General features: G+C 66.2%; 55 protein-coding genes and 1 pseudogene (2 of these 56 only partly in view). 33 read left to right on the forward strand and 23 right to left on the reverse strand.

Annotated features, from left to right (window positions below):
- Together ACTFO6_RS11015 and ACTFO6_RS11020 are read left to right on the forward strand one after the other, a co-directional pair.
- Positions 1-568, forward strand: the final stretch of a protein-coding gene (locus ACTFO6_RS11015; protein WP_439934506.1) for an amidase. The gene continues 788 nt to the left of window position 1, outside the view; 568 of the gene's 1,356 nt are visible here — the last part of the coding sequence; its start codon lies off the left edge, out of view; its stop codon occupies positions 566-568.
- A 20-nt stretch (positions 569-588) separates the two neighbouring features.
- Complete coding sequence (locus ACTFO6_RS11020) at positions 589-756, forward strand: hypothetical protein (protein WP_439934507.1); 168 nt, start codon at positions 589-591, stop codon at positions 754-756.
- A gap of 33 nt (positions 757-789) precedes the next feature.
- Here ACTFO6_RS11020 and ACTFO6_RS11025 read toward each other — a convergent pair whose 3' ends face one another.
- From ACTFO6_RS11025 to panB, 10 genes are all read right to left on the reverse strand, one after another.
- Positions 790-1,632: an isocitrate lyase/PEP mutase family protein gene (locus ACTFO6_RS11025; RefSeq protein ID WP_439934508.1), complete on the reverse strand. Its 843-nt coding sequence runs from the start codon at positions 1,630-1,632 to the stop codon at positions 790-792.
- 13 nt (positions 1,633-1,645) lie between these two features.
- Positions 1,646-1,957 carry a DUF6455 family protein gene (locus tag ACTFO6_RS11030; protein ID WP_439934509.1) on the reverse strand — a complete coding sequence of 104 codons (312 nt, stop codon included), beginning with the start codon at positions 1,955-1,957 and terminating at the stop codon, positions 1,646-1,648.
- Positions 1,958-2,051: 94 nt separating this feature from the next.
- The gene (locus ACTFO6_RS11035; RefSeq protein WP_439934510.1) at positions 2,052-3,404 is read right to left on the reverse strand and encodes an FAD-dependent oxidoreductase; all 1,353 of its coding nucleotides are present in this window, start codon (positions 3,402-3,404) and stop codon (positions 2,052-2,054) included.
- Positions 3,405-3,417: 13 nt separating this feature from the next.
- Positions 3,418-4,323, reverse strand: a complete 906-nt coding sequence (locus ACTFO6_RS11040) for a phytanoyl-CoA dioxygenase family protein (protein WP_439934511.1) — start codon at positions 4,321-4,323, stop codon at positions 3,418-3,420.
- A gap of 24 nt (positions 4,324-4,347) precedes the next feature.
- Positions 4,348-5,667: a TRAP transporter large permease gene (locus ACTFO6_RS11045; protein ID WP_439934591.1), complete on the reverse strand. Its 1,320-nt coding sequence runs from the start codon at positions 5,665-5,667 to the stop codon at positions 4,348-4,350.
- On the reverse strand, positions 5,667-6,134 hold the full coding sequence (locus ACTFO6_RS11050) for a TRAP transporter small permease subunit (protein WP_439934512.1): 468 nt from the start codon (positions 6,132-6,134) through the stop codon (positions 5,667-5,669). The genes ACTFO6_RS11045 and ACTFO6_RS11050 overlap by 1 nt, the downstream gene beginning before the upstream one ends.
- Positions 6,135-6,295: 161 nt before the next feature.
- Positions 6,296-7,378: a TRAP transporter substrate-binding protein DctP gene (gene dctP, locus ACTFO6_RS11055; protein WP_439934513.1), complete on the reverse strand. Its 1,083-nt coding sequence runs from the start codon at positions 7,376-7,378 to the stop codon at positions 6,296-6,298.
- 34 nt (positions 7,379-7,412) lie between these two features.
- Positions 7,413-8,252 carry a sterol desaturase family protein gene (locus ACTFO6_RS11060; RefSeq protein ID WP_439934514.1) on the reverse strand — a complete coding sequence of 280 codons (840 nt, stop codon included), beginning with the start codon at positions 8,250-8,252 and terminating at the stop codon, positions 7,413-7,415.
- 163 nt (positions 8,253-8,415) lie between these two features.
- Complete coding sequence (locus ACTFO6_RS11065; protein WP_439934515.1) at positions 8,416-9,204, reverse strand: GntR family transcriptional regulator; 789 nt, start codon at positions 9,202-9,204, stop codon at positions 8,416-8,418.
- 110 nt (positions 9,205-9,314) lie between these two features.
- Positions 9,315-10,181, reverse strand: coding sequence for a 3-methyl-2-oxobutanoate hydroxymethyltransferase (gene panB / locus ACTFO6_RS11070; RefSeq protein ID WP_439934516.1), 867 nt, complete (start codon positions 10,179-10,181; stop codon positions 9,315-9,317).
- Positions 10,182-10,443: 262 nt separating this feature from the next.
- Between panB and ACTFO6_RS11075 the strand changes: the two genes are divergently transcribed.
- The 4 genes from ACTFO6_RS11075 to ACTFO6_RS11090 all read left to right on the forward strand — a co-directional run bounded on the left by ACTFO6_RS11075 (position 10,444) and on the right by ACTFO6_RS11090 (position 14,170).
- Positions 10,444-11,424 (forward strand): 2-hydroxyacid dehydrogenase, encoded by a 981-nt coding sequence (locus ACTFO6_RS11075; protein WP_439934517.1) that lies wholly within the window; start codon positions 10,444-10,446, stop codon positions 11,422-11,424.
- A 93-nt stretch (positions 11,425-11,517) separates the two neighbouring features.
- Positions 11,518-12,483: an AEC family transporter gene (locus tag ACTFO6_RS11080; protein ID WP_439934518.1), complete on the forward strand. Its 966-nt coding sequence runs from the start codon at positions 11,518-11,520 to the stop codon at positions 12,481-12,483.
- 293 nt (positions 12,484-12,776) lie between these two features.
- Positions 12,777-13,748, forward strand: coding sequence for a TerC family protein (locus ACTFO6_RS11085; protein WP_439934519.1), 972 nt, complete (start codon positions 12,777-12,779; stop codon positions 13,746-13,748).
- A 92-nt stretch (positions 13,749-13,840) separates the two neighbouring features.
- Positions 13,841-14,170 (forward strand): hypothetical protein, encoded by a 330-nt coding sequence (locus ACTFO6_RS11090; protein ID WP_439934520.1) that lies wholly within the window; start codon positions 13,841-13,843, stop codon positions 14,168-14,170.
- Here ACTFO6_RS11090 and ACTFO6_RS11095 read toward each other — a convergent pair.
- A complete protein-coding gene (locus ACTFO6_RS11095) occupies positions 14,071-14,841 on the reverse strand; it encodes an SIR2 family NAD-dependent protein deacylase (protein WP_439934521.1) in 771 nt (256 codons plus the stop codon). The two genes, ACTFO6_RS11090 and ACTFO6_RS11095, sit on opposite strands and share 100 nt — an antisense overlap.
- A gap of 132 nt (positions 14,842-14,973) precedes the next feature.
- On the opposite strand from ACTFO6_RS11095, the gene hrpA reads away from it, so the two are divergent.
- Entirely contained in the window at positions 14,974-18,795 is a 3,822-nt protein-coding gene (gene hrpA / locus ACTFO6_RS11100; protein ID WP_439934592.1) for an ATP-dependent RNA helicase HrpA, read from the forward strand.
- Between the two features lie 160 nt (positions 18,796-18,955).
- Positions 18,956-19,402, forward strand: a complete 447-nt coding sequence (locus tag ACTFO6_RS11105; RefSeq protein WP_439934522.1) for a hypothetical protein — start codon at positions 18,956-18,958, stop codon at positions 19,400-19,402.
- A 115-nt stretch (positions 19,403-19,517) separates the two neighbouring features.
- Here the strand turns inward: ACTFO6_RS11105 and ACTFO6_RS11110 are convergent.
- The 3 genes and pseudogenes from ACTFO6_RS11110 to thiI all read right to left on the reverse strand — a co-directional run.
- Positions 19,518-19,724 (reverse strand): annotated as a pseudogene (locus tag ACTFO6_RS11110) (DM13 domain-containing protein); the annotation flags it as partial.
- Between the two features lie 12 nt (positions 19,725-19,736).
- Complete coding sequence (locus ACTFO6_RS11115; protein WP_439934523.1) at positions 19,737-20,000, reverse strand: hypothetical protein; 264 nt, start codon at positions 19,998-20,000, stop codon at positions 19,737-19,739.
- Positions 20,001-20,004: 4 nt separating this feature from the next.
- The gene (gene thiI / locus ACTFO6_RS11120) at positions 20,005-21,315 is read right to left on the reverse strand and encodes a tRNA uracil 4-sulfurtransferase ThiI (protein ID WP_439934524.1); all 1,311 of its coding nucleotides are present in this window, start codon (positions 21,313-21,315) and stop codon (positions 20,005-20,007) included.
- A 321-nt stretch (positions 21,316-21,636) separates the two neighbouring features.
- Between thiI and ACTFO6_RS11125 the strand changes: the two genes are divergently transcribed.
- The 18 genes from ACTFO6_RS11125 to ACTFO6_RS11210 all read left to right on the forward strand — a co-directional run bounded on the left by ACTFO6_RS11125 (position 21,637) and on the right by ACTFO6_RS11210 (position 43,818).
- A complete protein-coding gene (locus ACTFO6_RS11125) occupies positions 21,637-21,969 on the forward strand; it encodes a hypothetical protein (RefSeq protein WP_439934525.1) in 333 nt (110 codons plus the stop codon).
- A 19-nt stretch (positions 21,970-21,988) separates the two neighbouring features.
- Positions 21,989-22,276 carry a hypothetical protein gene (locus ACTFO6_RS11130; RefSeq protein ID WP_439934526.1) on the forward strand — a complete coding sequence of 96 codons (288 nt, stop codon included), beginning with the start codon at positions 21,989-21,991 and terminating at the stop codon, positions 22,274-22,276.
- A 686-nt stretch (positions 22,277-22,962) separates the two neighbouring features.
- Positions 22,963-23,535: an ANTAR domain-containing response regulator gene (locus ACTFO6_RS11135; RefSeq protein WP_439934527.1), complete on the forward strand. Its 573-nt coding sequence runs from the start codon at positions 22,963-22,965 to the stop codon at positions 23,533-23,535.
- Positions 23,536-23,838: 303 nt separating this feature from the next.
- Positions 23,839-25,263: a CmpA/NrtA family ABC transporter substrate-binding protein gene (locus ACTFO6_RS11140; RefSeq protein ID WP_439934528.1), complete on the forward strand. Its 1,425-nt coding sequence runs from the start codon at positions 23,839-23,841 to the stop codon at positions 25,261-25,263.
- 54 nt (positions 25,264-25,317) lie between these two features.
- Positions 25,318-26,238, forward strand: coding sequence for a nitrate ABC transporter permease (ntrB, locus tag ACTFO6_RS11145; RefSeq protein ID WP_439934529.1), 921 nt, complete (start codon positions 25,318-25,320; stop codon positions 26,236-26,238).
- 13 nt (positions 26,239-26,251) lie between these two features.
- Positions 26,252-27,043 carry an ABC transporter ATP-binding protein gene (locus tag ACTFO6_RS11150; RefSeq protein ID WP_439934530.1) on the forward strand — a complete coding sequence of 264 codons (792 nt, stop codon included), beginning with the start codon at positions 26,252-26,254 and terminating at the stop codon, positions 27,041-27,043.
- A gap of 29 nt (positions 27,044-27,072) precedes the next feature.
- Positions 27,073-28,284 carry a nitrate/nitrite transporter gene (locus ACTFO6_RS11155; protein ID WP_439934531.1) on the forward strand — a complete coding sequence of 404 codons (1,212 nt, stop codon included), beginning with the start codon at positions 27,073-27,075 and terminating at the stop codon, positions 28,282-28,284.
- A gap of 15 nt (positions 28,285-28,299) precedes the next feature.
- Positions 28,300-30,057 (forward strand): bifunctional protein-serine/threonine kinase/phosphatase, encoded by a 1,758-nt coding sequence (locus tag ACTFO6_RS11160; protein ID WP_439934532.1) that lies wholly within the window; start codon positions 28,300-28,302, stop codon positions 30,055-30,057.
- Positions 30,058-30,456: 399 nt separating this feature from the next.
- On the forward strand, positions 30,457-32,874 hold the full coding sequence (gene nirB, locus ACTFO6_RS11165) for a nitrite reductase large subunit NirB (RefSeq protein ID WP_439934593.1): 2,418 nt from the start codon (positions 30,457-30,459) through the stop codon (positions 32,872-32,874).
- 35 nt (positions 32,875-32,909) lie between these two features.
- Positions 32,910-33,281 (forward strand): nitrite reductase small subunit NirD, encoded by a 372-nt coding sequence (nirD, locus tag ACTFO6_RS11170; protein WP_439934533.1) that lies wholly within the window; start codon positions 32,910-32,912, stop codon positions 33,279-33,281.
- A 26-nt stretch (positions 33,282-33,307) separates the two neighbouring features.
- The gene (locus tag ACTFO6_RS11175) at positions 33,308-36,019 is read left to right on the forward strand and encodes a nitrate reductase (RefSeq protein WP_439934534.1); all 2,712 of its coding nucleotides are present in this window, start codon (positions 33,308-33,310) and stop codon (positions 36,017-36,019) included.
- Between the two features lie 51 nt (positions 36,020-36,070).
- Positions 36,071-36,832, forward strand: coding sequence for a uroporphyrinogen-III C-methyltransferase (cobA, locus tag ACTFO6_RS11180; protein ID WP_439934535.1), 762 nt, complete (start codon positions 36,071-36,073; stop codon positions 36,830-36,832).
- 322 nt (positions 36,833-37,154) lie between these two features.
- Positions 37,155-38,612, forward strand: a complete 1,458-nt coding sequence (gene atzF, locus ACTFO6_RS11185; RefSeq protein WP_439934536.1) for an allophanate hydrolase — start codon at positions 37,155-37,157, stop codon at positions 38,610-38,612.
- 60 nt (positions 38,613-38,672) lie between these two features.
- Positions 38,673-39,491, forward strand: a complete 819-nt coding sequence (locus ACTFO6_RS11190; RefSeq protein ID WP_439934537.1) for an ABC transporter ATP-binding protein — start codon at positions 38,673-38,675, stop codon at positions 39,489-39,491.
- Entirely contained in the window at positions 39,488-40,321 is an 834-nt protein-coding gene (locus ACTFO6_RS11195) for an ABC transporter permease (RefSeq protein WP_439934538.1), read from the forward strand. Before ACTFO6_RS11190 ends, ACTFO6_RS11195 begins: the two co-directional genes overlap by 4 nt.
- A 33-nt stretch (positions 40,322-40,354) precedes the next feature.
- Positions 40,355-41,359: an ABC transporter substrate-binding protein gene (locus ACTFO6_RS11200; protein ID WP_439934539.1), complete on the forward strand. Its 1,005-nt coding sequence runs from the start codon at positions 40,355-40,357 to the stop codon at positions 41,357-41,359.
- Between the two features lie 46 nt (positions 41,360-41,405).
- The gene (locus ACTFO6_RS11205; RefSeq protein WP_439934540.1) at positions 41,406-43,115 is read left to right on the forward strand and encodes a carbon-nitrogen hydrolase family protein; all 1,710 of its coding nucleotides are present in this window, start codon (positions 41,406-41,408) and stop codon (positions 43,113-43,115) included.
- Positions 43,116-43,134: 19 nt separating this feature from the next.
- On the forward strand, positions 43,135-43,818 hold the full coding sequence (locus ACTFO6_RS11210) for a GntR family transcriptional regulator (RefSeq protein WP_439934541.1): 684 nt from the start codon (positions 43,135-43,137) through the stop codon (positions 43,816-43,818).
- 21 nt (positions 43,819-43,839) lie between these two features.
- Here the strand turns inward: ACTFO6_RS11210 and ACTFO6_RS11215 are convergent, their stop codons facing one another.
- Positions 43,840-44,154: a hypothetical protein gene (locus ACTFO6_RS11215; RefSeq protein WP_439934542.1), complete on the reverse strand. Its 315-nt coding sequence runs from the start codon at positions 44,152-44,154 to the stop codon at positions 43,840-43,842.
- A gap of 191 nt (positions 44,155-44,345) precedes the next feature.
- Between ACTFO6_RS11215 and ACTFO6_RS11220 the strand changes: the two genes are divergently transcribed.
- From ACTFO6_RS11220 to ACTFO6_RS11230, 3 genes are read left to right on the forward strand one after another with little or no spacing between them, the layout of a single operon-like run.
- A complete protein-coding gene (locus ACTFO6_RS11220) occupies positions 44,346-45,104 on the forward strand; it encodes a competence/damage-inducible protein A (protein ID WP_439934543.1) in 759 nt (252 codons plus the stop codon).
- A 34-nt stretch (positions 45,105-45,138) separates the two neighbouring features.
- Positions 45,139-46,275 (forward strand): trans-sulfuration enzyme family protein, encoded by a 1,137-nt coding sequence (locus tag ACTFO6_RS11225; protein WP_439934544.1) that lies wholly within the window; start codon positions 45,139-45,141, stop codon positions 46,273-46,275.
- Positions 46,272-47,081, forward strand: coding sequence for an amidohydrolase family protein (locus ACTFO6_RS11230; RefSeq protein ID WP_439934545.1), 810 nt, complete (start codon positions 46,272-46,274; stop codon positions 47,079-47,081). The genes ACTFO6_RS11225 and ACTFO6_RS11230 overlap by 4 nt, the downstream gene beginning before the upstream one ends.
- 51 nt (positions 47,082-47,132) lie before the next feature.
- Here ACTFO6_RS11230 and ACTFO6_RS11235 read toward each other — a convergent pair whose 3' ends face one another.
- The 4 genes from ACTFO6_RS11235 to ACTFO6_RS11250 all read right to left on the reverse strand — a co-directional run bounded on the left by ACTFO6_RS11235 (position 47,133) and on the right by ACTFO6_RS11250 (position 49,858).
- Positions 47,133-47,297: a hypothetical protein gene (locus ACTFO6_RS11235; protein ID WP_439934546.1), complete on the reverse strand. Its 165-nt coding sequence runs from the start codon at positions 47,295-47,297 to the stop codon at positions 47,133-47,135.
- Positions 47,298-47,379: 82 nt separating this feature from the next.
- Positions 47,380-48,060, reverse strand: coding sequence for an esterase/lipase family protein (locus tag ACTFO6_RS11240; protein WP_439934547.1), 681 nt, complete (start codon positions 48,058-48,060; stop codon positions 47,380-47,382).
- A gap of 128 nt (positions 48,061-48,188) precedes the next feature.
- Complete coding sequence (locus ACTFO6_RS11245) at positions 48,189-48,818, reverse strand: MFS transporter (protein ID WP_439934548.1); 630 nt, start codon at positions 48,816-48,818, stop codon at positions 48,189-48,191.
- 377 nt (positions 48,819-49,195) lie between these two features.
- Entirely contained in the window at positions 49,196-49,858 is a 663-nt protein-coding gene (locus tag ACTFO6_RS11250) for a class I SAM-dependent methyltransferase (RefSeq protein WP_439934549.1), read from the reverse strand.
- A 74-nt stretch (positions 49,859-49,932) separates the two neighbouring features.
- On the opposite strand from ACTFO6_RS11250, the gene ACTFO6_RS11255 reads away from it, so the two are divergent.
- Positions 49,933-50,703 carry a class II glutamine amidotransferase gene (locus ACTFO6_RS11255; RefSeq protein ID WP_439934550.1) on the forward strand — a complete coding sequence of 257 codons (771 nt, stop codon included), beginning with the start codon at positions 49,933-49,935 and terminating at the stop codon, positions 50,701-50,703.
- On the opposite strand, the gene gluQRS is transcribed toward ACTFO6_RS11255, so the two are convergent.
- Positions 50,676-51,590 (reverse strand): tRNA glutamyl-Q(34) synthetase GluQRS, encoded by a 915-nt coding sequence (gluQRS, locus tag ACTFO6_RS11260; protein WP_439934551.1) that lies wholly within the window; start codon positions 51,588-51,590, stop codon positions 50,676-50,678. The genes ACTFO6_RS11255 and gluQRS overlap by 28 nt on opposite strands.
- 341 nt (positions 51,591-51,931) lie before the next feature.
- Here gluQRS and ACTFO6_RS11265 point away from each other — a divergent pair, with 341 nt between their 5' ends.
- Together ACTFO6_RS11265 and ACTFO6_RS11270 are read left to right on the forward strand one after the other, a co-directional pair.
- Complete coding sequence (locus ACTFO6_RS11265) at positions 51,932-52,210, forward strand: EF-hand domain-containing protein (protein ID WP_439934594.1); 279 nt, start codon at positions 51,932-51,934, stop codon at positions 52,208-52,210.
- Between the two features lie 165 nt (positions 52,211-52,375).
- On the forward strand, positions 52,376-52,642 hold the full coding sequence (locus tag ACTFO6_RS11270) for a hypothetical protein (protein ID WP_439934552.1): 267 nt from the start codon (positions 52,376-52,378) through the stop codon (positions 52,640-52,642).
- A gap of 150 nt (positions 52,643-52,792) precedes the next feature.
- Here the strand turns inward: ACTFO6_RS11270 and ACTFO6_RS11275 are convergent, their stop codons facing one another.
- Complete coding sequence (locus ACTFO6_RS11275) at positions 52,793-52,987, reverse strand: DUF1059 domain-containing protein (RefSeq protein WP_439934553.1); 195 nt, start codon at positions 52,985-52,987, stop codon at positions 52,793-52,795.
- 374 nt (positions 52,988-53,361) lie between these two features.
- On the opposite strand from ACTFO6_RS11275, the gene ACTFO6_RS11280 reads away from it, so the two are divergent.
- Positions 53,362-54,291, forward strand: coding sequence for a hypothetical protein (locus ACTFO6_RS11280; RefSeq protein ID WP_439934554.1), 930 nt, complete (start codon positions 53,362-53,364; stop codon positions 54,289-54,291).
- Between the two features lie 155 nt (positions 54,292-54,446).
- Here ACTFO6_RS11280 and ACTFO6_RS11285 read toward each other — a convergent pair whose 3' ends face one another.
- Positions 54,447-54,914: a copper chaperone PCu(A)C gene (locus tag ACTFO6_RS11285; protein WP_439934555.1), complete on the reverse strand. Its 468-nt coding sequence runs from the start codon at positions 54,912-54,914 to the stop codon at positions 54,447-54,449.
- Between the two features lie 628 nt (positions 54,915-55,542).
- Positions 55,543-55,677, reverse strand: the 3' end of a protein-coding gene (locus ACTFO6_RS11290; protein ID WP_439934556.1) for a DUF1330 domain-containing protein. The gene runs 156 nt beyond the window's last position; the window shows 135 of its 291 coding nt (coding positions 157-291); its start codon lies off the right edge, out of view; the stop codon is at positions 55,543-55,545.

The following is a 55,677-nucleotide window of genomic DNA, read 5'->3' on the forward strand; positions in this document are numbered from 1 at the left end:
CGCCTTCGTGAAGACGCCCTTCTGGGAACTGGCCGAGGCCGAGACGCGGGAAGCGTTCGCCGAGCTGGTGGAGCACTTGGGGGAGGACGTGGAGGAATTCAAATTGCCCGAGCTGTTCGCCGAGGCGTGGGACTGGCATCGCACCCTCATGGAAGCGGACATCGCCAAGAGCTTCCAGCGGGAGTACGAGCAGGGGCGGGACCAGTTGAGCGAGTCGCTACGGGGACAGATCGAGCGCGGGCGCCGGGTGCTGGCGGTGGACTACAACCTGGCGCTGGAGCGGCGGCGGGCGGTGCGCAAGGGCCTGGACGAGCTCTTCGCCCAGCGCTACAGCGCCATTCTCACACCCGCCACCACCGGCACCGCGCCGCCCCCGGAAACCACGGGGGACCCGGTGTTCTGCACCTTATGGACCTACTGCGGCATGCCGGCGCTGAGCCTTCCCCTGATGCAGGGGGCCGACGGCCTGCCCCTCGGGGTGCAACTGGTGGGTCAGTACGGGGACGACGCCCGGCTGTTGCGCACCGCCCGCTGGCTGGAGCGGCGGGTGAACGAGGCCGGCGAGTGAACCGGGAAGGAGAGGACCGAATGGGAACGAAGCTAGTGACCGGGCTGATCGGGATGATCCTGATGCTGGCCTTCGTCTCGGTGGTGGCGTTCAAGATCCGGGAGCTTCCCCTCGTCATTGTGATCCTGATCGGCGCGGCGCTGATGGTGTGGGAGTTCCTCGAAACCCTCAAGCAGAAGGAAGAGTGACCGGGGCGCACCGGCAGGGATGCGGGCAGGGGATCAACGCCCGCGGCGCTCGAACAGGGCATTCGCTTCCAGATAGGGGATCGCTCCCTGGTGGAGCGCCTGGTACGTGCCCTCGCCGAACAGTTCCTCCGCGATCCGCCGCGCGAGCCCCATGGCCGCCCGCATGGGCCCCGACCCCAGGCTCACCCGCCGCACGCCCGCTTCCGCGAGCGCCGCGATGGGCGGGCAGCCCGGAGAAGCCAGCACGTTGAGGGGACCGGGGATTTCCTTGACCAGGGTGCGGATCGTGTCCGGTTCCACGGCGCCGGGGACGAACAGGCAATCGGCGCCCGCCTCCCGATAGGCGGTGGCCCGGGCGATGGCCAGGGGCAGCCGCTCCCGGGGCTCTCCCAGCTTGTGCCAGAACACGTCGGTGCGGGCGTTGATCACGAACGGCACGCCCGAGGCGTCGGCCGCCCGCCGGGCGGCGCGGATCTTTTCCACCTGGAGCGGTAGATCGAACAGGCGCCCGTCGAAAGCGGCGTCCTCCAGGTTGATGCCTACCGCGCCCGCCTGGATGACGGCTTGTACCGTTTCCGCCACCGCTTCGAGGGTGTCGCCATACCCAGATTCCATGTCGGCGCTCACGGGCACTTCCACGGCGCGGGCGATGCGCGCCACCGCCGCCAACATCTCTTCCCGAGAGACGCGCTCTCCGTCGGGACACCCCAGGCTAAAGGCTACTCCGGCGCTGGAAGTCCCCACTGCCACGCAGCCCGCCGCTTCGAACACCCGGGCGCTCGCCGCGTCCCAGGCGTTGGCCAGGATGAAGAGCCCTTCCCGGTGCAGGGCCTGGAAATGTCGCCCTCGAACGACTTGTCCTGGGTCGGGCGTCATTCTCGCCGCCGGTTCATCCTCGGGCGATGCGGCGGATCTGCCCGGCGTTGGGGCAGAAGGCGTCGAACCCGTCCCGCTGCCCCGCGTCGAGCCAGGCCTGGCATCGGCTGCCGTGGGGGCAGCGGACGCAGGTCCGCACCGCTTGGGAAACCTCCCACAGGGTTCCCGGCCGGCCCAGGGTGCTCAGGGCGACGCCCGAACGCTCCACCACGCGGGCGAAGCGTAGCCGCTCCCGGGGCGCCAGGCGGCGCCGGGCGGCCATGGCTAGCGCTGCTGCGAAGGTCGCTGCCAGGCAAAGGAGTCCGGTCGCGAGCGTGGTGTCCATGGCGTTTCTCCTATCGACATCTGATACATCAGTAATATATCAATCGCCATAGGGGGGGCTTTGATCCAGATCAAGGGTTGGGGGCCCTCGCGTTTCATTCGTTGAGGCGCGCACCGTCCCGATTGAGCCGGGCACGCACGTCCTCACCCAGGAGCTGGCGCGGTTCGCATCCGGTCTCGAGACACAGAGCTGCCGCGTGTCCTGCCGCCTGTCCATAGCTGAAGCACTGGGCGGTGACACGGGCCGAGGCCACCGCCTCGTGCTGGGCTGAAAGGCAGCGGCCGGCAACGAGTAGACCTTCTCCCTGCTGGGGCACTAGACATCCGTAAGGCACTTCGTAGAAGTCGTTGAGCAACCACTCAACCCGAGGTTTGTCGCCGCTATGCAGCTCGATGGGCCAGGGGGAGCGGGCAATGCCGTCACGGAACTTGCGGGCGCTTACTACGTCCTCGTTCGTGAGAAGCATCACGCCCCGGACCTGGCGAGTCTGGCGCACGCCTACCTGAACGCCGGTGTCGTTGACCCAGCTCGCTTCGCAGCCCGCCAGGTGGTCGCGGAAGAAGCGGGCATATTCCCGTACCTGCCGCCGCCCTTCCATCTCCGCCTCGGTGAAATCCGCGTAATACAACGTATTGAGCTCGCGCCCGTCGGCGCCGAGGACCCGGGTACAGTTGCACAATAGCTCTCCGGGACGGGGTGTGGTGAAAAGCCAGATCTTCGCTCTGGGCAGAAAGTAGCTGCGGCTGTGATGGCAGCGGATAAGCGCCGAGACCTGTTCGGGCATGATAGTGTCGGTGCCGTAGATACGCAGGAACTTTTCGGTGTCCACGCCACAGAGGCGGAAGATCATGGTGGGATTCTGTACCCGTCCTTCGTCGCCGACGAAAGAGGGAAATCCAGCCATGGCTACCACATCGGCGTCACCGCTCGCGTCGATGGTGAGGCGGGCGCGCACCATGACCGGTCCTTGCTTGGTGTAGAGGGCGAGGCCCTGGACCCGGTCGCCCTCCAGCAGCACGCCGGTGACAGTGCTGTGGTAGAGCACCTGCACCCCCGCTTCCCGCAGCACATGGTCGGCGGCCTCGCGCCATACCAGGGGGTCATGGACCCGGGTCCAGGTCTTGCCGTAGCGCACCGGCGGCGTCAGCCCGCCCCGCGCTTCCAGCAGTCGCACGAACTCATCTGCGAACCCGAATACCACCTGCTTCGGTGTTTTGCCCGGATCGCCGCTCGCCTCGTACAGCCCGCACACGGTGCCGGACATGCCAGCCACCGCGCCGCCGCCGCAGAAGCCATAACGCTCCACCAGGGTTACCCGTAAACCCTGGCGCGCCGTGGTGACCGCTGCAGCGACCCCTGCCGCCCCGCCGCCGGCGACGGCGACGTCGGTATCGATGCGGTATGCCGGACGCCGGTCCGCGGGGGCACCCAAGGCAGGATGGCTCACCTCTTCCTCCAGGCTACATCTGCGCCCGCTTTTGCGCCTCTGTCTGCTGCAGGGCGAAGATAGAGGTATAGCCGCCGGACCAGTCGGGGGGTACTAGGCAGGGGCGCGGGTCGTGGTGGGCCCACAAGGCCCGCTTGCCGCGGATGATGGCTTGGTCGTACTTGGAGCGGATCGGGTTCGCCGTGTAGGGGAACGCGTCGGCCGAGCTGTAGGTAAAGAGGAGCAGCGGCCGGCCCAGATCGGACAGATTCTTGGCTGAATAGTGGAGCGTGCGGCAGTTATGAATGGTGATTGAGCCGGCCGGTCCCGGCAGGAACACGGCTCGGGTGAGATCCAGCTTCGCGAGATCTTCCTCCGACAGACACCCGGTCCATTCTCCCCGCTTGTCGTATTGAGAAAAAAGGGGTTCGATCTTGTGGCTGCCCGGCAGCACCCCCAAGGGTGCTTGATCCATGCCGCAATCGTAAAGATAGGTGCCGACGGTCAAAGGCGAATAATTGGTGTGGGGCCAGAAGGAGATGTCGTAGTGCCACTTCACTTCTTCGCCCCCTTTGGCCCATTTGAAATTGAGCTTGGAGTGGTGGAACTTGACGTCGGGTCCCACCAGGTCGGCCACAATGTCCCCCAGCAAGGACTGGGAACAGTACTCCCAGAACACCGGATGCTGCTCCACCGGGTTCGACACCCGGCGCAGGCGCGGCGCCTCCGGCCGGTGGTCCGGCTCCAGGTCGTAGATGGAGTCCGACTTGGTGATGGAGCGGCTGCGCTCCACCAGCGCCTGGGTGGCAGCGCGCAGCCGCTCGAGCCAATCGTCCGGGATGATTCTTTCCAGCAACAGATAGCCGTGCTCGAAATAGAACTCCCGCTGCTCCTGGGTCAGCACGCGGGGAGGATGGGACAGGACTTGTTCCGGGGTCATGGCAGGATCTCCTTTATGCCGGCGCTAGCGGAAGCCGAGAACCTTCTCGGGCAGCCAGAGCACCGTCTGGGGAAAAGCGATCACGATAGCGAGGGTTGCGATTTGCAGCAGGATGAACGGGATAACGCCCTTATAGGCGTCCATCAGCGTAATGGAGGGGGGCGCGATCCCGCGCAGATAGAAAATGGCGGGCGCCAGCGGCGGCGTGAGGTAACTCGTCTGGATGATGATTAGGAACAGAATGCAGAACCACACCGGGTTGAACCCGGCGGCGTTCACCAGCGGCATGAAAATGGGGATAAAGATGAGCAGAATCGAAATCCAGTCGAGGACGAAGCCCGCCAGAAAACAGAGGGTGAGCAGCAACGCCAACAGCGCCCAGGGCCCGAGGTCGAGATGGGTCACCAACTGGTTGGTCAGGTTGATCCCGCCGGCGGCGAAGAAGACCCCGGTGAAGATGGTGCCGCCCAGCAGGATCGCCATGATCATGGAGGTGATGCGCAGGGTCTTGAGCACCGCGTCCTTGAGGGTGGGGAAACTAAACCTGCGGTAAAAAATGGTGAGCAGCACGGCGCCGAAGGCGCCAAGGGCCGCTGCCTCGGTGGGGGCCGCCCAGCCGAGCATGATGGAACCCAGCACGGCGAAGATCATGATGAGGGGCGGCACTAGGGCTCGCAGGGTGATCTTCAGTTTCTGCCCCAGATCGGGGTCGTCCGGCCCCGAGGGGATGCGCGGGCCGAAGTCCGGCCGCACCAGGCACACCAGGAAGATGAACAGCAGGTACAGCCCGGCCATGATGAGGCCGGGGAAGATCATGCCCATCAGCAGATCGCCCACCGACACGTTGGCCACCGGCCCCAGCACCACCACCACCACTGAAGGAGGGATGATGGTGCCCAGCGACCCGCCGGCGCAGATGGTGCCGCAGATCAGGGGCTTGTTGTAGGAGTATTTCAACATCGCCGGGATGGCGAGCAGGCCCACCACGGTTTCGGTGGCACCGATCACGCCGGTGGAGGCGGCGAAGATCACGCACATGGTGACCGTGCCCAGAGCCAGGCCGCCAGGCAGGCGCCGGGTCCACAGGTGCACCGCTTCGAACAACTGCTCGGCGATCCCGGAGCGCTCTAGCATGGTGCCCATGAACACGAATAGGGGCACCGCGGCCAGGACGAAGTTGGAGGCGATGTCCTCCACCTTTTCCATGAACTGGAAGATCACCGCGTCGTGGAACACCAGGTAGCCGAAGATCAACGCCGTGCCCATGAGGGCAAAGGCCACCTGCGCTCCCAGGAAGATGAGCACGAACATCGCCGCCAGCATGGCGAGGGGCAAGTACTCCATCACGCCTGCTCCTCCGGGAGTTTTTTGCCCGCGAGGACCATGAGGGCGCGGATGAGCTGGGCGATCGCCTGCAGCGACAGCAGGGCGAAGGCGGCGAAGAACACGGCCCGGTACGGCCAGATGGGAGGGTTGAATGCCGACATCCCCGAGCGCTCCTGGGTCTCGTAGGCTTTCAGCGCCTTCTCCCACAGGCTTGCGGAGAGCCACAGACACAGGGGCAACACCAGCACCACGTAGGTGAACGCGTCGATCAGCGCCCGGGCGCGCCGAGAGACGTGGCTATAGAACAGGTCCACCCGCACGTGCTCGTTCTCCCGCAAAGTGTAGGCCATGCCGATGAGGAAATGGGTGCCCATCACCATGTAGCCGATCTCGAACGCCCAGAGGGTGGGCTCGTTGAGCACGTATCGGGAGAAGACTTCGTAGCAACTCGCGGCGATGAGGGGAATTACGAGCCAGGCGGCCACGGCGCCGCTCGAGCCGCTCACGCGGTCAAGGAATCTGAGCAGGGGGATCATGGCGGTCGAGGGTTGGCAAAACGCGCACTCCGGCGGTCCGGCACCGGCCGCGGACGGTCTCGGCACCCGGCCAGCGAAAGCGCCGCGCGCCCTCGCCGGCTGGGTAATAGTTACGCCTGCTTCACCTTGACGTTACGGTATCGAGGCGCGTCCTTCCACAGCGCTTCGAACTCGCGCTGGCTTTTGTAGACTTTCTCGAACCAGGGATTGCCGGCTTTGGTTTTGTCCGCCCAAGCGAAGCCCCGCTCCCGGGCGGCGTACTGCACCTCCTCGTCCAGCTCGACGATCTCGTTGCCAGCTTTACGGTAGAACTCGAGCGCTTTGGCGTCTTCGTGACCGATGCGGGTAAAGGTCTCGAAAGTGACCAGCTTGGCGGTGAGCTCGATCAGCTTCTGGTCGCCGGCCGAGAGCTTGCCCCACACGTCCTTGTTGATACAGAGCTCGAAGGGGGCCGTGGGCTGGTGCACGCCCGGGATGATCAGGTACTTGGCCACCTTGTAGAAGCCTGGGGTGATGTTCTCCCAGAGGGTACCCCACTCGGTGGCATCGATCACTCCCCGCTCCAGTGCCGGGTAGATCTCGCCTCCAGGTGTGGTCACCGGGGAGGCGCCCAGCTCCTTGGCCATCTCGATCCAGGCGCCGGCGGTGCGCAGCTTCAGGCCCTTCAGGTCCGCCAGGGTCCTGACCGGCTTGCGCGAATGGAGGAAGACCTCGGCGGTACGAATGAAGAGCGGCATCGAGACGATGCCGAATTTCTCTTCCCGGAACTGGCGTTGCATCTCGGCGCCGCCGGCCTCGTACAGCCAATGCAGCATGTACTCGGAGTTGAAGCTGCCGGCATAGCCGCCGAAGAGCACGGTGGTCGGATCCGCACCCCAGTCGTAGCCCATCCAGGTGTGGCCCATCTCGGCGATGCCGTTCTTGACCGTCTCCGAGACCTTGAGCGCGTTGCCCAAAGCGCCGCCCGGAAACACTTGCACCCTCATTCGTCCTCCGGACAGAAACTCGAGCCGCTCCGCAAAGGCCTTGGCCCCGATGTCCATCAATGGCCCGCCGGCCCACCCGGTAGCCATCTTCCAGTTGTAGCTGGGCCCCTTCTGCTGGGCTGCTGCCTCGCGCGCAAGCGACGCGGTGGCGGCCAGGACGCCCGCCGCGCCGAGACCTCTCAAAGTATTTCTGCGACTCTGTCGCATGTGCCCCTCCTCCTATGGCAAGTGGTCGAACGAATCAGGCGGGCTGCCGGGCGGACACGGCTTCCGCTCGTGCTTCCCGCGGGGACTCTTCCTGGTTGACCCAGCGATCCATCTTGGTCTTCACCTCGGGCTTGACGTACTTCATGCTATAGCCGTTGAAGAGGTGGCCCAGCAGGCCTCGGTCGAGATCGCTGGTCCCCATCAGCCAGTCGGCGATGGGGAAAGTAAGGTTCATGTTGATGTCCATCATGATGCCCTTGTTGTGATGCACCGTATGGTGGCGCCGGATAGTGTTGATGAAGGGCATGTGGCGCACGAACCAGTTGTCGTGCACGTGGCAGCAGTAGTGGAACGTTTCGTAGATCAGGTACTGGCCGATGATGGTGATCATCAGGATGTAGCCGGCGTTGGGGTTGATCAGCCACCCGAGCAAGAAGGCGAACGGCGTGCCGAGCGCCATGAAGGTGAAGAGCGCCCGCCAGGGAAAGAAGATGATGCGCCACTCGCGGGTGGAGTCCACCGTCATCTCGTTGTCGGTGAAGTACTGGTGATGCTCCCGGGTGTGGCGCTGGTAGATGGCGCGCAGGGCGAATACGTCCACCAGGCGGTGCATCACGTTCTTGTGAATCCACCACTCGAACAGGTTAGAAAACAAAAAAATGGGGATCACCAGGAGCCACTCCCAGGTGGCGTTTTCCAGACGGGAGATGCACCACCAAATGGCGGCGGCGCCCACCACGTAGATCACGCCGATGTGGAAAGGCCCGTTATACAGCGGGTGGATCTTGGACTTGTATTGCTCGCGGAACTGGCGTTGGCGCTCGTTCATGGCGTGGCGCTCGACCAGCATGGGCTCGGACGCGATGGATTTCATGGTTGCCTCCTTAGACTCTACCGGATCTTCTACCGGTCCAATATAAGTGATATCGGTAATGTCTATATCGTCTATCACTGATATATGAGTGATATATGAGTATACGGGAACGAGAACGCTTGTCAAGACCCAAAAAGGCGGTGCCATCCCGCCGCGCCGCGAATCAGACGTCGGTGCTGACGGTGGCGCGGGTGAATTCTTCCACGTAGTCGATGAGACGGTCGCAGGCCTCCGCGGCGGCCTTTTCGTCGCCGCTGGCGATGGCGCGCGCTTCGTCGGCGTGCAACTTGGCGGCGCGGGGCATGTCCGCCACCTGCTTGTAGTGGATGTACCAGAAGCGCCGCGACAGAGAGTGCACGAGACCCATGGCGTTGGCGGCGAATTCGTTGCGCGCCGCCACCAGGCACAGCTCGTTGAACTCCCGGTCGACTCGCATGAAGGTGGTGTCGTCGTTGGTGCGCGCGGCCTGCTCGAAGCTGTCCGCGAGCTCATGGAAGCGCTGGCGTTCCTCGGGCGTCGCCCGACGCGCGGCGCTGCGGGCGACGAGCCGCTCCACCTCGCGCCGCAGTTCCAGCAGGCGCAACTGGCTCTTCACGTTGACTTCCGAGACCATGATGCCGCGCCGGGGGAGAATGGTCACCAAACGCTCCCGGGCGAGCCGCTGCAGGGCTTCACGAATGGGAGTGCGGCCGATGCCCAGTTGCCTGCTCAGGACGCTTTCGGAGACCGCGGCGCCGGGGGGGAGCTTCAGGGTGACGATCAGCTCCTCCAGATCCCGGTAAGCCCGGTCGGTCAAGCTCTCGCCGGACTGATCGGCGCGCCGGCGGGGGCGCGAGCGCGGGACCTGGGCGGCACGGCGCGGGACGGCGCTCCGGGCCCCGGTGCCCTTGACGCCGTTACGAGGCAAGGCGCGCCTCCTCGAAGCCCTGGTCAAGCTCGGCCGGCGGCTCATCGGATGCTGTCTGCTCGGGTGCCATCGTCGTTCTTCGTGGTTCGTGGCAAGGCGCGGAAAGTATATCCCAGCGCTCGGCTCCGGGCCTTGAGAGAGAAACGCGGGGCCGGTCAGATCTGCCGCCGGTGCTCGACCATGGCGAGAAAGCGCTCGTACTCCCGCTCGTCGACTCCGTAACTGTGCTCCTCGTCCGGGAAGACGCCGCCCTTGACCTCGTCCACGTAGCGCCGGATGCCCGCCACCGCCACCTCGGTTAGGTTGGCGTAACGTTTAGTGAACTTGGGCTTGAAATCGGTGAATACGCCAAGCAGGTCGTAGCACAGCAGGATCTGGCCGTCGGTGCCGGCGCCCGCGCCGATGCCGATGGTGGGGATCTCCAGTTGCTCCGAGATCACCTTGGCGATCTTCGCCGGCACCGCCTCGAACTCCAGCATGAAGCAGCCCGCGTCCTGGATCGCCAGGGCGTCTTCCAGGATCTTCATGGCCGCTTCCGCCGTGCGCCCCTGGACCTTGAAGCCGCCGAACATGGCGATGGTGTGGGGCGTCAAGCCGATATGGGAAGCGCAGGGGATGCCGGCGTCCACGATGGCCTTGAGGATGTGGGCCTGGGATTTGCCGCCCTGGGGCTTGACCGCGTCGCACATTCCTTCCTGCATGAAGCGGACGGCGTTGGCGAGGGCCCGGTCCACGGTGTTGTAGCTCTGGTACGGCATGCAACCCAGGACGAAGGTGTTGGGGGCGCCTCGCCGCACCGCCGCCGAGTGCATGATCATCATGTCCATGGTGGCCGGGATAGTGCTCGTGTGGCCGTGGGCCACCATGGCCAGGCTGTCGCCCACCACCGCCACGTCCACCCCGGCCATTTCCGCCCAGCGCGCCGAGGTGTAGTCGGGCACCGACATGTAGACCATCTTCTCCCCGGTCTTCTTGGAATCGCGGATCTCGGTGATGGTGCGCTTGGCCCGTTTTTCCTGCATCGGTCTGCCCTCCTTCCTCGTGCACCTGATATATTACTGCCATACCAGTTGCCGGGCAACGCCTCGGAGGCGCCCTGGGGGCAGGGCTAGGCGTCCAGGGAGCGCCGCCTGGGCCTCTGCGCCCGGAGCTTTTCCGGGGAGGGCACCCGCGCTGGCGGGCTTCCGGGGCGGGCGGGACGGTATAATGGCGTCGCGCCGTGCACGGGCGGACTGAGCCCGCGTGCGGGAATGCCCGACTTTTCCGCCCTCAGAACCATCGACCATGAAGCCTAAAGTCCTCGTCACTCGGGAAATCTTCGACGAAGTCCTCGATTTTCTGCGGCAGCACTTCGAGGTGAGCGACAACCAGGGCGACGCCGTGTGGGGTCCCGAGGACCTGGCGCAACGCCTGGCGGACAAGGACGGCGCGATGGTCTCCATCGTGGACCGGATCGACGCCGCGCTTCTCGACAAGGCGCCCAGGCTCAAGGCGGTGGCCAACATCGCCGTAGGCTACAACAACATCGACGTGGCGGAATGCACGCGCCGGGGTATCCTGGTTACCAACACGCCCGGGGTCCTGGATGAAGCCACCGCCGACTTCACCTGGGCCCTCCTCCTCGGGGCGGCCAGGCGCCTAACCGAGGCGGAGGCCTACCTGCGCGACGGCCGGTGGAAGCGCTGGGAGTTGAAGCAACTCCTGGGGGCCGACGTGCACGGGGCCACCCTCGGCATCATCGGCATGGGACGCATCGGCCAGGCGGTGGCCCGGCGCGCCCTCGGATTCGACATGCAGGTGCTCTACTGGAACCGCCACCGGATCGCGCCGGATGTGGAGCGCCGCTGCAGCGCCACCTTCGTATCCAAGGAGGAGCTCCTCGCCCGCTCGGACTTCGTGACCCTGCACTGTCCTTACACGCCCGAGACCCACCACCTGATCGGCGCCGCCGAGTTCAAGAAGATGAAGCGTACTGCCATCCTCATTAACGCCGCCCGAGGCGGGGTGGTGGACGACGCGGCGCTGGCGGAGGCCCTGCGGAACGGCACCATCGCCGCTGCTGGGCTCGACGTGTACGAAAACGAGCCGAATCTCCACCCCGAGTTCCTCCGGCTCAAGAACGTGGTGCTGGCGCCCCACATCGCCAGCGCGACCCGCTCCACCCGTTTCAACATGGCCAAAAAGGCCGCTGAAAACCTGGTGGCGGCCTTGACCCGGGGCGATCCTCCCGATCTGGTCAACCCGGAGGCGAAGGGCAAAAGATAGGCGGCGAAGGCCGGGACGCTGCCCACAGAAGAAGGGCAGGCCCGCGCGCCTGCGCTTCCCGCCAGCTTGCGCCCCACCGGGATTTGAGGACCGATGGACCGCTACTCCCAGCTCGTCGGCCTGATGGTGCAGGTGATGCTGCCCCTGTCCCTGCTGGTGGTGGCAGGGGCGCTCTGGCCCCTTGTCTTCCGCGACGCGCCTCTCGCCCCCCTGCGCAGCCAGCTCAACCGGCTGGTGATGTACGTCTTCTACCCGGCCATCATCTTCTCCGTCTCCGCCACCACGCCCATCACCGGCGACCTGCTGCGGGTGCCCCTGCTGGTGGGCATCGGCTCCCTGGCCTCCGGGGTCGTGCTGTACTGGATCCTCTATCGTTCTCCGATCGGCCGCCCTCTCAACGACACGACCCGGGCGGTGCTGATGGTGGGCGGCATGTTCGGCAACACCTTCAACATCGGGGTGCCGGTGCTGCAGTTCTTCTACGGGCCAGAGGCGCTGCGCTACGCGGTGTTCAACGACATGCTGATGACCATCCCGGTGGTGTGGAGCGTGGGGGTGTGGATCTGCACCCGCCTGGGGTCCCACCGGGGCAATGCCGCCGACCAGCCCTCGGTGTGGCGCGTCGTCGCCACCATGCCCCCCATCTGGGCCTTCGTGCTGGGTATCGGGCTCCAGTCCCTGGGCTGGGTCTACGAGCCCCTGGTCAACGCCACCCGCTTCATCGGCCAGGCCACCATCCCGGTGATCCTTTTCGTGCTCGGGCTCACGGTGCCGTGGCGCGCCCTGATCCCGAAGGGGGAGATCCTGGCGGTGGCCGCGGTCAAGCTTCTGGTGGTGCCGGCGCTGGTGTGGGTGGCCGCCCGCCTTCTGTTCGCCCCCATGGGGGAGCCCGAGTACGCGGCGGTGGTGGAAGGGACCACGCCCACCATGATGACGGCCCTGCTGCTGGCCGACCGCTTCCGCCTAGACCACGAAGCGGCGGCGCTCCTCATCGGCTGGAGCACCGTGGCCTTCTGGCTGACCCTGCCCCTGTGCCTTGCCCTTGGGTTTATCCAGTGACGCGCGCGGACGCCGGAACTTTTTTGCCGACCGCCCGCCAAACTCGGTAGAATTCGCACCGGCGCGCTTAAGCCGCGCCAGCCCCAAAGGGGAGTAGCTCGACGGAGCCCGTCTCAATGGGCTCTCGCGGCGGGATCGTCAATCCGGGCACCGCCCCGGTCCTGCCGGCAACCTGCGGTTGCAAGCGAGACCTTTGCCAGCGCCGGCAAAGGTCTTTTTTATTTTCAGGCCAGGCCGATGGCTGGCGGTTCGGGGACGGGGCACCCCGCCAACGAGCTGCAAAGGAGATAGTCATGCCAGAGACCATCGGTACCCCCTGGATGTGGGCGGCCTTCGCCGTCTTCGTCGTGGCCGCCCTCGCCGCGGACATCCTGCTCCTGGAACGCAAGGGCTCCCGGCGCGTCCCGCTGCGGGAGGCAGCCTGGTGGTCCGCCCTGTGGGTCGCCCTTTCCCTCGCCTTCGCCGGCCTGCTGTGGTGGTACCTGGACCTCCAGCACGGCCGCAGCCTGGCCAATCTCAAGGTGACCGAGTTCCTGACCGGCTATCTGGTGGAGAAGTCGCTGGCGGTGGACAACATCTTCGTGTTCCTGATGCTGTTCAGCTACTTCGCCGTGCCCCTCAAATACCAGCGCCGGGTCCTGATTTACGGGATCGTGGGCGCCATCGTGCTGCGCGCGGCCATGATTCTGGGCGGCGCCTGGCTCATCGCCCGCTTTCACTGGGTGCTGTATCTGTTCGGCGCGTTTCTCCTGGCGACCGGCGTCAAGATGTGGGTGTTCGCCGACGCCAAGCCGGACCTGGAGCGCAACCCGATGCTGCGCTGGCTGCGCGGTCATCTGCGGATCACCCCGGAATTCCACGAAGAGCGGTTTTTCGTGACCCGGAACGGGGTGCGATGGGCCACGCCCCTGTTCGTGGTCATGGTCATGGTGGGCGTGACCGACGTGGTCTTCGCCGTGGACAGCATCCCGGCGATCTTCGCCATCACCCTGGATCCATTCATCGTGCTGACTTCCAACGTGTTCGCCATCCTGGGGCTGAGGGCGATGTACTTTCTGCTGGCGGGGTTCGCCGGGCGCTTCCATCTCCTGAGCTACGGGCTGGCGTTGATCCTGATGTTCATCGGCGTGAAGATGCTGATCGCCGACTTCTACAAGATCCCCGTGTTCGTGTCGCTCGCCGTGGTGGCGGCGATCCTGGCCGCGTCCGTGGTCTTGAGCATGGTGTACAGGCCGGCCGCCGAAGGATCGCAAAAAGCGGGCTGAGAGGACAGGGAGGAGATTGCCGTCACGGTGTTGCTCTTTCTGATTGATGGCATCGCGGTCGCCCCACGGCGCTCGCCTTCGACATCCCGGCGATGATCGCAGTGGCGGTGGCCTGCCTGCCGATCTTTTTCACCGGCCACTTGATCGTCCGCTGGGAAGGGGCCTTGTTCCTGCTCTACTACGCCGCCTACACCGCTCACCTGATCCTCAAGGCCACGGAACACGACGCGCTGCCGGCGTTCGGCAGCGTGATGCTGCTGTTCGTACTGCCGCTGACCGGGATGACGCTGCTCGCGCTGGCGGTGCGCGTATGGCGCGCGGCTCAATCGAGGGCCGCGCCCGCACCCGATCGACCGGCTTCGGACCGAAGGGCGGCGAGCAGGGCCGGGAGCACCACACCCGACGGTCCGCGCAGGGAGTAGGTGGCGCGAGGGGTGAGGGGCGTTTCGGAGGGGTTGATTTCCACCACGACCGCGCCCGCTCCTAGGGCCATTTCCGGCAAGGCGGCCGCGGGGTAGACGAGACTCGAAGTGCCGATGCTGAGAAAGACGTCGCAACGGGCGGCGGCGTCCATGGCCGCCGCGAGCGCCCTCTCGGGCAGCATCTCCCCGAACCAGACCACGTCCGGCCTGAGCCGGCCGCCGCAGGCCGGGCAGCGGGGCGGGATCTCCCCCGTTTCCGCCCAGGCCTCCGCGGGGCGGCCGCAGGCGAAACACTTGCTGCGGGTGATGTCGCCGTGGAGTTCTAGCATCCGGCGGCTGCCCGCGCGCCGGTGCAGCCCATCCACGTTCTGGGTGATGAGGGTGAATTCGGGAAACCGGCGTTCCATCTCGGCGAGGGCGTAGTGACCAGGGTTGGGCTCGACCCCCGCCACCTTCTCTCGGCGCCAGGCGTACCACTCCCACACGAGCCGGGGATTGCGCTGGAAGGCTTCCGGCGTGGCCAGCTCGTGGGGATCGTACTGGGCCCAGAGTCCCGTTTGGGCGTCCCGGAACGTGGGGACGCCCGATTCGGCGGAGACGCCGGCACCGGTGAGGGCCGCAACGCGCCGGGCCCGAGGGAGGACCTGGATGAGGGATGCTGGAATGTCCATGGCTGAAAGCGCCCGGAAAAGGTCATTGTAAAATAAAAAATTTGCTTTCAGCTTCGCTTTCCCATGGTTGTGCCTGCCGCCTTGCGCGGCCGTCCCCTGCTGGAGCGCCTCTCGGCCCGACTGGCCGAGACCATGGCGCGCGACCGCCCGACCCTGGCGGCGGAGATCGCGCGCCTGGGCGCTCGGGGGAGCGACCCGGCTCGGCTGCGGATGCTGGAAGCCAGGCTGGAAGCCTCCGCCGCCCGTTTTCAGGAGCGACTGGCGCGGCTGCCCGTGCCCACGTTTCCCCCGGAGCTGCCGGTTTCCCAGAAGCGGGAGGAAATCGCCGCCGCCATCGCGGCCCACCCGGTGGTGATCGTCTGCGGGGAGACGGGCTCGGGGAAAACGACCCAGCTTCCCAAGCTCTGCCTGGAATTGAAACGGGGTGTCGCGGGGTTGATCGGCCATACCCAGCCGCGGCGCATCGCCGCTCGCACGGTGGCCGCCCGCATCGCCCGGGAGTTGGCCACACCCCTGGGCCAGGCGGTGGGCTACCAGGTGCGTTTCTCCGACAAGGTGTCGGAGACGACCTGCATCAAGCTCATGACCGACGGCATCCTGCTGGCCGAGACCCAGAGCGATCCGCTGCTTGCGGCCTACGACACCCTCATCATCGACGAGGCCCACGAGCGCAGCCTCAACATCGATTTCCTGCTGGGCTACGTGAAGCAGCTCCTGCCCGAGCGCCCCGATCTCAAAGTCATCATCACCTCCGCCACCCTCGATGCCGAGCGCTTTGCCCGGCATTTCGGCGGTGCCCCGGTGGTGGAGGTCTCCGGCCGGCTCTATCCGGTGGAGATCCGCTATCGTCCCTGGGCCGAGCCGGAGCGGGACGAGGAGCGGGATTTGACTGGCGCCATCCTCGACGCGGTGGACGAGGCCCATCGCACCGGGCCCGGAGACATCCTGGTGTTTCTCCCGGGGGAGCGGGAGATCCGGGAGACCTCCGAGGCGTTGCGCAAGCACCATCCGGCGGGGACGGAAATCCTGCCCCTCTATGCCCGGCTTTCCGCCGCCGAGCAGGAACGGGTGTTCGAGCCCTCCCGGGGACGGCGCATCGTGCTCGCCACCAACGTGGCCGAGACCTCCCTCACCGTGCCGGGCATCCGCTACGTCATCGATCCGGGCTACGCCCGCGTCAATCGCTACAGCTACCGCAACAAGGTTGAGCAACTTGTCACCGAGAAGATCTCCCAGGCCTCCGCCAACCAGCGGGCGGGCCGCTGCGGGCGGGTGGCGAGCGGGGTGGCGATCCGCCTGTACTCGGAGGAGGACTTCAACGCCCGGCCCCGTTTCACCGACCCGGAGATCCTGCGCTCGTCCCTCGCCTCCGTCATCCTGCGCATGCAGGCGTTGAACCTGGGCGAAGTGGAGTGCTTTCCCTTCGTGGACCCGCCGGCGCCCAAGGCTATCGCCGACGGCTATCAGCTCCTCGCCGAGCTGGGCGCCATGGACGAGAACCGCCGCATTACCAAGATTGGCCGGGAGCTGGCGCGGCTCCCCATCGACCCGCGCATCGGGCGCATGATCCTCGCGGCCCGCGACGAGCATTGCTTGAACGAGGTACTCGTCATCGCCTCCGCCCTGTCGGTGCAGGACCCGCGGGAGCGGCCGCTGGAGAAGCAGCAGGCGGCGGGGGAGGCCCACGCCGAGTTCGCCGACGAGCGCTCCGATTTCCTGTCGTACCTTAAGCTCTGGAAATTTTTCGACGAAGCGCTCAAGCACAAGAAATCCAACCGCAAGCTGCGGGAAGAAATCCATGGGCGCTTCCTTTCCTACCTGCGGCTGCGGGAATGGCGCGACATCCACGGCCAGCTCCATGCCCTGGTGACCGAGATGGGCATGCGGCCGAACGAAGCCCCGGCCACTTACGAGCAGATCCACCGGGCCCTGCTGGCGGGGCTTCTCGGCAACGTCGGAATGAAGGGGGAGGGGCCGGGGGAGTACCAGGGTGCCCGGGGCATCAAGTTCCTGATCCACCCGGGCTCCGGCTTGCGGCGGAAAGCGCCCAAGTGGATCGTCGCCGCGGAACTCGTGGAAACTACCCGCCTCTACGCCCGGTGCGTGGCCGCCATCGAGCCGGAGTGGATCGAGCAAGCGGGCGCCCATTTGGTCAAGCGCAGCTACTTCGAGCCCCGCTGGGAGAAGAGCGGCGCCCAGGTGGTCGCCTGGGAGCAGGTGTCCCTCCACGGCCTCGTGGTGGTGCCGCGCCGCCGGGTCCACTACGGCCCCATCGATCCGAAGGCGTCCCGGGAGATCTTCATCCGCCGCGGCCTGGTAGCCGGCGAGTTCGACACCCGGGGCGAGTTTTTCCGGCACAACGAAAGGCTGCGGGAAGAAATCGAAGCGCTGGAGCACAAGTCCCGGCGCCAGGACGTGCTGGTGGACGAAGAGCGCATGTTCGCCTTCTACGACGTCCGCATTCCGCCCGGCGTGTACAACGGCCACTCTTTCGAGCGCTGGCGCAAAGAGGCGGAAGCGAAGAATCCCCGGCTCCTGTTCATGGCCCGCGAGGATCTCATGCGGCATGAAGCGGAAGACATCACCGAGGACCTCTACCCGGAGCGGCTGGACGTGAACGGGGTGGAACTCGGGCTTTCCTATCGCTTCGAGCCCGGCCATCCCCTGGACGGGGTCACCGCCACCGTGCCCCTCCCCTTGCTCAATCAGCTCCCCGCCGCCCCCTTCGAGTGGCTGGTACCGGGCATGCTGCGGGAGAAGTTGAACGCCCTGATCCGCGGGCTTCCCAAGTCCTTGCGCCGGGCCTTCGTGCCGCTCCCGGAATCCGTCACCGAGGCCCTGACGGCCCTGGACCGGTTCTCGAAGGCAACGCCCTTGACGGAAGCCCTGAGCCGCGTGTTGACCCGGATGCGCGGCGTGGAGGTGCCCCCGGACGTGCTGCGGGCGGTGGCGCTTCCGGCCCATCTCCACATGAACTTCCGGGTGGTGGACGAAAAAGGGGCGGAGCTCGCCATGGGGCGGGACCTGAACGCGCTGCGCCGGGCGCTGGGGGAGCGGGCCCAGGCCGCGTTCGCCCCCGAGGGCGCCTGGGAACGCCCGGGGCTCGAGCGCTGGGGCGACCTGGAGCTGCCGGAAGCGGTGGAATTCCGTCGCGGCGGGCATGTCCTCATAGGTTACCCGGCCCTGGTGGACGAGGGAGAGTCGGTGCGGCTTACCCTGTTGGAGACCGCGGAAAAAGCGGCGGCGGCATCTCGCGCGGGGATCAACCGCCTGTTCCGCTTGGAGCTCAAAGAGCCGTTGAAGCAGATGGAGCGGAGGCTACGGGACGCACCCCAGCTCGCCATGCTCTACGCCCCTTACGGGGACGGGGAAGCGCTCAAGGAGGAGCTCGTCTCGGCGATCGCCGACCGGGCGGTATGGAGCGACGAATCCCCGATCCGGACCCGCCGCGATTACGAGGCCCGGGCCAAGCAGGTGCGGGCCAAGCTCCCGGTGGTGGGAGAAGAGTACATCCGGCTTCTCACCCAGATCCTGACCGAAGCCCAGGCGGCGAGAAAACTGCTGGCGAGTCCCGCCGCGCGGGCGTGGAAACACGTAGCGCCGGATGTGACCTGGCAACTGGACTCCCTGGTCCGCCGGGGCTTCCTCGCTGCCACGCCGTACCCGCGCCTCGCGGAATACCCGCGTTACCTCAAGGCCGTGCAGCGGCGGCTGGAAAAGCTGCGGGACTTCGGCGAGCGAGATGCCAGGTGGACGAGGGAAATCCAACGCCTGGCGAGCGAATGGCAGCAACGCCTGGAGCGCAGCCGCAAGACCGGCGCCCCCGACCCCCGGCTGGAGGAATTCCGCTGGATGCTGGAAGAACTGCGAGTGTCGCTCTTCGCCCAGGAGTTGAAGACCCCTTATCCCGTGTCGGTGAAGCGGCTCGAGAAGTTTCTCGCGGGTTTGCGCTGAGGAGCCGGCGTCGGCTGGGGCGAACGCTGGTACCATAGGGCCGCTGGAGGAAAGGCCCATGGAGATTCGGAATCGACCGGAGGCGGGCGAGGGCGACGGCGAGCGGATCGCCCGGGCGCGCCGCAAGGCTTGAGCCGGCCAAAAGAGGGGAGGATCGCCGATGGAGAGCGAGACCGAGCGCGACTGGCAGAGCTACCGCTTGCTCATGGATCTCTGGGCACGGGAAAACGTGATCAAGACCCAAAAGCTGCAGGTCCTGCTGCTGGCCAACGCCTTGCTGGCGATCGGGGTGGAGCTGGCGTTCGCCACGGATGCCCAGTCCTGGCCTATCTTCATCTACCTGGCCGGCTTCGTCGTCTCCCTGGTGTGGGTCTTCTCTATCGGCCGCACCGTCCTTTTCCAGGACGTGTGGGGCGCGAAGCTCGACGACCTGGCGGCCCGCTACCCGGGGGACGCTCGGTTTCACCTGCACGAAGGCGGTGCGGCCCTGGCGCGCGCCAAGCTCATCCACCGGGTCGCCGGTGCCGTGCCGTCGAAGTATTACCTGATCGGCGCGCCGGCGCTCTTTACCCTGTTTTGGCTGTACGTGCTACTGGGGCAGTTCTGAGGGCAAACGCCGCGCTGAACGGGGCGAGGCTCTGCCCCGGAGAGAAGGCAGCCCCGCGGGACGCAACGGTCAGTCGAAGTCAAGGATTTCTCCCAGCCAGGACTTGCGCCGCCGGCTAGAACGGATCGAGGGGTGCCGGCGAGATGAGCACGCCGAACTGCTCGCACCAGATCACCATGCTCTCGTAATTGGAAAGGTCCATGCCTTCCGGAATCGGGTAGTTCTGGCTACCCTTGAATACCTTGAGCCGTCCGAGATCCACGTACATGGTTCTGGCCGCGTCGGTGTCGGGCATCACGTTCTTCTCGGGCACCAGGTAGACGTGAAACTTCGGTCACGGGCCCACTTCGAAATTGCTTTCCAGGTGCACCAGGTCCCGATACACCGTCACCCGCCCCTTGCCGTAATGGATCGGATCTGAGGGATTGGCGTGGATGAAGGTTCCCCTTGCCACCACCTGGCGGCCGACGGGGTTGTTCACCTGTTCCGTCGCGACGATGTCGGCGAGGAAGATGTACGGATAGGCGAAAATGCCGGCGGCAAAGCCTGCGATGGCGCCGAGCAGGCCGCCGATGATCAACACCAGAAACGTTTTCATGGCGTCACTCCTCGAGGGCGGGGCCAGCCTGATGGGCCGGGTTCCGGTCGGCACCTGCCATCCCGGTTGCCGAGAGGCCCACAGGCTCTTGGATCCGCTCCCCGCAGTCGAAGGTGAAGCAGATCGCTTCCGTCAGGGTCTGCTCCACCAGGACGCCGTAGTCGGGGAAGAGTTCGGACTCCAGAGCGCTCACCTCTTCGTGCCGCGAGGCGGTCCGCGGCTGGGGAGAGAGGAGGGAGCAGCAGTCCTTGTACGGCCGGATGGAGGTCTCGTAGGTCCCGATCGCGCGGGCGAGGTCGATGATCTCCCGCTTGTCGTAGGCGAGGAGAGGCCTGAGGATCGGCAGCTCCACCGCCGCCGACATGGTGACCATGTTCTTGAGGGTTTGGGAGGCTACCTGGCCCAGGCTGTCCCCCGCCACCAGGGCCGGCGCGCCGAGGCGCCGGGCGAGCCGCTCGGCCACGCGGGCGGCGAAGCGGCGAAACAGCACTTGCTCGTAGGCGCTGCGGCGCTGGAGCAGCCCGATGTCGAAGCGGGCCGAAGGCACGACAAACAAGCGTGAGCGCAGCGTGTAGCGGGACAGCAGCCGCGCCAGCTCCGCTACCGGGCTCGCCGCCACGCTTTCCTGGTCGATGCGGGTCGCCGCCACGTGCAGGAAATCCACCCGGCAGCCCCGCTTCGCCATGAGGTAGGCTGCCACCGGAGAGTCGATCCCGCCGGAGAGGAGGGCCAACACCCGCCCGCTCGCGCCCACCGGCAGCCCGCCGATGCCTTCCACCCGGTCGGTGAAGAGGTAGGCGGCCTCCCGGGCGATGTGCACGCCGAAAACCCGATCAGGGGATTCCAGGTTCACCTTGGACCAGCCGGAGCCCGCGATGATCGCCGCGCCGAAGCGCCGGGCGAGCTCGCTGGAGTTGAGAGGAAAGCGCTTGTCGGAGCGCTTCACCCGGACCTTGAACGTCGGCTCGGGGGCCTTCGCCCGGGCGAGGGCGACCAGGGCCGCTTCGAGGCGCTGGACGTCCGTTTCGCTCCAGCCTGCGGCCGGCCGGGGAAAGGAATAGGCGGGAGCGAACCAGGCGATGCCCGGCACCTGGGCGACGGCGGTCACCAGCCGCTCCAGCTCGGCGCCGGGCGGGATCTCCACGTACAGGCCGTCGTGGGTCAAGCGCGCCCGGGCCGCCGCGCCCGCCCGGCGCAGCCGGTGCTCAATGTTCTGGCGCAGCAACTCGGCGAAGCGGGGCCGGTTCTGGCCCTTGATGCCGATTTCGGCGTAGTGCACCAGCAGCCGGTCGGGCGTGCCGAGCACGGGGCTCACGCTCAGCGCTTCCGGAGTCCCGGGCGCGGGGGGATGAACAGCGTGGATTTCGGCGCCCATGGATCGGAGATCTCGCTTCCTATTCGAACCTAGCAGGCATCGGGTGGGCCGGGAGGCGACAAACGCCGCGCCGGCTCTCGAAAGTTCGCGGCAGGCGGCGTTGCTCGTGCTCCGGTCCCACGGCGCGCAAGGTCGTTATTCTAAGCGCGCCGTGGGCCGCCGGGAAGGACGGCGGTGGAGCGGCTCCCCGGTGTTCTGGCGCTCGCGCATCGGTTAGCATTCTTCCATTGTGTTAGCCCGAGATGGCATCGAGAGGAGCCCATGGCCATTGAGCTCATGCCGATCCTGAAGTCCATCGGACCGCTCGTGTCCGTCGCCGAACGCATCGTCTCCTCGTGGATGACGGCCCGCAGCACCGGGCGGGAGCGGGACTTGAGCGCCCGGCTCGAGGCGCTGGAGCGCCATTTCACCGACCAGGCGAGGCTTACCGCCGAGCTTGCCGAGCAGATCCAGCGCCTGGCCCAGGCGCTGGAGAAGCAGGTCAACGCCAACGAAAGTCTGGAGCGGGCCTTGCGCGCTTCCCGCATGGCTGCGGGCGCCGCCCTGGGATTGGCGGCGGTGGCCCTGGCGGCAGCACTGGGGGCCGCGGGATAGATCTACCCGGAGAAGCCCCATGGGCATGCGCGACGCCTACCTGCGCTCGATCGGTTCCCGCCTGCGGGCCTGGGAAGCCGAGATCGATCGCCTCGAGCGCCGGGCCGCGCAACTTTCCGAAAGCGGCAGGCTGCGGGCCGACGAGCGGGTGCTCGCCCTGCGGCGCCAGGCCCGGGAGCTCGAGCGCCTGGTGCGGCGGCTTCCGGAAGCCCGGGACGCCGTCTTCGAAGACCTGAAGCACGAGGTCGAGCGTGCGGCCCGCAGGCTCCGCGATGCCGTGGAGGCCGCCAGGACCGAGTTCCTCTGAGTCGGCGTTCCGCGGCGGCAGCCGGCCCATGGCGTTGCGTATGGGCCTGCCTCACCATGCGCATCCCGTAGACATAGGCGACGGGATGCGCGAACGATAACGGATGTATTCCCAGGAGGGAGGCCTCGGGCATGGTCATCGCCACAAGCATGAGACCGAGGAGCGTCACCAGCATCGCCCTCTGCATGATGTTGGCCACGAATGTCGCGGCGTGCTCCAGATTGGCGCGCGGGTACGCGATGCGCTTCGCTGCGCTCCACGCACCCTGTTCGATGTTGGGATAGGTTCTGGTGTCGTGTCCTGCAAGTTGCTTGTCGTGACGGGGCACTGACGTCTCGACTTGGTGCATCGTCAAAGCGCACCGCACCACGGCGGGGCGGCGATGCCTCTGTCTTCGCCCACGGGCTGATTCTCCGGTCGCTTCGTATTCCGATTGAAATCAAGGCGCTCCTCCCGCCGCGTTGCGGGTGGCACAGACGTTGCGTTTGGGTTTTGGAAGCGAGCAGCGGCGGTGCGAGCCCGCGAGCCGTTGCGTGCCGCTGCCGCTGTGGAGCGGCGCCGAACGATTGTGACCAGCAGGGGTCCCGCGTGGACAACGAAGTCCTTCCTGACTGGCAGGCGGGGTGGATTTTTTTTATCGGTTGGAGCCGGACTTGGCGGCGCTGCTCGGAAACAACGGAGCTTCCATGCGCGTGATTCTGGTGGACGATACGGCCAGGGATGTGGGCCTGCTCAAGGAAGCCCTGACCGCGGTAGGGTGCGAGGTGGCAGCTCAGGCGCGCTCGGCTTTCGAGCTCCACGAGCTGGTCCTGAAACTCAAGCCCGATGTGGTCATCGTCGACGCCGAGTCCCCGAGCCGCGACGTGCTGGAGCAGCTCTGCGCCGTGACCCGTGCGACGCCGCGGCCCATCGTCCTGTTCACTGCCGACCGGAGCGCGCAGACCATCGAGGCGGCCATTCGGGCGGGCGTTTCGGCTTACGTGGTGGACGGCATCGACCCCGCGCGCATCGACAGTATTCTACGCGTGGCGATCGCGCGCTTCGAGGCGGACCAGGCGCTCAGACGGGCGCTGGCGGAAGCGCAAACGCGGCTCGACGAGCGCAAGGTGGTCGAGCGCGCCAAGGGCGTCATCATGAAGGCGCGTGGCGTCGATGAGGAGGAGGCGTACCGCCTCCTGCGCAAGATGGCCATGGACAGGAAGATGCGGCTGGCGGACGTGGCGCGGGATGTGATCGATTTCATGAAGCGATTGGGCTGATTTGGTGCAGCGGCGCACCGCGATGGTGCGGGCGGCATGGCGGGCACGGCCGGCGATGGCGGGATCGGCCTGCAACACCTTGGCACGTCTGGAAAAATGCGGGATGCGGGGAGCTGGCATGCTCCCTGCATGAAAGGCCTTCGGGCAAGCGTTCCAGCGTCGGAGCGCAGCCGCTGGGCGGAGCGCGGGAAAGACCGGCCCGGCGGAAGGACAAAGGCGTCCTGAATTGTGGAGCAAACCGCAATGTCAGGGCGCTTTCTTTTTTTGTGTTGTCTTTTGGGTGACCTGTTTCGAGGAGACGAAATGACCGAAAGCACGCATTGCAACGGCCATCCGGGGCCTGTCAACCCGGAGCGGCGCCGCGTGATCAAGCTGGCCGGCGTGGCGGCCGGCGCCTCCATCCTGTCGCTGGTGCCGCCCGCCATCCGCTCGGCCGCGTGGGCGGCAGGCTCCGAAGGTCTGGAGAAGACCAAGCTCATGCTCGGCATCATTCCCCTCACCGACTGCGCGCCCATCGTGGTGGCATTCGAGAAGGGCTACTTCAAGAAGTACGGCCTCGACGTCACGGTGTCGAAGGAGGCTTCCTGGGCCAACATCCGGGACAAAGTGGCGATCGGCGCGCTGGATGGCGCCCACATGCTGGCTGGGATGCCGATCGCCGCCTCCCTCGGAATCGGCGCCACGCCCAAGCCCACCATCACCGCCTTCAGCATGGATCTCAACGGAAACGCCATTACCGTCTCCAACGAGCTCTACGAGCGGATGGTGGAAGCCGATCCGGCGGCGATGAGCGAGCGCCCCTTGAGTGCTCGGGCGCTCAAGAAAGTGATCGACGCGGACAAGGCCGCGGGAAAGCCGCCCATGACCTTCGCCATGGTTTTCCCGGTGTCGACCCACAACTACGAAATCCGCTATTGGATGGCTTCCGCGGGCATCGATCCCGACAACGACGTGCGGCTGATCGTCATTCCGCCCCCGCAGATGGTGGCCAACTTGAACGCCAAGAACATCGTCGGCTATTGCGTCGGCGAGCCGTGGAACTCGCGAGCGGTGGAAATGGGCATCGGCCGCGTGCTTGTCACCAACTACGAGATCTGGAACAACAACCCGGAGAAAGTGTTCGGCGTGAACCTGGAGTGGGCGGAGAAGCACCCCAACACCCATAAGGCAGCCATCAAGGCGCTGATCGAGGCGGCCCAGTGGATGGACAAGCCGGAAAACCGCATGGAGGTCGTGAAAATCATCTCCCAGAAGGCCTACGTGAACGCGCCGGAGGACGTGGTGAAGATGTCCATGACCGGCACCTTCCGCTACGCGAAGGAGGAACAGCCCCGGCCGCTCCCGGACTTCAACGTCTTCTACCGCTACGCGGCCACGTTTCCCTGGCAGTCCCACGCGGCGTGGTTTCTCACCCAGATGTTGCGCTGGGGCCAGATTGAAACGCCCATCGACATCAAGAAAACGGCCGCTTCCGTGTATCGGGCGGACCTTTACCGGCAAGCGGCCAAGGAGCTGGGCGTTCCCTATCCCACCATCGACCACAAGCCGGAAGGTGTCCACCAAGGCAAGTGGACGCTGACCCAGGCCACCCAGCCCATCGAGATGGGCCCGGACTTGTTCTTCGATGGCATGCGCTATGACCCGAGCAAGCTCATGCAGTACTTGGCCGGGTTCAAGATCAAGAACATGAAGGCGGCGATGTCTGATCTGGCGAAACTGAATGCGTAGCCGCTTCGGGCCGATGCACCCGCGGCTGCGGCCGATCAAACCGGAGAGCTCACCATGACCGCAAAACCTGTCAACCTGGCAATGGTCGTGCGCGAGGAACGACGGGCGGAGACGCGAGACCCGACGCCGCGATCGCGCGGCGCACCGCGCGTGGCGCCCGCCAGCGTGGGGCGCAAGCCCGAGTCTCGGCTGGCTGCAAAGACGGCCGCGGCTCTGACTTCCATGTCCCTGGCGGGACTGACTTTCCTCATCGTGCTGGGGGCTTGGGCCTTCATGCAGGAGCACATCGCTACCGAGCTTCCCACGCCGGGCCAGACCTGGGATCGGGCCGTCGAGCTGCTTGCCAATCCGTTCTATGACAACGGACCCAATGACAAGGGAATTGGCTGGCAGCTTGCCTATTCGCTGGCGCGGGTCGGGGCGGGGTTCGGCCTCGCGGCGCTCGTGGGGATTCCGGTCGGCTTCCTCATGGGCATGAGCGTTACCTTCCACCGGGCGTGGCAGCCGCTCATCCAGGTGCTGCGGCCGGTGAGCCCCCTGGCGTGGCTGCCCATCGGGCTGCTTCTATTCAAGGCGGTGAACCCGTCGGCGGTGTTCGTCATCTTCATCACCAGCATCTGGCCCATGATCATCAATACGGCGGCGGGGGTGCGGGCGGTGCCGAAGGATTATCTCAACGTCGCGGCCGTGCTCAAGCTGGGGCCGCTGGAGATCGCGCGCAAGGTGATGCTGCCGGCAGCGCTCCCTTACGTGATAACCGGCATGCGTCTGTCCCTCGGCATCGCGTGGATGGTGATCGTCGCTGCCGAGATGCTGACCGGCGGAATCGGCATCGGCTTCTTCGTCTGGGATGAGTGGAACAACCTCTCCGTGCCCAGCATCATCGTCGCCATCGTCTTGATCGGCGCTGTCGGAATCGTGCTGGAAGCGGTGATGAACGCGCTCTCGCGCCGCTTCGACTACAACGCCCGCTGAAGGAGTGCGCACCGTGTCTTCCTATCTCCAGCTCGAGCGGGTCGGCATGACCTTCCACACGCCTACGGGCGCATATTGCGCCGTGGAGAACGTGGATCTGGCCGTGGACAGGGGCGCTTTTGTTTCCATCATCGGCCATTCCGGGTGCGGCAAGACCACGGTGCTCAACATCGTGGCAGGCCTTCTTGAGGCGACCGAGGGCATCGTGCTTTTGGACGGGCGCGAGGTGCGCGGCCCCGGCCCCGACCGGGCCGTGGTGTTCCAGAACCACTCCCTGCTGCCGTGGCTGACGGTGTACGAGAACGTGCGGCTGGCGGTGGACAAGGTGTTCCGCGACCGCAAGACTCGCGCCGAGCGCCACGAGTGGACGCTTTACAACTTGGAGCTCACCCACATGGCGGCCGCCAAGGACAAGCGTCCTTCGGAGATCTCCGGCGGCATGAAGCAGCGCGTCGGAATCGCGCGGGCGCTTGCCATGGAGCCCAAAGTGCTGCTGATGGATGAGCCCTTCGGCGCGCTGGATGCCCTGACGCGGGCCCACTTGCAAGACTCGGTGATGGAAATCCATGCCCGGCTCGGCAACACCGTGCTCATGATCACCCACGACGTGGACGAGGCGGTGCTTCTGTCGGATGCCATCGTGCTAATGACCAACGGACCCGCCGCGACGGTGGGAGAAGTGGTGCCGGTGGACTTGGCGCGTCCCCGGGACCGGGTGGCCCTGACGGCCGAGGCGCGCTACCACCAGTTGCGGGGCCGTGTGCTTGAGTTCTTGTACCGGCGCCAGATGCGCCCGGCGGCTTAACATCCCTGGATCGAAAGGAATCGAATCAAATGAAGGCAGGCTTCTGGAAGTCGGGCCACGCGCCCACGCTGCTGGCGGCGTTTCTTTACTTCGATTTAAGCTTCATGGTGTGGGTGATTCTGGGTCCGCTGGCGGTGCAGATCGCGGCGGACCTGGGGCTCACCGCGAGCCAGAAGGGACTCCTGGTGGCAACTCCCGTGCTCGCTGGCGCGTTGCTGCGCATCGTCATGGGGGTGCTGGTGGATCACTTGAAGCCCAAACGCGCCGGTGTGGTCGGACAGGTCGTGGTGATGGCCGCCCTCGCGGTGGCATGGCTGTGGGGCATTCACACGTTCCAGCAGGCGCTGCTCCTGGGCGCGTTCCTGGGGGTCGCGGGCGCCTCCTTTGCGGTGGCGCTGCCGCTTGCTTCCCGTTGGTATCCTCCCGAGCACCAGGGAACCGCCCTGGGCATCGCGGGCGCCGGCAACTCCGGCACGGTGCTGGCAGCGCTCTTCGCCCCCGGGCTCGCCCAGGCGTTCGGGTGGAACAACGTCTTCGGTCTGGCCTTGATCCCGCTCGGCATCGCGCTTGTGATCTATCTGGCGCTCGCCAAGGACAGCCCGGAATGCCCGGCGCCCAAGCCGCTTGCCGAGTACTTGCGCGTGCTTAAAGATCGGGACGCCTGGTGGTTCATGTTCTTCTACAGCGTCACTTTCGGCGGCTTCGTCGGTCTGGCCTCGTCGCTGACCATCTATTTCAATGACCAGTACGGTCTTGACGCCGTGTCGGCCGGCTATTTCACCGCCGCGTGCGTGTTCGCCGGCTCCTTGGTGCGTCCTGTGGGCGGGGCGATGGCGGACCGCTTGGGCGGAATCCGGTCGCTGCTCGCCATGTATACGCTGGCCTCGCTTCTGATCGGGCTGGCGGCCACCGGCTTGGGCCAGGCATGGATGGCGCTTTCGGTGTTCGTCGCGGCGATGCTGTGCCTCGGCATGGGCAACGGTGCCGTGTTCCAGCTGGTGCCCCAGCGGTTTCGGAAGGAGATCGGCGTCATGACGGGGCTGGTGGGCATGGCGGGCGGGCTGGGCGGCTTCTTTCTCGCCTCCAGCCTGGGCTACTCGAAAGAGCTGACCGGAGACTATCAGCTGGGGCTGCTTGTCTTTGCGGGACTGGGATTGCTGGCGCTCGCGGGGCTCTACGGGGTGAGGACCCGCTGGCGCACCACTTGGGGCGCGCCTCACATGACCGCCGCCAGGGTTTGAGCGTTTTCACCTTCCATGGTCAGCGCTGCGTCCGAATCCATCCGCCAAGCCGCGCCGCCCGGGCAGAGCGCGGCCGCGCGGCTCGAGGTGGAATTCGGCCACGCGACCGAGGCGGGCCGGCGCAGCCGCAACGAGGACTGCTTCGGCGTCGTCACCCCCGAGGACGAGCAACGCTGGTCCAAGGGCCTCGCCTTCGCCGTGGCCGATGGCGTGGGCGGCAACGGCGGCGGCCGCGAGGCGGCCGAGTGTACCGTGCGCGGGGTTCTCTCAGACTACTACGCCACCCCCGAGACCTGGAACGTTCCCTACGCCCTGGACAAGGTGCTGGCGGCCATCAACCGGTGGTTGCTCGCCCAGGCGGCTGTCCATCGGGAACTCCAGGGCATGGCGAGCACCCTGAGCCTGCTGGTGCTGCGGGGCCATCGCTACTGGGTCGCCCACGTGGGCGACACCCGCATCTATTGCCTGCGCAAGCACTCCCTGGAGCGGCTCACGAACGATCACGTGTGGGAGCGGCCGGACCTGCGCCACGTGCTGCGGCGGGCGGTGGGGCTCGACCAGCACCTGGCGGTGGACTACAGCGAGGGAGAGCTCGCGGCCGGGGACGTGTTCCTGCTCGCTAGCGATGGCGTCTGGGAGCCGCTGGGTGAGCGGCGCATCCACGAGATCCTGCGCCTCTACGAGGCGCCCCGGCGCGCCGCCGAGACCCTGGTGCGGGAGGCGCTCGCCCGGGGCGGCCACGACAACGCCACTGCCCTGGTGGTGCGGGTGAGGGAAGTGCCACCCCGGGAATGGCGGGATCTTGCGGACCTGGGTCGCCAGCTTCCCCTGCCGCCGCGGCTGAGGCCCGGGCAGCGCATCGACGATTTCGTGGTGGAGGCGCTACTGCACGAATCCCGGGCGACGCTGCTTTACCAGGTGCGGCACGGGGAAAGCGGCCAGGCCCTGGTGCTGAAAACTCTGCAGCCCGCCTTGCGGGACGACCGGGAAAGCCTGGAGGCGCTTCTGTCCGAAGAATGGCTCGCTGGGCGGGTGCTGGCCCATTACTTTCCGCAGGTCGTTCCGCTGCCTCCGGGCTCGCGCCGCTTTCTCTATTACGTGATGACCTATCACCCGGGAGCCACGCTGCAGCAGCACCTGGACCGGGGCAGGCACTTCAGCGTGGCGGAGGCGGTTTCTATCGGCATCCGTCTGGGCAAGGCCTTGGGCCACCTGCACCGCATGCGGGTGCTGCACCGGGACCTGAAGCCCGCCAACGTCCACCTGGGGGCCGACGGCCGGCTGCGGGTGCTAGACCTGGGGGTGGCGCTCCACGCCGGGGAAACGGCCGGGGCTTCCCCGGCAAACCCCGGCACCCCCAGCTACATGGCGCCGGAGCGCGTCGCCGGAGAACCCGCCAGCGTGCAATCGGATCTCTATGCCGCCGGGGTGAGCCTTTACCACCTACTCACCCGCCGTTATCCCTACGGCGAGATCGAGCCGTTCCAACGCCCGCGCTTCGGCGATCCAGTTCCCCCGTCCCGCTACCGGCCGGATATCCCCACCTGGTTCGAGGACGTGATCCTGAAAGCGGTGGCTCGGGACCCGCGGCACAGGTTCGAGACGGCGGAGGAGATGGTGCTGGCCCTGGAACGGGGAGACCAGCGGCCAATCGGGGTGCGGCGCGCGACCCCCCTGGTGGAACGCGATCCCCTGGTGCTGTGGCAATGGGCGGCCCTCGCTTCTTTGGCGGTGAACCTGATCCTGATCTACTTGCTCATGGCGGGGGCTTGAGCGGCACCATAGGCGTGCATCGCCGGCCAGAGCGCACCGCTCCGGTGCACTGAGCCGGAGCGACCCCAGGGGTGCGGAGGCGCAAGATCCGATCCCCGTGGGAGAAAAACCGTCTCCGGCCCTTTCCCGGCGCCTGGCACAGCAGTTGCTAAACAGGGAGTGAAGCGGGGGAGCGCGAAGGGTTCCCCCACGGGCTTCCGGCCAACGGCGGCCGAGCGATCAGACCCCAGCCCGATCGGCTAAGGGACGGAAGTTCTCGAGGACAAAGGCGTCCACGACCGTCGGACGGGCGGTTTCCGAGGTCTTGGGCGCTTTTTCGTTCATGGCCGGCATGGGATGAATCGCCTGAAGAAGGAGGGTGCGGTGATCAGACCGAGACTCGTGGTGGTGGGCAACGGCATGGCCGGGGTGCGGACCCTGGAGGAGCTGCTCAAGCTCGCCCCCGATTTGTACGACATTACCGTATTCGGCGCGGAAGCCTATCCCAACTACAATCGCATTCTGCTCTCGCCGGTGCTGGCGGGGGAGCAGACCCTCCAGGACATCATCCTAAACGATCTGGATTGGTACGTTCAGCACGGGATCCATCTCCACCTCGGCAAAAGGGTCGTGAAGATCGACCGGGTGAAAAGGGTGGTGGAGGCCGAGGATGGCACCCAGGCGCCCTACGACCGGCTACTGCTCGCCACTGGCTCCAACCCGGTGATCCTGCCCATTCCCGGCAACGACCTGGATGGGGTCATCACCTACCGGGACGTGGAGGACACCCACGCCATGATCGAGGCAGCGGCCAGACATCGCCATGCGGTCGTGATCGGCGGGGGGCTGCTGGGACTGGAGGCGGCCAACGGGCTCAAGCTCCGGGGCATGGACGTGACCGTGGTCCATCTCATGGAGTGGCTGATGGAACGGCAGCTCGACCCCACGGCGGCGGGACTGTTGCAGAAATCGCTGGAGGCACGGGGCCTCAAGTTCCGGCTGAAGACCCAGACCAAGGAAATCGTCGGCGGCGAAGACGGGCGGGTGAAAGCGGTGCGTTTCGCCGACGGCACCGAGCTTCCGGCGGAGCTGGTGGTGATGGCGGTGGGTATCCGCCCCAACACGGCGCTAGCTGAGGCGGCGGGGCTGCATTGCCACCGGGGGATTGTGGTGAACGATACCATGCAAACGTTCGATCCGCGCATCTACGCGGTGGGCGAGTGCGTGAGCCACCGGGGCGTCACCTATGGACTGGTGGCGCCCCTGTTCGAGCAGGCGCGGGTGTGCGCCAACCACCTGGCCATGATGGGCATCGGCCGCTACGAGGGCTCGGTCACCTCCACCAAGCTCAAGGTGACCGGCATCGACGTGTTCTCCGCGGGCGATTTCATGGGCGATGAGGGCTCGGAAGAGATCGTGCTCTCCGACCCGGTGGGAGGCGTGTACAAGAAGCTGGTGATTCGGGACAACGTGCTGGTGGGCAGCGTGCTCTACGGCGACACGGTGGACGGCGCCTGGTATTTCCAGTTGCTGCGCGACCGCCAGAACATCGCCGAAATCCGCGATCACCTGATGTTCGGCCAGACCCACCTGGGCAACGCTGGCCACCAGGGCCAGAACAAGGCCGCCGCCATGGCCGACGACATGGAGGTCTGCGGCTGCAACGGCGTGTGCAAGGGCGCCATCGTGAAGGCCATCAAAGAGAAAGGGCTGTTCACCCTGGAGGACGTGCGCAGGCACACCAAGGCCTCTTCCTCCTGCGGCTCGTGCACCGGGCTGGTGGAACAGATCCTCGCCTCCACCATCGGCGGCGCCTACGCGCCCCAGCCCACGGCGAAGCCCCTGTGCGGCTGCACCGATCTCACCCACGAGGAAGTGCGCAAGGCCATCCGGGAGGAGAAGCTGCTCTCCATCCCCGAGACCATGGAGTTCCTCAATTGGCGTACCCCCAACGGTTGCGCCACCTGCCGTCCGGCGCTCAACTATTATTTGATCTCCACCTGGCCCCACGAAGCCCGGGACGATCCCCAGTCCCGTTTCATCAACGAGCGGGCCCACGCCAACATCCAGAAGGACGGCACGTATTCGGTCGTGCCGCGCATCTACGGGGGGGTGACTTCGCCTCAGCAGTTGCGCCGCATCGCCGACGTGGCCGAGAAGTACCGGATCCCCACGGTCAAGATCACCGGCGGCCAGCGCATCGACCTCCTGGGGGTGAAGAAGGAGGACCTGCCCAAGGTATGGGCGGACCTGGGTATGCCCTCCGGCTACGCCTACGGGAAGGCGCTGCGCACGGTGAAGACTTGCGTCGGGAGCGAATGGTGCCGCTTCGGCGTGCAGGATTCCACCCGCATGGGCATCGAGCTGGAGAAGGCGTTCGAGCGCATGTGGGCGCCCCACAAGGTGAAGATGGCGGTCTCCGGCTGTCCGCGCAACTGCGCCGAGTCCACCATCAAGGACGTGGGCGTGATCGGCGTGGATTCCGGCTGGGAGATCTATGTGGCCGGCAACGGCGGCATCAAGGCCGAGGTGGCCCAGTTCCTGGTGAAGGTGAAAACCCACGAGGAAGTGCTCGAGTACTGCGGCGCCTTTCTCCAGCTCTACCGGGAGGAAGCCCGCTATCTGGACCGCACGGTGCACTGGGTGAGCCGAGTGGGGCTCGATTACGTGAAGTCCCGCATCGTGGACGACCCCCAGGGGCGGCGCGCCCTGTACGAGCGGCTGCTCTACGCGCTGCAGGGCGAGAAAGATCCCTGGCAAGCGTGCGTGCAAGGGGCCGCCGCCCAGGAGTTCCAGCCGGTGCGCATCGTGCCGCGGCGCGAAGCAGCGGAAGCGTAAGCGGGTCTTGTCGATCGAGCGGGGGATGCGTGGGAATGGATGCAGCAGCGATGGAAATGGAAGAGGCCGCGGCGAAGGCGGATCGGTGGATACCGGTTTGTGCCTTGGACGACGTACCGCGCCTGGGCGCCCGGGTGGTGGAAACCTCGGAGGGGAACATCGCCGTGTTCCGCACCGCCGCCGACGAGGTCTTCGCCCTCCTGGACCGCTGCCCCCACAAGGGCGGCCCCCTGTCCCAAGGGATCGTGTTCGGCCGCAAGGTGGCCTGCCCCCTCCACGGCTGGAACGTCTGCCTGGACACGGGGGAGGCGGTGGCTCCGGACGAGGGTTGCGCGCCGGTCTACCCGGTGAAGGTGGAAGAGGGGGTGATTTTTCTCCAGCTTTGCGATTCCGCGGCTCCGCGATGAGCGCCGATCGCCCCGGGTGAACGTCCATGCCCCACGTCAAATCCACCTGCTGCTACTGCGGCGTCGGCTGCGGGGTCGTGATCGAAACGGAGGGCGGGCGCATCATGGGCGTCGCCGGCGATCCGGATCATCCGGCCAACTTCGGCCGCCTGTGCAGCAAGGGCTCGACGTTGCACTTGACCGCCGGAGCAGACGGCCGGGCCCTGTACCCGGAGCTGCGGCGAAACCGCGATGAGCCGCGCCGCCGCGCGGGATGGGACGAGGCCCTGGACTACCTGGCCGAGCGCTTTGCCCGCATCGTGCTGGAGCACGGGCCGGACGCCGTGGGCTTATACATCTCGGGCCAGCTCCTCACCGAGGACTACTATGTCTTCAACAAGCTGGCGAAGGGGCTGATCGGCACCAACAACATCGATACCAACTCGCGCCTGTGCATGTCCTCGGCCGTGGCCGGGTACAAGGCGACCCTCGGCGCCGACAGCGTGCCCACCTGCTACGCCGACATCGAACACGCCCATTGCTTTTTCATCGCCGGCTCCAATACCGCTTACGCCCACCCGGTCCTGTTCCGGCGCATCGAGGAGGCGCGCCGCGCGAACCCCGCGGTGAAAATGATCGTGGTGGATCCCCGCCGCACCGACACCGCGGCGGCGGCGGATCTGCACCTTCCCATCCTGCCGGGTACCGACGTGGCGCTGTTCAACGGTATGTTGCACGTCATGGTGTGGGAAGGGCGGCTCGACACCGCCTTCATCGAAGCCCATACCACGAGTTTCGACGCCCTCAAAGACGCGGTGCGGGAATATACGCCCAAGACGGTGGCGAGCCTCTGCGGCGTGCCGGCGGAGGACATCGTGCAAGCGGCGCGCTGGTTCGCAGACTCACCCGCCACGCTCTCGCTTTATTGCCAGGGCCTGAACCAGTCGAGCCATGGCACCGATAAGAACGCAGCCCTCATCAACCTGCACCTTGCCACCGGACAGATCGGCCGGCCGGGTGCCGGTCCCTTTTCCCTCACCGGGCAGCCCAACGCCATGGGCGGGCGGGAGGTGGGCGGCATGGCGAATCTCCTCTCCGGCCACCGGGACCTGGCCAACCCGGCGCATCGCGCGGAAGTGGCGCGGCTGTGGGGCGTCGCCGAGGTGCCTGCCACACCGGGCAAGACGGCGGTGGAGATGTTCGAAGCGGCTCGCGCGGGCGAGATCAAAGTGTTGTGGATCGCGTGCACGAATCCGGCCCAATCCATGCCCGACCAGGCGCTGGTGCGCGCTGCCCTGGAGAAGGCGGAGCTGGTGGTGGTGCAGGAAGCGTACCGGGACACCGAGACCGCGGCCTATGCCGATGTGCTGCTGCCGGCCGCCACTTGGGGCGAGAAGGAAGGCACCGTCACCAATTCGGAGCGGCGCATCTCCCGGGTACGGGCCGCCGTGCCGCCGCCCGGCGAGGCGCGTCCCGATTGGGTGATCGCGGTGGATTTCGCCCGTCGCCTGGAGTGGCGCTTGCGCTTCGGCAACCGGGGAGAGCGCTTTTCCACCCTCTTTCCTTACCGCGCGCCGGAAGAGGTGTTCAACGAGCACCGGGAGACCACCCGGGGCCGGGATCTGGACATCACGGGCTTGAGCTACGCGCTGCTCGACGCCCTGGGACCCCAGCAGTGGCCGTTTCCTGCCGGAGCAGCCCGCGGCGCCGAGCGGCTCTACGCCGATGGCGTGTTTCCCACCGCCGACGGTCGCGCCCGGTTCGTGGCGACGCGCTATCGGACCCCCGCGGAATCGCCTGACGCGCGCTACCCGTTCCGCCTCAACACCGGCCGGCTGCGGGACCAGTGGCACGGGATGAGCCGCACGGGGCGGGTGGCGAGGCTGTTCAATCACGAAGAGGAACCGCTGCTGGCGATGAACCCGGAAGACATGGCGCGGCGCGGGCTGCGCGACGGCGATCTCGCGCGGGTGGCGAGCCGTCGTGGGGCGATCGTGGTACGCGTCAAGGCTTCCGAGGAGCAGCGTCCGGGCCAGGTGTTCCTGCCCATGCACTGGGGTTCCCGCTTTATGGCGGGCCACGGCACCAACGCCCTCACCGTGAGCGTTTTCGATCCCACGTCCAAGCAGCCGGAACTGAAGCACGCCGCGGTGCGGGTGGAGAAGGCGGCGCTGCCCTGGGAGCTGGTGGCCATGGCGGTGGGCGAGACACAGGCGCGCTTGACGCGCCTTCAGCCCCTCCTCGAGCGCTTCGACTGCGCGAGCTGCGGGCTGTTCGGGCATGACGTCGATTGCGTCATCCTGCGGGCCGCCAGCGCCTCGGCCGCGGACGGGGAACTGGTTGCCGAGATCGATCGTATTTTCGGCCTCGAATCCGAGGCCGGCGTGATGAGCTACGTGGACGCCCGGCGGGGGGTCGCCAAGCGGGTGCGAATCGCTGGCGGACGTCTGGCGGCGGCGCGCTTCACCGGCGAGACGGCCGCCCTGGCGTGGCTCAAGGACTGGATGACCCGGGGGGTGCCGGTGGAGGAGCTGCGCCGCTGGCTACTGGCCCCCGTGCCGGTGGCGCCGGCGGGCTTTTCCCCGCGCGGGCGCGTGGTGTGCAACTGCCTGAACGTTCCGGAGCGGGAGATCGCCGCCGCCATCGACGCCGGCGCCAACCTGCAAACGTTGCAGCAGACGCTTCAGTGCGGCACCCAGTGCGGCTCCTGCGTGCCGGAGTTGAGGCGCATGCTGGCTTCTCGCCGGCAGGCGGCGTAGCACGGAAGAATCGAACGCTATCCGATAACGGGCGGTGTCAGGCGAGCGGCCATGAACGCAAAACGTGGCAAGGTGTACCTCATCGGCGCAGGCCCCGGCGACGTGGAGCTCCTGACCCTCAAGGCGGTCCGGGCGCTGGGCGAGGCCCAGGTCATCCTGATGGACAAGCTGGTGAATCCCGAAGCGCTCCGGTTCGCCAAGCGAGACGCCCGGGTCATCCCCGTCGGCAAGCGGGGCGGTTGCCGCTCTACCCCGCAGGCGCTCATCGAACGGCTGATGGTGCGCTACGCCCGGCGCGGCTGGGTGGTGGCCCGGCTCAAGGGAGGCGACCCCTTCGTCTTCGGCCGCGGCGGCGAGGAGCTCGAAACCCTGGCCCGGGCGGGCGTCGAGGTGGAGGTGGTGAACGGCGTCACCGCCGGCATCGCCGCCCCAGCGGCGCTGGGCATCCCGGTGACTCACCGGGATTTCGCCCACGGCGTCACCCTGGTCACGGGACACGCCCGGGACGGGGCGGAGCCCGATTGGGAGGCCCTCGCGCGCTGCGGCACCACGCTGGTGATCTACATGGGCGTGGCGCGGCTTGCCTCGATCACCCAGGCGTTGCTGGAAGGCGGGCTCGCGCCGGAGACTCCGGCCGCGGCGATCCAGTCGGCCACCCTTCCCGGAGAGCGGGCGGTGGCGAGCACCCTCTCCCGCATCGCCGCCGACGCGCGGGCGGCGGGCATCGCCGCGCCGGCCATCGTGGTGATCGGGCGGGTGGCGGCGCTGGCGAGGCTTCCGGCGGACGCTCCACTGCTCCAGGCGGTGGCGTGAAACTACGCCGGTACCGGATGCTGGCCTAGAAGGGCGGAGCTGGCTCACCGGTCCTTCAGCCTGGAGGACTACTCCGGCAAATCCGGATCGTCGCGTGCAGACGCTCCCCACGAGAGCGGTGGCGCGGCGTCAGGGATCAGCACCCGTGATTCGCGGTATGGCGAAGTGGGCGGGTCCGGCACCAACGCGGTGCGCCATGCACGAACACGGTGCCTGCCCCGCCCAACCCTTTTCCGTAACGCGTTGACATAACAATCAAACTGTTCCGTGTAGGCGGTGGCACATCGTTTGCTTAAACTTTGGTACACCTACTGGTATACAAGTGAGTATCCCGATTGCCACAAGCCATCGCGGCAGCCTCCAGGGCCTGAGCTTCGACTTGGCGAGCCTTCAGGCCGCTTTTCGCGACGGGATTCTACGGCCGACTAAGCTGGTGCGGGAGATCTACCGCCGGCAGCGCTCGCTTGACGCGACCGGCCGCGCTCGCGGCGTGTGGATCACCCTGATGGACGAAGAGGAGGCGATTGCTCAAGCGCAGGCCATCGAGGCCCGTGGCGCCGGAGCGTCCCGGCAGCCCCCCCTTTACGGCATTCCTTTCGCGGTCAAGGACAACATCGACTGCGAGGGGCTTGCGACTACCGCCGCCTGTCCCGAATTCGCGTACAAGGCTTCCGCCGATGCCGCCGTCGTTGCACGCCTCAAGGCCGCGGGGGCGATTCTCGTCGGCAAGACCAATCTCGACCAGTTCGCGACCGGGCTGGTAGGAGTCCGCTCTCCTTACGGGATATGCGCGAACCCGTTCGATCCGCGGTATATCCCCGGAGGCTCCAGCTCGGGCTCGGCGGTAGCGGTGGCGCTGGGACTCGTAAGCTTTGCCTTGGGTACCGATACCGCGGGCTCGGGTCGGGTGCCGGCGGCCTTTAACAACGTAGTGGGCCTGAAGCCCACCCGCGGGCGGGTGAGCACCCGCGGTGTAGTGCCGGCGTGCCGCTCTCTCGACTGCGTGTCGATCTTTGCCCTCACCTGCGCCGACGCGTGGCGCGTCTTCCGGGTGGCGGAAGGGTTTGATCCGGCAGATCCCTTCTCCCGGGAGTGGCCGCAGGAGAGCGGGCCGGCGGCCTGCCCGGCCCCGTTCCGCTTCGGCGTGCCGCAGCCCGACCAGCAAGAGTTCTTTGGCGACGAAGGCTACCGCAGGCTCTTCGACCGCGCTCTTCAGCGACTCGTCGCCCTGGGCGGCGTTGCGGTGGAGATCGACTTCGCCCCCCTGCGCGAAGCGGCCGAGCTGCTCTATGGCGGCCCGTGGGTTGCGGAACGCTTGGCCGCCCTCGGCCCGTTCTACGCAGTTCACTCCGGTGCGTTGCACCCGGTACTGAAGGCGATCCTGGACCAGGCGGGCCGCTTCAACGCCATGGATGTCTTCCGCGCGTTCTACCGGCTCGAGGAGATCCGGCGCATTGTCGCCGCGATGTGGTCCACCATCGATGTCCTGGTTACACCGACGGCGCCCACCATCTACAAAATCGAAGACGTCATGGCCGAGCCGGTGCTGACCAACGACAAGCTCGGCACCTACACCAACTTCGTCAATCTGCTGGACCTGGCCGCGATCGCGGTGCCAGCCGGGTTTCGCGACGATGGGCTTCCGTTCGGAGTGACGTTGATCTCGCCTGCGTGGCGGGACGAAGCCCTGTGCGCCCTGGGCTCGCGGTTGCATCGCGCCACCGATGTGCCCCTGGGAGCGACCGGGCACACGCTGTCAGTGGCCGCAGAGAAGCGGTAGCCGATGGCTGCCGGCGAGGCAGTTTCGATGGTTCTATCAAATCGCCAGAAGGTAACGCCCATGAGAGTCACGCCCGAAGATCCGGCCCTGCGGCCGCGGCCCGCCGGCTTCCGGCGGCCTGCGCCGGATACCCACATCACGCTGCGCAACGTGACCAAGCGTTTCGCCGGCAGCCCGCTGTACCACGATTTCGACCTGGACATCCCGAAGCGGAAAATCACGTGCGTCTTCGGACCCAACGGGTGCGGCAAGTCCACCCTCATCAACCTGATCTCCGGGTTGGTGCCGTTGGATTCCGGCAGCGTGCTGTTCGACGGCAAGACGCTGCGGGAGACCACCATCGGCTACGTGTTTCAGAATTACCGGGATGCCCTTTTTCCCTGGCTGCGGGCGCGGGACAACATCGTCTATCCCCTCAAGATCCGGGGGCTCGGCAAGGCGGAACGGGAGCGCAGGGTGGACGAGCTGTTGGCCTCGTTCGACGTCAAGTTCGACCTCCATCGCTACCCCTACGAGCTCTCCGGCGGCCAGCAGCAATTGATCTCCATCATGCGGGCGCTGGCGCCCCATCCGGAAGTGCTGTTCCTGGACGAGCCGTTCTCGGCGCTGGATTACGAAATGACCCTCTTCATGCGGGACAAGCTGCAGGAAGTGTTCCAGGCCACGGGCACCACCATGGTGGTGGTGTCCCACGACCTGGAAGAGGCCGTCTACCTGGCCGACCAGGTCCTGCTTCTCACCCGGCGCCCGACGCGGGTGGCGGCGGTGGTGGACTTCACCGTCCCCCGCCCGCGGGACGCTCGCACTCTGTCCTGCGACGAGTTCATCCGGGTCAAGGCCCGCTGCCTCGAGATCTTCCAGCAGGAGGTGCGCCGATGAAAAGGCTCGCTGTTTTGCCTTTGCGGGCGCTTCTGATCGCGGGCGACGACGTCGCCCGGCCGCTGCCGTCCCTCGCCCTGCTGCGGCGCGTCGGCCACGGGCTGATCGGTCCGGCCGCCCTGATCCTGCTGTGGTGGGCCGCCACCGCCCTGGAGCTGGTCACCCACAAACTCCTGCCCAGCCCCTGGGGCACCTTCGGCACCCTGTTCGAGAGCCTGTGGAGCGGCACCATGCCGGGCGACTTCGCCGCCACGCTCCGGCGCACGCTGACCGCGTTCGCCGCCGCGCTGGTGGCCGGGGTGCCGGTCGGCATCGTGCTCGGCGCCAGCCAGAAGGTGTACCGATCGATCGAGTTCCTGGTCGACTTCTTCCGCTCCACGCCGGCCACCGCCATGTTTCCCCTGTTCCTGGTGATCTTCGGCATCGGCGACTTCTCGAAGATCGCCGTAGCCGCTTTCGCCGCATGGCTGGTGGTGGTGTTCAACGTGGCCTACGGCGTGATGAACGCACGTCAGACCCGCATTCTGGCGGCGAAAGTGATGGGGGCGTCCCGCTGGCGCACGTTCCGGGACGTCATGTTCTTCGAATCGTTGTCTCAGACCTTCGTGGGCCTGCGCATGGCGGTATCCATTGCCCTCGTCGTCATCATCGTGGCCGAGATGTTCATCGGCTCCAGCAACGGCATGGGCCACCGCGTCATTGACGCCCAGCAGGTGTTCGACCTGCAACAGATGTACGCCTCCATCATCGCCACGGGGATCATGGGCTACGGCTTCAACCTGTTCTTTCTCGGCATCGAAAAATGGCTGGTGCACTGGTCGGGCAAATAGGAAGTCGGAGGTTTCTTGGAAAGGAGAAGTGTCATGAAGAGGTTGCTTGCAAGCTTGCTCCTCGGCCTGTCCCTCGCCGCCGCTCCGGCGTGGGCGCAGAAGAAGGAAAAAGTGGTGGCCTCCTGGCTGCCCATCATGCAGACCATGGCGTTTTACGTGGCGTTGGAAGAGAAGTTGTTCGAAAAGGCGGGCATCGAAGTGGAGGCGGTCAAGTTCCAGAATCCGAACCAGATCATCGAGTCGCTGGTGTCGGGGCAGGCGGACTTCGGTCCGCCCGGCGCCGCGGCCGGCATCACGGTGCTGGCGGAGTCGCGCTACCCGGGAACGTTCAAGGTGTTCGGCCTGCAGGGCGGTAGCATCAAGGCCGGCTTCATCAACGACGGGCTTATCGTCAGGCTGAACTCGCCCATTCAGTCCTTCAAGGATCTGAAGGGCAAGACGGCCGGCACCGTTCCCGGCATCCAATGGAAGACCATCTTCCGCTATATCCTGCGCCAGAACGGCCTCGATCCGGACAAGGACGTGCGGCTCACCGAGATTGCCGTGCCTCTGCAGGTTCCGTCGGTGGTGGCCGGGACGGTGGACGCGACCCTTTCCCTGGAGCCGGTGGGTTCCATTGCGGAGGCCTCGAAGCAAGCCAGGCGGGCCATCACCAATCCGGTGGCGATGCACATTGCCGATCCGTTCTACTCGGGCGCCGCAGTGCTGAGCACCAAGTTCCTCAAGGAGCGTCCGGAAGTGGCGAAGAAGGTGGTGGAGATCCTGGATCAGGCCACGAAAATGGCCAACGAGAGCTTCGACAAGTACCGCCCCATCATTCCCAAGTACACCGCCATTAAGCCGGATCAGGTGCAGCACGTGGCTCAGCCCTACCTGCGCGGCTTCAAGGACCTGAACGAGACGGACCTCAACTCCTATCAAGCGTTCGTCGACGTGTTCTGGAAGGAAGGTGTGCTCAAGGAACGCATGGACGTGCGCAAACTCATTCTCAAGCCGTCCGATCTCGGCATTCAGGTGGGGGCGGCGAGCGGAAAATGAGCGGGCGGCGCAATACTCTCGATTTTTGACCGGCGAAGGAACGACGATGACCGTGAAGACTTACCGCGCTGCTGTGGTACAAACGCTGGCGGTCCTGGGAGACCTGGACGAAAATATTCGATTGCTTCGCCTCTACACCGCCGAGGCGGTGCGCCAGGGCGCGAAGCTGGTGGTGTTCCCCGAGTGCATGAATACCGGCTATTTGTTCGACTCGCCCGAGCACTGCCGCAGCCTCGCCGAGCCCGTCACCGGGCGCTACGTCCAGGCGATGGCGGAGCTGGCGCGCGAATACGGCCTCCATATCGCCAGCGGCTTCACCGAGTTCGACCCAATCACCGGCAAGGTTTACAACTCGGGCCTATTGCTGGACCCGCGCGGGGACTTGGTCGTGCACTATCAAAAGCAGTTCCTCGCCACCCACGACCAGAACTGGTTCGAGGTGGGGGCCAAGGGCTGCCCGGTGGCGGACACCGAGCTGGGGCGCGTGGGGCTCCTCATCTGCTTCGACGGGCGCATTCCCGAGATCGCCCGCTGCCTCGCGCTGCAGGGCGCCGAGGTGATCGTCGACATGGCCAACTTTTTCGCCATGGACCAGGCGGAGATGTGGGTGCCGGCGCGGGCCTACGAGAACGGGGTGTGGCTCGTTGCGGCCACCAAGGCCGGGGTCGAGCGCTCCATCTACTATCCCGGAGGCAGCCTGATCGTGGCGCCCGACGGCGAGATTAAGGCGCGCATGCCCTACGACGTGCACGGAGTGGCGAGCGCGGAGATCGACCCGGCCGCGGCGCGGGAAAAGCGCTGGCACGTTACCGGAGACCGCTTCGCCGACCGGCGGCCCGAAGTCTACGGGATTCTAGGCCAACCCTTCGCCGAGACGCCGCTGGCGGGCGAGCTCGAACGGGCACTGGTGCCGGAACAGGCGCTGGCCATGGTGGCGGCGGTCCAGGCCCACGCGACGCCCGCTGAAGGCAGCCTGGAATCCGCCTTGGAAATGGTGGACCATGCAGCCAAGCTGGGCGTGAAGGTGGCGGTGTTGCCCCAGTTCTTCGGCTCCTCCACCTGGCTTCCCGAGGCCGGTAAAACCCGGGAGGATGCGGCCCGGGCGCCCGGGCTCATCGACCGGGCGAGCGCCATCGCGAGGAAGTACGGTTTTCTGATCGTGATGCCCATCCTGGAATCGGAAGGGGGAAAGATTTATTCCAGCGCGGTGATGGTGGGACCCGACGGCGGAGTGCTGGGAAGACAGCGACAGGTCCACGTGGAACCGGAAACGAGAGCCTGGTGCGCCGCAGGCGACGGCTTCCAGGTGTTCGATACTCCGTTCGGCCGGCTCGGCGTGCTCTTGGGCTACGACGGCATGTTTCCCGAATCGGCACGGGTGTTGGCGCTGCTCGGCGCCGACTTGATTGCCTGGGCCAGCGCCTGGCGCCACCCTTACGATCGTTCTTTGCTTGCGGTGCCCAAGGCGGAGGACAATCGCGTTTACGTGGTGTGCGCGAACCGCACCGATTCCCCTTGCCCGGGCGGCTCCCTGGTGATTCCGCCCAACGGCTTTCCGCAGTGGGACCTGAACGCCGCTGCTCCCGTGGTGAGGCGGCACGGCGCGGTGATGCCCGCCCACGCCAACCTTGCCCTGGCGCGCCAGAAGCTTATGATTCCCAGGGTGGACATGGTCCGCAACCGGCTTACCACTACCTATGGGCCGATTCTTTCTTCGCGGGCACCAAGCTCGGGTGAGCGCGTCGCCGCCGCCTGACCCGGGAAAGAACAGCCCAATGGAAAAAGCGCCCGGCGTCAGCCTCCCCGAACTGGTCTACGCCCAGATCAAGGGGAGCATTTTTGATTTCCGCCTCTTGCCCGGCGAGCGCTTCACCGAAACTCAGGTCGCGGAGCAGCTCGGCGTATCCCGCACGCCGGTGCGTGAGGCCCTGTTTCGCCTGGAGCGGGAGGGCTATTTGCAGGTGAGCGCCCGCAACGGCTGGAGCGTGCGGCCGTTCGATTTCAAGCAGTTCGAGGATTTGTATGACGTACGGGTGATTCTGGAGGAGGCGGCGGTACGCCGTCTATGCGCCGCCGGTCAGATGCCCGATCTTTCGGCTCTCAAGGAAGTCTGGCTGGTGCCGCAGACGGAGCGGCTGGAGGACGAAAGGGAAGTCGCCCGGCTCGATGAGGCGTTCCACCAGGGATTGGTGCGGGCGACGGGAAACAAGGAGCTCGCCCGCATGCATCTGGAAATCACGGAACGCATCCGCATCATCCGCCGGCTCGACTTCACCCGCGCGGAGCGAATCGCTCTCACTTACCAGGAGCACGCCAAGATCTTGCGGGCGGTTCTGCAACGCAAAGTGGATCACGCATGCTTGCTGCTGCGCTCCCATATCGAGACCAGCAAAGCGGAAGTGCGCAAGATCACTCTGCACATGCTGCACGAGGCGCGCGAGCGCCATCGAAACCCTTAATCCGTTTCGAAAGCCTTTAGGTCAGGCGGCTCCACTGAACCGGGCGCCAGGCGACTTGCGGGGGGTGGGGCGCTCCGCTCGGGCCGGGGTGCCCGCGGTTTTGGCGGACTTGAGGAGCCGCTCCCGGCCGACCTGGGCCGCCCGGCAGGGGTCCCGGCGGGCCAGCTCCGCGAGCCGCACCGCTTCGTCGAAGGTTTCGAAGAAAACCTCGATCCGATACAAAGCACGGGCCACCCCCGCCCAGAATTGGGGGCGGTTTTTCAGGGTGAGCAGGGCACCGTAGACGACCGCCACCAGGGCGAGGAGTTGCCCGATGCCGAACACTGCGGTGATCATGATGAAATCCTCCGAGACGATAAAGACGTTTACATTCCTATTATACTGCATTGCAGCAAAACGTCCAATCCAGGAGATTCGCCTTTACCAACGAGGATTATTTTTAAATCAATGAGAAAATATAAGTAAGTGCTCGCTAATAAGGTATACAGAAGATTTCCTATTGCAACGCAAAAAACATCGGCACGGCTATGCCAAACGCCACGCCCGGTATCGGCGCCCTGATCGTCGGGGACGAAATCCTCCGGGGCAAACGCCAGGATAAGCACATGGCCAAGGCGATCCAGATTCTGGCGGCCCGAGGTCTGGCCCTGGCCTGGTGCCATTACGTGGGGGATGACCCGGCGCGCCTCACCCATGCCCTGAAAGTCTCCTTCGCCACGGGGGACATCGTGTTCAGCTTCGGTGGCATCGGCGCCACCCCCGACGATCTCACCCGCCAGTGCGCGGCCGCCGCCGCAGGACGACCCCTGGTCCGGCATCCGGAGGCCCTGGCCATCCTCCTGGAGAAGTTTGGCGAAGAGGCGTACCCGAAGCGGGTGCTCATGGCCGACTTCCCGGCCGGCGCCGAGATCGTACCGAACCCCTACAACCGGATTCCCGGGTTCAGCCTGGGCCACCACTATTTCCTCCCCGGATTCCCGGAAATGGCCTGGCCCATGATGGAATGGGTGCTGGACACCCAGTACCGGCACCTGTTCCACCCCGAGCCGCAGGCGGATGCGTCGTTGCTGGTCTATGAAGCGCCGGAAAGCCAGCTCATCGATCTGATGCGCGAAGTGGGCGCGGAATATCCCCGGGTCAAGGTCTATAGCCTCCCCGGCTTCACCGCCGAGGGACGGCGGGTGGAGCTGGGGGTGCGGGGCCCCGCGGAGGAGGTCGCCCAGGCCATCGAGGCCCTGCGCCGGGGCGTGAACGCTCTGGGCTTCCGCTGGAAGAACGCGCCGTGACGCCCCAGGTAGAATGCCGTTCGAGGAAAACGCCATGGATCCTGTCACCCGCCTGGTACACGCCGGCCAGGAAATCGACCGGGCGTACCGCAGCGTCACCCTACCCATCTACCAGACGTCCACGTTCCGCTTCGAGGACGTGGGCGCGACGAGCGGCTTCGAGTACACCCGGCTCGGCAACCCCACCCGCCACGCCCTGGAGGCGCTGCTGGCGGAGCTGGAGGGGGGTGCGGGCGCCGTGGCGGCGGCGAGCGGGATGGGGGCCATCTCCATCGCCCTGGCGGTGTTCGAGGCTGGCGCCCATCTTCTGTGTACACAGGACTGCTACGGCGGCACCTATCGGCTGCTGCAACACCTTGAGCGCCAGGGAAAGCTGGAGGTTACCTTCCTGGACTTGGGCGACCCCGCCGCCCGGGAGCAGGCGCTCAAGCCCGCCACCCGGGCGATCTGGGTGGAGACGCCGTCCAATCCCCTGCTGCGGATCACGGACCTGGCGGAGCTCACGGCTTTCGCCCACGCCCGGGGCCTCCTGGTGATCGCCGACAACACCTTCCTCTCGCCCCTGCTGCAGCGGCCCATGGACTTCGGGGTGGACCTGGTGGTGCATTCCACCACCAAGTATCTCAACGGCCACGCCGACGTGGTGGGGGGAGCGGTGGTCGCCCGCACCGAAGAGCTCAACCGGGCGATCCAGTTCGCCGCCAAGACGGGGGGCGCGGTGCAGGCGCCCTTCGACGCCTGGCTGGTGCTGCGGGGGATGAAGACCCTGCATCTGCGCATGGCCGCCCACGAGGAGAACGCCCGCGCCGTGGCGGAATTCCTGGCGCGGCATCCCAAGGTGGAGCAGGTCCACTATCCGGGCCTGGAAACCCATCCCGGCCATGCCTTGGCGAAGCGCCAGCAGCGCGGGTTCGGCGGCATGGTGTCCTTCACGGTGCGGGGAGGGCCGGCCGAGGCCCGGAAGGTGCTCAAGCGCGCCCGCGTCTTCGCCCTGGCGGAATCGCTGGGAGGTGTGGAATCCCTGATCGGCCATCCGCCCACCATGAGCCACGCGGCCATGCCGCCCGAATACCGGCGGGAAGTCGGCATCGACGACCACCTGTTGCGCCTGTCGGTAGGCATCGAAGCCCAGCAAGATCTCATCGACGATCTGGAGCAATCGCTCGCATGAGGTTCGGCCGCTTTTTCTGCGTGGCGCTGCTTTTCGTCGCCGGGCAGGCCGCCGCCCAACGCCTGCCCCTGTTCGACGCCCACATCCACTACAGCCGCGACGTCTGGGAGCTCTATCCCCCGAACATGGCCCTGGAGATTCTGGACCAGGCCGGCATTACCCGGGCCCTGGTTTCCAGCACCCCCGACGAAGGCACGGTGCGCCTCTACGAGGCGGCGCCCAAGCGGGTCATTCCGGTGCTCCGGCCCTACCGCAGCCCGGCGGACGTGGCCACCTGGCACCGGGACGCATCGGTCGTCCCTTATCTTGAGGAACGGCTGCGCCGCGGCATCTACCGGGGCATCGGCGAATTCCATCTCCATGGGGAAGAAGCCCGCTCGGAGGTGGTCCGGGAAGTGGTGCGGCTGGCGGGACGCGAGGGACTCTTTCTTCATGCCCACGCCGACGACCGGGCGGTGGAGATCCTGTTCGAGCTAGATCCGGGCGCCAAGGTGTTGTGGGCCCATGCGGGGATGACGGCGGATCCCGACACGGTCGGGCGCTTGCTGAACCGCTACCGCTCCCTCTGGGTGGAACTGTCCATCCGCAGCGATGTGGCGCCGGGCGGCACCCTGGATCCCCGATGGCGGGCCCTGTTCCTCCGGCATCCGGACCGGTTCATGTACGGCACCGACACTTATTCTCCCGCTCGCTGGCCCCAGGTCCCGGCGATGGCCGAGGCGGCGCGCCAGTGGCTCCAGCAACTTCCTTCGGAGGTGGCGGAGCGCATCGCCCACCGGAACGGAGCGGCGCTCTTCCCGGAATAAAAAACCCCGCCGAAACGGCGGGGCTTGTCCCGGTCCGAACCGGCGCTGCCCTCAGGCAGTGGCGGTTTCGGGCTTGGTTTCCTCGGTTTCTTGCCTGGGCGCCCGCTTGCCGGACGCCTGGGCTTGCTCCTTCAAGCGCTGCATTTCTTCCCGCGCTTTTTTAAGCGCTTCCCGTTCCCGGGCCATCTTCCATTCGTACCAGTCTTCGTAGCACATGGCAGGCCTCCTTCATCGGTCGAAAACCTCGCCCGCCCTCTTCTCCCCGCGCGGTCCACTTGTTAGAGGTTGTGAGCCTATCCTACGCCGCCGGGGCACCCGCCACAACGGGCCGGGCGAAGCGGCCTTGCCGCAGGAAGGCGCACACCTGGTGCGCCACCTCGGCGGAAAACAGCATCTCGGTGTGGGTCACAGGCAGCACCAGAGTGTCCGCGGCTCCGGGGATCCGGGTCTCTTCCACGCCCACGGTGCCGTCGTGGGGCCGGGGAGGGCGGCCGAAAATCATGCCCAGCCCCAGGGGCCGGTCGCCGGCGATGACGCCCAGCTCCCCCGCGCCGCTCCAGCGGGGGCGCGCCGTGAGCAGGCCTTCCCGCACCGAGCGGCCCAGCAGCCAGCGGGTGAGGGGGAAGCTCGCGAGCTGCTCGGCCACCCGGCTCCCTTGATAGGGGGTGCCCAGGAAGACGAGGCGCCCAGGGCGTCCTGGTGGCAAGTGCTCCAAGGCCTTAAGCACCACCAGCCCTCCCAGGCTGTGGGCGACGAAGTGCAGGAGCCCGGGCAGGGTTTCCGCGAAGCGCGCGAGCAACTCGGCGTTGCGCTTGAGAGGCCAGCGCAGGTCGTGGTAGGTGAAAGGGTGGGCCCGGAAGCCGCAGCGCTCGATGCGGCGGGCCAGGGGTTTCAGCAGCCAGCCGTTCATGTACAGGCCGTGGACCACCACCACGGAGGAGGGGCCGCTGGGCGTATGGCCGGTTCCGAGGCCGGGCATCCCAGGAACTCAAGCAAGAAAAAGCGGGAACGATATGGGGGTCTCGTTCCCGCGAGTGGGTCGGCACGCGCCCCCAGGGAGGTTGAGGCTGGGGGAGGCTATTCGCCAGGTGCCGGTGAACCGGTCGGTCAAGCCGTCTTCAGGGTTTCCAGGGCCGGGTGCTGGAACAGCCTCCACTGGTTGTCGGCTTCGTTTTTGAGCTTGACCGTGTAGAGGGTGAGCGGCAGGGCCGAGCTCTTGTCGAACTCCGCCCCCGCCTCTACCCCCACCCGGGCGATATCGGCCGGATTGTCGAAGCGGTTATAGGCTTGATGCATGGCCCCCAGCGCGTATTCGTTGCCCGATCCGATGGCCCAGAACTTGTGGTATTCGAACACCTCCCGCATCGAGTACACGGCGTAGATGCCCGAGGGATTAGCGATCAGCGCGGTGATCTGGCTCGATTCGTAGGGGTCGTCCTCGTCCTCGTTCGGGTTGAGGAAGTGCTCCTCCTTGAGGATCGGATGGATGCGCCGGAACGACTCGAAAATCTCGCTTTTGCTGTGCAGCTTCAAGTTCGGAGTCCCGCGAAACACGCTTTCCAGGACCAGATGGTGCGCCGCGCTGCCGCAGATGCCGATGTACGAATCCCCGTACTTAAGGATCTTGTCGTGGGAGGCGTCGTAGTGCGCCGGGAGCCGAGTGCTCCCGAACGTGGTCAAGGTGTCGGCGGCGATGGCGGCATAGCCGTTCTTCTTGACGACAGCGATCGTGGTCATGAACTACTCCGGAAAGTCAGGGGGTCCTCCCGGCGGCCCCCCGGACGGGGGACACGTGTTACCGGTCGAACGACGAGTACATTTTACCAGCCCCCTCCCTCATCCGACGCGGAGAATTTTTTGTCCATGCGGGGAACTTCATGAAACCGCCGTATTTAGAATAACTTAGTACGTGGCATCAAGTTTGCTTAGCAGGATTTCCTGGCGTAGCCGGGGCTTCGTCCAAAAGACCCCATTGCTAAATCAAAATTTGAAACAGCCAACAATCAGCGGCTTAGGCTGGGATAGGGCAGCAGGGCGCCGGCCTGGGAACGAAATGTATAGGAATCAATATGATATTTTTTTGCGGCCGGCGGGGGTTGCCGGAAGAGGGCTTTTTACTGCTTGAGCGCCAAGGTGAGCCCGTCCCCGATGGGCACCAGGGCGAGCTCCACCCGACGCTCTCCCGAGAGCCGCCGGTTGAAGGCACGCACCGCCTCCGTGGTGGGCTCATGGTTGTCGGGATCGGCCACCTTGCCGCTCCAGAGGGTGTTGTCGACGGCGATCAACCCGCCGGGCCGCACCAGCGCCAGGCAGCGCTCGAAATAGCCCCAGTAGTTTTCCTTGTCGGCGTCGATGAAGGCAAGATCGAAGCACTCCGTCTCGCCGGCGGCGATCAGGGCGTCAAGGGTGGCGAGGGCCGGAGCGAGCCGCAGCTCGACCTTGTGGGCGACGCCGGCCCGTTCCCAGTAGCGGCGGGCGACGCGGGTCCACTCTTCGCTCGTATCGCAGGCGACCACACGACCGTCTTCGGGAAGCGCCAGGGCAACCCATAGGCTGCTGTAGCCGGTGTAGACGCCGATTTCCAGGTAGCGCTTCGCCTCCATGAGCCGGGCGAGCAAGGCCATGAACTGGCCCTGCTCGGGGGCGATCTGCATGCGCGCCAGGGGATCCGCCCGAGTCTCCCGGCGCAGCTCCGCGAGGATGGGCGGCTCCCGCAGGGAGACGGCCAGCAGGTAGTCGTACAGCCGGTCGTCCAGGGTAAACGTTTTATTGGACATGGCTAGGATTATAAACTTGCCGTTACGGCCACTCCCATCCGAGCGGGCGATGGGCGGCGTTTAAGGAATCGTCCATGTGCCAATTACTGGGGATGAACGCCAATGTCCCCACGGATATCTGTTTCTCGTTCGAGGGCTTCCATCATCGGGGCGGGCGCACCGACCACCACCGGGACGGCTGGGGGGTGGCCTTTTTCGAAGGGCCGGGGGTGCGCCTGTTCATCGACTCTCGCGCCACCATCGAGTCGCCCATCGCCGATTTCGTACGCAAGTATCCGATCCACTCCCTCAACGTGATCGCCCACATCCGCCGGGCCACCCGTGGTCCGGTGGCGCTGGTGAACACCCATCCTTTCCAGCGGGAGCTGTGGGGGCGCTACTGGGTGTTCGCCCACAACGGCACCCTCAAGGACTTCGAGCCCACGCTGGAGGGCCGCTACCGCCCGGTGGGCCAGACCGACTCGGAGCTGGCCTTCTGCTGGATGCTGGAAAACCTGCGGCGGCTGTTCCCCAAGGGCCAGCCGGAGTTGTCCGCCCTTTACGAGGCCCTGTGGGACGCCGCCCGGGAATTGTCCGTGTTCGGGGTGTTCAACTTCCTCCTTTCCAACGGTGACTACCTCTTCGCCCACTGCTCGGACCATCTGTCCTACATCGTGCGCAAGGCCCCTTTCGGCCAGGCCCACCTGGTGGACGAGGATCTGACCGTGGACTTCAGCGCCCTAGCCGGCCCCGACGACCGGGTCTCGGTCATCGCCACCCAGCCCCTCACCGACAACGAGATCTGGACGCCTCTCCAGGCGGGAGAGCTCAAGGTGTTTCACAACGGGGAGCCGGTCCCCATGTAGGCGAGTGCCGCCGGCTTTCGCGGCACCCGCTCCAAGCGCCAATGGTTGCGGGCCCATTGCCATACGGTCGCCACGTCCGCCCGTGCCAGCGCCGACGGCGGGCGCTGGCCCAGGAAGGCCAGGGCCGCCGTTAAATGGGCCGCGGCCCGCGCCGGCTCGATGGGCCGGGCGCGGGTCTGCTTGGAGAGCTTTTCCCCCGCCTCGTTCACCGCGACCGGCAGGTGGGCGTAGCGGGGCGTGGGCAACCCCAACAGCCGCTGCAGGTAGATCTGTCGGGGGGTCGAGGCGAGCAGGTCGGCGCCGCGCACCACGTGGGTGATGCCCTGCAGGGCGTCGTCCACCACCACGGCCAGTTGGTAGGCGTAGATCCGGTCGGACCGGTAGACCACGAAGTCGCCCACCTCCAAAGCCAGGCGTTGCTGCACCCAGCCTTGAACGGCGTCCTGGAATCCCACGGGTTCCGAGCCGGTGCGCACCCGCAGGGACCGGGGGCGGCGGACAGTACCCCCACGGCAGGTGCCGGGGTAAACCGGCCCTTCCACGCCGGAGAGCCCCGAGTCCGCAACCTCCCGGCGGGAGCAGGCGCAAGGGTAGAGAACGCCGCCTGCCCGCAGGGCATGAAGCGCCGCGTGGTAGGCGCTTTCCCGGCGCGCCTGGTAGGTCACTTCCCCGTCCCATTCGAAGCCGCAGGCTTCTAGCGTGCGCAGGATCGCTTCCGCCGCCTTCGGCGCCACCCGCGGCCGGTCCAGGTCCTCCAGGCGCAGCAACCATTGGCCGCCCCGGGTTTTCGCCTCCAGGTAACTGCCCACCGCCGCCACCAGGGAGCCGAAATGGAGTTCTCCCGTGGGAGAGGGAGCGAAGCGGCCGCGGTAGATCGTCTCGTTCAATGAGGTTCGCCCATGACTTTTGTTCCTGCCGGCGAGTATAAGACGTTCCCGCTGCCCGGGACGAAGCCCGGGCGTCGTTCCCGGGCGACAGCCGATCCCGCCGCAAATCCTGGAGATGAAATCGGATTCCGACAAAGCGTCGCCTGGGCGCAACAGGCCCGGCCTGCCTGTGGGGGGGCGGCGCTTGTCCCCGCCGCATGACTAACCCATTGGCGCCCAAGAAAAAACGTCACGAGCGAAGCCGATGGCATACCTCTTGCGCGGGAATGGGCGAGGCCGATCCGGTCGGCTTTTCGAATCCCTCATGAGCCAAGGAGAGCGTGATGAAAGTCTCAGCGTTGATGGTTGCATTCCTACTTGTAGCGTCCACTGGCTGGGCCCAAGACAGACCGGCGCAGAAGACTCCGCCGGGAGGAGGTCCTCAAGCCGAGTTGTTCAAGAAGCTGGACGTGGACGGAGACGGCCACATATCCAAGCTGGAGGCGGCGGCCGTGCCTGCGGACACGAGGCTGGATTTCGACGGCCTCGACCGCAACCGGGACGGCAAGCTGTCCATGGACGAATTCGTCGCCCAGCCGGGCGGCTCGGGGGCGGCCGGCGGCGGCAAGAGGGCCTACTGACTGGGCGGTGAGGGGTAAAAACAAAGACTAGAGCTGCACACCGGTCGAAAGAGACCGCCCTGGGGGGCGCTTTCCCAGGGCGTTCCCTCGCCGAGGGCGTTCCGCAGTCCCCCCTTTTTTCGGGGGCGGGCTTCTTTTTTTACGTAAGTAACTGGGAGACGCAGGGTGAAGACGGCGGAAGCGTCGAAACGGCTTATGGCGGGCGCGTTCTCGGCGATGTTTCTGGTGGTGGCGGCCTCGTTAGCCGTACTGTCGGTGGCGGATTTCGTGCGCGCCTTCGTCGAGTTCCAGGACAAGGAGCTGATCAGCGGGGTAGTTCGCGCGATCAACACGGCGTTGATTTCCCATCGGACGGTGCCCGTTTCCGAAGGGTGGAAGCGGCAGGGGACGGCCCCGGGCGTCGGCACGGTTTTGCGCCCGGACGCAGCGTAAGCCTCCTTTTCGCCGTGATGGCGGGATCTTGAGCCTCGCTGCCCGCCCAGGAGCGCCGCACGGGAATGCGGTTCCTCCTCCTCTCGCTGCGGCGGAAAACGAACCGTGCGCCGCTCCTCGCCTCGCTCCGGCGCACGGTTCAGGGGCGAGTTATTCGGGTGGCGTCCCGTTCTTGAACAGTTGCCGCAGTTGTTGGCGGAACTCGGGAGAGGTCTGGTGGTGGTGAACGGCGACTGCATGCCGCACGGCAGCCTCCAGAAGCTCCTCCTCGGTGTCTGCGCACAACGCGAGCGTGCAGTTCATCTCGCTGGGGTATTCGCGACAATCGACGTATTTGCGGCTCATGGTGCCTCCCACCAAGTGGCTGCGGGCTTGGGCCATTTCCCGCGGCGGACTGACATGCCGCCGATGGACCCGGGTCAGGCGTCGATCGCGGACGCGTTGAATCCATCCCCGTGTCCATTTTCGGCATCTTTGCTAATCAAGCCCCCTTGGCGTAATTGCTCGCTCCGAACCAGTCGACCACGACGTCGATCAGACCGCTCAGCGGGCTTCAATCGCCTGATCGGCGAGCCCGGGGAATGGCGACGACGGCTTCGACGAGCCAAGTCTGCAGCGCAAACCGGTGCCTGCAAACGGCTACCTGGGCGGACGCTTCCAGATTAAAATAATTTCGATTTCCGTGTCTCGGGGTTAGCTTGCCGGAGAGGAGGACCCCGATGCGATTGCCTTTTGTTCTCGCCTACATCGGGCTCGTCCTGCTCATGACCTTGCCGGCCCATGCCACGGGTCCTTACGCCAAGATCTATCCCGGGAAAAAAGTCGAATCGAAGAGCCACCCCGCCGCAAAGACCCGGCGGCTCGCCATTCACGTGGTGAAGGGGGATTGGGGCAACGCGGATCCCCGGGACATCGAAAAGCTGCTTTATTCGGTGGCCCAGGAGCTCTGGGCTTATTTCCCGAAGCGTAGCCTCAAGCCCATCCTCGTGGTGCCCGCGGCGGGCAATCCGCTGACGCAATACGAAAAAGGGCCCCACGGCGAGTACATCGTGCATCTGAGCGCCAAGGACCGGCGCTGGTCCCAGTACGCCTACCAGTTCGCCCACGAATTCGCCCACATCCTGTCGAACTACGACCGGCACGGGGACAAGACGGCGGCTCACAATCAGTGGTTCGACGAAGCCGTGTGCGAGGCGGCGTCCCTGTTCACCCTGCGGCGGCTGGCCGAGTCCTGGCAGCTCTCCGAAGAAGCGCCGCCTTACCTCCACTGGAAGGAATACGCCCCGGCGTTCGAACGCTACGCCGAGCATTTCCTGGAAGAGGCCCATCGCCGGTTGCCTGCCGGCGTGACCCTAGCCGCCTGGTACCGGGAGCACCAGCTCCGGCTGCGCCGGGATCCTTATTTGAGGGAAAAGAACGAGCTGGTAGCCAATATCCTGCTGCCTTTGTTCGAAGAGAATCCCGAGTACTGGGGCGCCATCGGTTATCTCAACCTGGAGGAAGAGGACGCGACCGGCTCTTTCGAGCAGTATCTCGCCAACTGGTACCGGAACGCGCCAGACCAGTATAAGCCCTTCATCGAGAAAACCATCCGCATGTTCGGCTTGCAACCGCAGACCGCCGTGGCGGCGGCGACGTCCGTCCGTTGAACGGAGAGGGGCGATTTTCCTCACTTTCCGCGGGCCGGCCATGGGGTGGTGCCGACTCATCAATCCGGTTCCGTCCGTCGCCGCTGTTCAGCCAGGTTGACGATCAGGTGGGTGCCGAGGGGCCTTGTCCGGGCCGCTCGGCGCCGCCGACATCCTCAATGACCCTTGTGGTGGGTGTCCGGATGGCCCGTCGCGCCCAGGGGAGCGACGGTGACCGGGGCCTGGACGGTGCCCGCCTTTTCGAACTTCAGGGTGAGGGTGTAGCGGTCTCCTTCCTTGAGGGGCTGCTTGAGCCCGACCAGCATGAGGTGGAGGCCGCCCGGCTTGAACTCCACCGTCCCTTGGGCCGGCACCTCGATGGCGGGAAGCTCCCGCATCCTCATCACGCCGCCCTCCATGGACATGATGTGGAGCTCGACCCGTTCGGCGACCGGGGCGCTGGCGGCCACCAGCCGGTCGGCGGGGCCATCGTTTTTCAGGACGAGATACACGGCGCCCGTGGAGGCGCCTTCGGCGGTCGCTCGGGACCAGGCTTTTTCCACCGCCACGCTTGAGCCTTGGGCGAGGGTCAGGGCCCCCATCAGGCTTGTCCCGAACAGGACCAGCTTGAGAAAAATCTTCATGGGTTTCTCCTTCTTGTCGAGTACGTTAGAGAAGCGCGATCCGGTAGAGCCTTCTATCGGTGGTCAAGGCGCGCTTGTCTTCGGTCAGGCCGTGACGCCTGGAACATCGCATCCTGGCCGCGGCGCGGGCGGCGGCCGCGGGAGAGTTCACGGAATGATCACGAACCCGTCTCGGGAAAGCCGGTCAGGAAAACGCTGGCGGCCCCTGGGAAGGAGGCACCAGGCCGCGGCGGGTTTCTGCGGGTGCATCCGCATCGGACGGGATTGCCCGGAGGTCGGCCGCGGCAAGCGGCCGGAGGGCGGAAGGGGCAAGGGGCGGGTCACAACACGCCTGATGAAAGGCGAGGCACACCAGGCACTGGGAATGGGGCAGGGAGGCCGGTTTTTGCGGCGCGCCTCCCCGATCCCCGGACGTGCAGACGTCGGTCCCGGCCCAGATGACGGGTTGCGTCCAGGGCCCATGGGCTAGGGGCGACCCGATCAGGGAGGCAAGGGCGAGGGCGGCCAGGCCGGGGAACAGCCGGCGCGCGGGTCGTAGGAAACGCGGGAGCATGGAAGCGAGCCGACGGCGCGCCGGGATGCTAGCACCGCTCCCGGGGGAGGGGCAACCTGGCGGGTGAGCTCACCCTCATGCCACCCCCTGCACGGCGATCATACGAGCGCTGGCCGTGCGCTGGCGCAGGGCCTTCGGCTCCGCGTAGATCTCGGAAGCCCGCCAGGCTTTCGCTTTCTCCATGGACGGAAACGCCAGCATCACGACTCG

This window comes from Pelomicrobium sp. G1 (genome assembly GCF_051905455.1).
In the GTDB taxonomy this organism is placed as follows: domain Bacteria; phylum Pseudomonadota; class Gammaproteobacteria; order Burkholderiales; family UBA6910; genus Pelomicrobium.

Coding starts and splice junctions, on each gene's coding strand:
- ACTFO6_RS11280 (WP_439934554.1), top strand. CDS start 53,362: ATGCGATTGCCTTTTGTTCTCGCCTACATCGGGCTCGTCCTGCTCATG.
- ACTFO6_RS11235 (WP_439934546.1), bottom strand. CDS start 47,297: ATGTGCTACGAAGACTGGTACGAATGGAAGATGGCCCGGGAACGGGAA.
- ACTFO6_RS11060 (WP_439934514.1), bottom strand. CDS start 8,252: ATGAAATCCATCGCGTCCGAGCCCATGCTGGTCGAGCGCCACGCCATG.
- ACTFO6_RS11160 (WP_439934532.1), top strand. CDS start 28,300: ATGGTCAGCGCTGCGTCCGAATCCATCCGCCAAGCCGCGCCGCCCGGG.
- ACTFO6_RS11155 (WP_439934531.1), top strand. CDS start 27,073: ATGAAGGCAGGCTTCTGGAAGTCGGGCCACGCGCCCACGCTGCTGGCG.
- ACTFO6_RS11115 (WP_439934523.1), bottom strand. CDS start 20,000: ATGAAAACGTTTCTGGTGTTGATCATCGGCGGCCTGCTCGGCGCCATC.
- ACTFO6_RS11030 (WP_439934509.1), bottom strand. CDS start 1,957: ATGGACACCACGCTCGCGACCGGACTCCTTTGCCTGGCAGCGACCTTC.
- ACTFO6_RS11095 (WP_439934521.1), bottom strand. CDS start 14,841: ATGGACATTCCAGCATCCCTCATCCAGGTCCTCCCTCGGGCCCGGCGC.
- ACTFO6_RS11190 (WP_439934537.1), top strand. CDS start 38,673: ATGAGAGTCACGCCCGAAGATCCGGCCCTGCGGCCGCGGCCCGCCGGC.
- ntrB (WP_439934529.1), top strand. CDS start 25,318: ATGACCGCAAAACCTGTCAACCTGGCAATGGTCGTGCGCGAGGAACGA.
- dctP (WP_439934513.1), bottom strand. CDS start 7,378: ATGCGACAGAGTCGCAGAAATACTTTGAGAGGTCTCGGCGCGGCGGGC.
- ACTFO6_RS11195 (WP_439934538.1), top strand. CDS start 39,488: ATGAAAAGGCTCGCTGTTTTGCCTTTGCGGGCGCTTCTGATCGCGGGC.
- ACTFO6_RS11210 (WP_439934541.1), top strand. CDS start 43,135: ATGGAAAAAGCGCCCGGCGTCAGCCTCCCCGAACTGGTCTACGCCCAG.
- ACTFO6_RS11130 (WP_439934526.1), top strand. CDS start 21,989: ATGGGCATGCGCGACGCCTACCTGCGCTCGATCGGTTCCCGCCTGCGG.
- ACTFO6_RS11215 (WP_439934542.1), bottom strand. CDS start 44,154: ATGATCACCGCAGTGTTCGGCATCGGGCAACTCCTCGCCCTGGTGGCG.
- ACTFO6_RS11285 (WP_439934555.1), bottom strand. CDS start 54,914: ATGAAGATTTTTCTCAAGCTGGTCCTGTTCGGGACAAGCCTGATGGGG.
- ACTFO6_RS11045 (WP_439934591.1), bottom strand. CDS start 5,667: ATGGAGTACTTGCCCCTCGCCATGCTGGCGGCGATGTTCGTGCTCATC.
- ACTFO6_RS11220 (WP_439934543.1), top strand. CDS start 44,346: ATGCCAAACGCCACGCCCGGTATCGGCGCCCTGATCGTCGGGGACGAA.
- ACTFO6_RS11230 (WP_439934545.1), top strand. CDS start 46,272: ATGAGGTTCGGCCGCTTTTTCTGCGTGGCGCTGCTTTTCGTCGCCGGG.
- ACTFO6_RS11040 (WP_439934511.1), bottom strand. CDS start 4,323: ATGACCCCGGAACAAGTCCTGTCCCATCCTCCCCGCGTGCTGACCCAG.
- ACTFO6_RS11025 (WP_439934508.1), bottom strand. CDS start 1,632: ATGACGCCCGACCCAGGACAAGTCGTTCGAGGGCGACATTTCCAGGCC.
- hrpA (WP_439934592.1), top strand. CDS start 14,974: ATGGCGCGCGACCGCCCGACCCTGGCGGCGGAGATCGCGCGCCTGGGC.
- ACTFO6_RS11245 (WP_439934548.1), bottom strand. CDS start 48,818: ATGACCACGATCGCTGTCGTCAAGAAGAACGGCTATGCCGCCATCGCC.
- ACTFO6_RS11255 (WP_439934550.1), top strand. CDS start 49,933: ATGTGCCAATTACTGGGGATGAACGCCAATGTCCCCACGGATATCTGT.
- ACTFO6_RS11265 (WP_439934594.1), top strand. CDS start 51,932: ATGGTTGCATTCCTACTTGTAGCGTCCACTGGCTGGGCCCAAGACAGA.
- ACTFO6_RS11200 (WP_439934539.1), top strand. CDS start 40,355: ATGAAGAGGTTGCTTGCAAGCTTGCTCCTCGGCCTGTCCCTCGCCGCC.
- ACTFO6_RS11175 (WP_439934534.1), top strand. CDS start 33,308: ATGCCCCACGTCAAATCCACCTGCTGCTACTGCGGCGTCGGCTGCGGG.
- nirD (WP_439934533.1), top strand. CDS start 32,910: ATGGATGCAGCAGCGATGGAAATGGAAGAGGCCGCGGCGAAGGCGGAT.
- ACTFO6_RS11125 (WP_439934525.1), top strand. CDS start 21,637: ATGGCCATTGAGCTCATGCCGATCCTGAAGTCCATCGGACCGCTCGTG.
- ACTFO6_RS11080 (WP_439934518.1), top strand. CDS start 11,518: ATGGACCGCTACTCCCAGCTCGTCGGCCTGATGGTGCAGGTGATGCTG.
- panB (WP_439934516.1), bottom strand. CDS start 10,181: ATGCAGGAAAAACGGGCCAAGCGCACCATCACCGAGATCCGCGATTCC.
- ACTFO6_RS11075 (WP_439934517.1), top strand. CDS start 10,444: ATGAAGCCTAAAGTCCTCGTCACTCGGGAAATCTTCGACGAAGTCCTC.
- ACTFO6_RS11135 (WP_439934527.1), top strand. CDS start 22,963: ATGCGCGTGATTCTGGTGGACGATACGGCCAGGGATGTGGGCCTGCTC.
- ACTFO6_RS11250 (WP_439934549.1), bottom strand. CDS start 49,858: ATGTCCAATAAAACGTTTACCCTGGACGACCGGCTGTACGACTACCTG.
- ACTFO6_RS11090 (WP_439934520.1), top strand. CDS start 13,841: ATGATCGCAGTGGCGGTGGCCTGCCTGCCGATCTTTTTCACCGGCCAC.
- ACTFO6_RS11085 (WP_439934519.1), top strand. CDS start 12,777: ATGCCAGAGACCATCGGTACCCCCTGGATGTGGGCGGCCTTCGCCGTC.
- ACTFO6_RS11205 (WP_439934540.1), top strand. CDS start 41,406: ATGACCGTGAAGACTTACCGCGCTGCTGTGGTACAAACGCTGGCGGTC.
- ACTFO6_RS11105 (WP_439934522.1), top strand. CDS start 18,956: ATGGAGAGCGAGACCGAGCGCGACTGGCAGAGCTACCGCTTGCTCATG.
- ACTFO6_RS11020 (WP_439934507.1), top strand. CDS start 589: ATGGGAACGAAGCTAGTGACCGGGCTGATCGGGATGATCCTGATGCTG.
- ACTFO6_RS11065 (WP_439934515.1), bottom strand. CDS start 9,204: ATGAGCCGCCGGCCGAGCTTGACCAGGGCTTCGAGGAGGCGCGCCTTG.
- ACTFO6_RS11275 (WP_439934553.1), bottom strand. CDS start 52,987: ATGAGCCGCAAATACGTCGATTGTCGCGAATACCCCAGCGAGATGAAC.
- ACTFO6_RS11240 (WP_439934547.1), bottom strand. CDS start 48,060: ATGCCCGGCCTCGGAACCGGCCATACGCCCAGCGGCCCCTCCTCCGTG.
- ACTFO6_RS11225 (WP_439934544.1), top strand. CDS start 45,139: ATGGATCCTGTCACCCGCCTGGTACACGCCGGCCAGGAAATCGACCGG.
- nirB (WP_439934593.1), top strand. CDS start 30,457: ATGGCCGGGGTGCGGACCCTGGAGGAGCTGCTCAAGCTCGCCCCCGAT.
- cobA (WP_439934535.1), top strand. CDS start 36,071: ATGAACGCAAAACGTGGCAAGGTGTACCTCATCGGCGCAGGCCCCGGC.
- ACTFO6_RS11140 (WP_439934528.1), top strand. CDS start 23,839: ATGACCGAAAGCACGCATTGCAACGGCCATCCGGGGCCTGTCAACCCG.